Source organism: Odoribacter lunatus, from assembly GCF_943193135.1.
Lineage (GTDB): Bacteria > Bacteroidota > Bacteroidia > Bacteroidales > Marinifilaceae > Culturomica > Culturomica lunata.
Genome location: NZ_CALPCZ010000019.1, coordinates 1 through 46,877 on the forward strand (window position 1 = coordinate 1; position 46,877 = coordinate 46,877).

Annotated in this window: 37 protein-coding genes, 1 tRNA gene and 1 other RNA gene; 16 read left to right on the plus strand and 23 right to left on the minus strand. The window is 39.1% G+C overall.

The window, feature by feature from the left end:
• Positions 1-666: 666 nt before the first annotated feature.
• From sov to trpS, 3 genes are all read right to left on the minus strand, one after another.
• Positions 667-7,929, minus strand: coding sequence for a T9SS outer membrane translocon Sov/SprA (sov, locus tag NFR61_RS07980; protein ID WP_251622719.1), 7,263 nt, complete (start codon positions 7,927-7,929; stop codon positions 667-669).
• Between the two features lie 102 nt (positions 7,930-8,031).
• The gene (ruvA, locus tag NFR61_RS07985) at positions 8,032-8,610 is read right to left on the minus strand and encodes a Holliday junction branch migration protein RuvA (RefSeq protein ID WP_251622732.1); all 579 of its coding nucleotides are present in this window, start codon (positions 8,608-8,610) and stop codon (positions 8,032-8,034) included.
• A 22-nt stretch (positions 8,611-8,632) separates the two neighbouring features.
• Positions 8,633-9,616, minus strand: coding sequence for a tryptophan--tRNA ligase (gene trpS / locus NFR61_RS07990; RefSeq protein ID WP_251622741.1), 984 nt, complete (start codon positions 9,614-9,616; stop codon positions 8,633-8,635).
• 251 nt (positions 9,617-9,867) lie between these two features.
• Here trpS and NFR61_RS07995 point away from each other — a divergent pair, with 251 nt between their 5' ends.
• On the plus strand, positions 9,868-10,188 hold the full coding sequence (locus NFR61_RS07995; RefSeq protein ID WP_420910114.1) for a DUF3276 family protein: 321 nt from the start codon (positions 9,868-9,870) through the stop codon (positions 10,186-10,188).
• A gap of 36 nt (positions 10,189-10,224) precedes the next feature.
• On the opposite strand, the gene NFR61_RS08000 is transcribed toward NFR61_RS07995, so the two are convergent.
• Genes NFR61_RS08000 through NFR61_RS08010 form a run of 3 tightly spaced genes read right to left on the minus strand, consistent with a single transcriptional unit; the run spans position 10,225 to position 12,897 of the window.
• Positions 10,225-10,950 (minus strand): tRNA threonylcarbamoyladenosine dehydratase, encoded by a 726-nt coding sequence (locus tag NFR61_RS08000; RefSeq protein WP_251622745.1) that lies wholly within the window; start codon positions 10,948-10,950, stop codon positions 10,225-10,227.
• A 15-nt stretch (positions 10,951-10,965) separates the two neighbouring features.
• A complete protein-coding gene (locus tag NFR61_RS08005) occupies positions 10,966-11,595 on the minus strand; it encodes a TatD family hydrolase (protein WP_251622757.1) in 630 nt (209 codons plus the stop codon).
• 6 nt (positions 11,596-11,601) lie between these two features.
• Positions 11,602-12,897 (minus strand): L-cysteine desulfidase family protein, encoded by a 1,296-nt coding sequence (locus NFR61_RS08010; protein ID WP_251622759.1) that lies wholly within the window; start codon positions 12,895-12,897, stop codon positions 11,602-11,604.
• 182 nt (positions 12,898-13,079) lie between these two features.
• Here NFR61_RS08010 and NFR61_RS08015 point away from each other — a divergent pair, with 182 nt between their 5' ends.
• The gene (locus NFR61_RS08015; RefSeq protein WP_251622761.1) at positions 13,080-13,586 is read left to right on the plus strand and encodes a hypothetical protein; all 507 of its coding nucleotides are present in this window, start codon (positions 13,080-13,082) and stop codon (positions 13,584-13,586) included.
• Positions 13,587-13,597: 11 nt separating this feature from the next.
• Here the strand turns inward: NFR61_RS08015 and NFR61_RS08020 are convergent, their stop codons facing one another.
• On the minus strand, positions 13,598-14,542 hold the full coding sequence (locus tag NFR61_RS08020) for a GSCFA domain-containing protein (RefSeq protein ID WP_251622763.1): 945 nt from the start codon (positions 14,540-14,542) through the stop codon (positions 13,598-13,600).
• 125 nt (positions 14,543-14,667) lie between these two features.
• On the opposite strand from NFR61_RS08020, the gene NFR61_RS08025 reads away from it, so the two are divergent.
• Positions 14,668-15,237, plus strand: coding sequence for a manganese efflux pump MntP (locus NFR61_RS08025; protein WP_251622765.1), 570 nt, complete (start codon positions 14,668-14,670; stop codon positions 15,235-15,237).
• Between the two features lie 48 nt (positions 15,238-15,285).
• Positions 15,286-15,683: a transfer-messenger RNA gene (gene ssrA, locus NFR61_RS08030) on the plus strand.
• A 181-nt stretch (positions 15,684-15,864) separates the two neighbouring features.
• Here ssrA and NFR61_RS08035 read toward each other — a convergent pair.
• A complete protein-coding gene (locus NFR61_RS08035; RefSeq protein WP_251622768.1) occupies positions 15,865-18,381 on the minus strand; it encodes a P-loop NTPase family protein in 2,517 nt (838 codons plus the stop codon).
• A 150-nt stretch (positions 18,382-18,531) separates the two neighbouring features.
• Entirely contained in the window at positions 18,532-18,936 is a 405-nt protein-coding gene (locus tag NFR61_RS08040) for a helix-turn-helix domain-containing protein (protein WP_251622770.1), read from the minus strand.
• Between the two features lie 144 nt (positions 18,937-19,080).
• Between NFR61_RS08040 and NFR61_RS11255 the strand changes: the two genes are divergently transcribed.
• From NFR61_RS11255 to NFR61_RS08050, 3 genes are read left to right on the plus strand one after another with little or no spacing between them, the layout of a single operon-like run.
• Positions 19,081-19,308, plus strand: a complete 228-nt coding sequence (locus NFR61_RS11255; RefSeq protein WP_420910115.1) for a SymE family type I addiction module toxin — start codon at positions 19,081-19,083, stop codon at positions 19,306-19,308.
• Entirely contained in the window at positions 19,305-19,574 is a 270-nt protein-coding gene (locus NFR61_RS08045; protein ID WP_251622772.1) for a hypothetical protein, read from the plus strand. Before NFR61_RS11255 ends, NFR61_RS08045 begins: the two co-directional genes overlap by 4 nt.
• Positions 19,571-20,188: a hypothetical protein gene (locus tag NFR61_RS08050; protein WP_251622774.1), complete on the plus strand. Its 618-nt coding sequence runs from the start codon at positions 19,571-19,573 to the stop codon at positions 20,186-20,188. The genes NFR61_RS08045 and NFR61_RS08050 overlap by 4 nt, the downstream gene beginning before the upstream one ends.
• A 30-nt stretch (positions 20,189-20,218) precedes the next feature.
• On the opposite strand, the gene mobV is transcribed toward NFR61_RS08050, so the two are convergent.
• From mobV to NFR61_RS08085, 7 genes are all read right to left on the minus strand, one after another.
• Positions 20,219-21,541, minus strand: a complete 1,323-nt coding sequence (gene mobV, locus NFR61_RS08055) for a MobV family relaxase (RefSeq protein ID WP_251622782.1) — start codon at positions 21,539-21,541, stop codon at positions 20,219-20,221.
• A gap of 180 nt (positions 21,542-21,721) precedes the next feature.
• A complete protein-coding gene (locus NFR61_RS08060; protein ID WP_251622785.1) occupies positions 21,722-22,606 on the minus strand; it encodes a toprim domain-containing protein in 885 nt (294 codons plus the stop codon).
• A 168-nt stretch (positions 22,607-22,774) separates the two neighbouring features.
• The gene (locus NFR61_RS08065) at positions 22,775-23,827 is read right to left on the minus strand and encodes an AAA family ATPase (protein WP_251622787.1); all 1,053 of its coding nucleotides are present in this window, start codon (positions 23,825-23,827) and stop codon (positions 22,775-22,777) included.
• A 3-nt stretch (positions 23,828-23,830) separates the two neighbouring features.
• Positions 23,831-24,133: a DUF3853 family protein gene (locus NFR61_RS08070; RefSeq protein WP_251622789.1), complete on the minus strand. Its 303-nt coding sequence runs from the start codon at positions 24,131-24,133 to the stop codon at positions 23,831-23,833.
• A 176-nt stretch (positions 24,134-24,309) separates the two neighbouring features.
• Positions 24,310-25,329 (minus strand): hypothetical protein, encoded by a 1,020-nt coding sequence (locus tag NFR61_RS08075; protein ID WP_251622791.1) that lies wholly within the window; start codon positions 25,327-25,329, stop codon positions 24,310-24,312.
• A gap of 5 nt (positions 25,330-25,334) precedes the next feature.
• Positions 25,335-26,612, minus strand: coding sequence for a PDDEXK nuclease domain-containing protein (locus NFR61_RS08080; RefSeq protein ID WP_251622801.1), 1,278 nt, complete (start codon positions 26,610-26,612; stop codon positions 25,335-25,337).
• A gap of 45 nt (positions 26,613-26,657) precedes the next feature.
• Positions 26,658-27,989: a site-specific integrase gene (locus tag NFR61_RS08085; RefSeq protein ID WP_251622812.1), complete on the minus strand. Its 1,332-nt coding sequence runs from the start codon at positions 27,987-27,989 to the stop codon at positions 26,658-26,660.
• A 422-nt stretch (positions 27,990-28,411) separates the two neighbouring features.
• Here NFR61_RS08085 and NFR61_RS08090 point away from each other — a divergent pair.
• Positions 28,412-28,483: transfer RNA gene (locus NFR61_RS08090), tRNA-Glu, on the plus strand.
• Positions 28,484-28,537: 54 nt separating this feature from the next.
• Here the strand turns inward: NFR61_RS08090 and NFR61_RS08095 are convergent.
• The 4 genes from NFR61_RS08095 to NFR61_RS08110 are packed head-to-tail and all read right to left on the minus strand — an operon-like array spanning position 28,538 to position 32,442.
• Positions 28,538-30,076, minus strand: coding sequence for a lytic transglycosylase domain-containing protein (locus NFR61_RS08095; RefSeq protein ID WP_251622822.1), 1,539 nt, complete (start codon positions 30,074-30,076; stop codon positions 28,538-28,540).
• A gap of 12 nt (positions 30,077-30,088) precedes the next feature.
• On the minus strand, positions 30,089-30,754 hold the full coding sequence (locus tag NFR61_RS08100; protein WP_251622824.1) for a DUF5683 domain-containing protein: 666 nt from the start codon (positions 30,752-30,754) through the stop codon (positions 30,089-30,091).
• Between the two features lie 18 nt (positions 30,755-30,772).
• The gene (locus tag NFR61_RS08105; protein ID WP_251622833.1) at positions 30,773-31,672 is read right to left on the minus strand and encodes a ParB/RepB/Spo0J family partition protein; all 900 of its coding nucleotides are present in this window, start codon (positions 31,670-31,672) and stop codon (positions 30,773-30,775) included.
• A 2-nt stretch (positions 31,673-31,674) separates the two neighbouring features.
• Positions 31,675-32,442, minus strand: a complete 768-nt coding sequence (locus NFR61_RS08110; protein WP_251622836.1) for a ParA family protein — start codon at positions 32,440-32,442, stop codon at positions 31,675-31,677.
• Between the two features lie 175 nt (positions 32,443-32,617).
• On the opposite strand from NFR61_RS08110, the gene NFR61_RS08115 reads away from it, so the two are divergent.
• The 7 genes from NFR61_RS08115 to galB all read left to right on the plus strand — a co-directional run bounded on the left by NFR61_RS08115 (position 32,618) and on the right by galB (position 43,388).
• Entirely contained in the window at positions 32,618-34,660 is a 2,043-nt protein-coding gene (locus NFR61_RS08115; RefSeq protein WP_277613063.1) for a BatA domain-containing protein, read from the plus strand.
• The gene (locus tag NFR61_RS08120; RefSeq protein WP_251622842.1) at positions 34,639-35,355 is read left to right on the plus strand and encodes a DNA alkylation repair protein; all 717 of its coding nucleotides are present in this window, start codon (positions 34,639-34,641) and stop codon (positions 35,353-35,355) included. Before NFR61_RS08115 ends, NFR61_RS08120 begins: the two co-directional genes overlap by 22 nt.
• Before the next feature lie 53 nt (positions 35,356-35,408).
• Positions 35,409-37,280 carry an ABC-F family ATP-binding cassette domain-containing protein gene (locus NFR61_RS08125; RefSeq protein WP_251622845.1) on the plus strand — a complete coding sequence of 624 codons (1,872 nt, stop codon included), beginning with the start codon at positions 35,409-35,411 and terminating at the stop codon, positions 37,278-37,280.
• A gap of 3 nt (positions 37,281-37,283) precedes the next feature.
• Positions 37,284-38,612, plus strand: a complete 1,329-nt coding sequence (gene tilS / locus NFR61_RS08130) for a tRNA lysidine(34) synthetase TilS (protein ID WP_251622857.1) — start codon at positions 37,284-37,286, stop codon at positions 38,610-38,612.
• A 485-nt stretch (positions 38,613-39,097) separates the two neighbouring features.
• Entirely contained in the window at positions 39,098-40,102 is a 1,005-nt protein-coding gene (gap, locus tag NFR61_RS08135; protein ID WP_251622865.1) for a type I glyceraldehyde-3-phosphate dehydrogenase, read from the plus strand.
• 238 nt (positions 40,103-40,340) lie between these two features.
• The gene (locus NFR61_RS08140; RefSeq protein WP_251622868.1) at positions 40,341-40,688 is read left to right on the plus strand and encodes a hypothetical protein; all 348 of its coding nucleotides are present in this window, start codon (positions 40,341-40,343) and stop codon (positions 40,686-40,688) included.
• Between the two features lie 207 nt (positions 40,689-40,895).
• Positions 40,896-43,388, plus strand: a complete 2,493-nt coding sequence (galB, locus tag NFR61_RS08145) for a beta-galactosidase GalB (protein ID WP_251622871.1) — start codon at positions 40,896-40,898, stop codon at positions 43,386-43,388.
• 54 nt (positions 43,389-43,442) lie between these two features.
• Here galB and NFR61_RS08150 read toward each other — a convergent pair whose 3' ends face one another.
• The 3 genes from NFR61_RS08150 to NFR61_RS08160 are packed head-to-tail and all read right to left on the minus strand — an operon-like array spanning position 43,443 to position 45,612.
• Entirely contained in the window at positions 43,443-44,723 is a 1,281-nt protein-coding gene (locus NFR61_RS08150; RefSeq protein ID WP_251622874.1) for a M64 family metallopeptidase, read from the minus strand.
• A gap of 17 nt (positions 44,724-44,740) precedes the next feature.
• A complete protein-coding gene (locus NFR61_RS08155; RefSeq protein ID WP_251622885.1) occupies positions 44,741-45,343 on the minus strand; it encodes a LysO family transporter in 603 nt (200 codons plus the stop codon).
• Between the two features lie 5 nt (positions 45,344-45,348).
• A complete protein-coding gene (locus tag NFR61_RS08160) occupies positions 45,349-45,612 on the minus strand; it encodes a LysO family transporter (RefSeq protein WP_251622877.1) in 264 nt (87 codons plus the stop codon).
• A 624-nt stretch (positions 45,613-46,236) separates the two neighbouring features.
• Here NFR61_RS08160 and NFR61_RS11190 point away from each other — a divergent pair.
• Positions 46,237-46,779: an NUDIX hydrolase gene (locus NFR61_RS11190; RefSeq protein ID WP_338150540.1), complete on the plus strand. Its 543-nt coding sequence runs from the start codon at positions 46,237-46,239 to the stop codon at positions 46,777-46,779.
• The last annotated feature ends 98 nt before the right edge of the window (positions 46,780-46,877 follow it).

Genomic DNA, 46,877 nt, shown 5'->3' on the forward strand with positions numbered 1-46,877 from the left:
ATGACCTCCGTAAATACCGCATTCCGGCACACTTGATTAATTTTTTCATATCAAGAAATTACTTAGCACCTTGAAAGTCCCCGGAAAGGTGGGTTTATAACAAAAAGAAAGCGTGGGAACTTCAGTTTATCTTACGAGAGGTACGACCAAGCACCCATATCGAAATAAACAGTTACCCACGCTTGACCGGGTATATAATATGTATATACGGCAAGCATGAACGTTTATACTGCTTATCCTTCGATATTAAAAATTGGTCGTTTTCTCGTAAAGGATAAAACTAAACGCTTCAAAATAATATTTCAATTACGGCAGGTCTCTCTGCCACAACAGGACAAATATAGAAAAAAGTTTAAAAGTGGGAAAGTTAAGACAACGTCGAATAGTACTTTCTTATAAAATTCTCCTGTGATTGGCTGGGTATCCGCTGAACCAACTCCGTACCACCTGTCTTCCCCCTGCATTGCAACCGTACTAAATACCCCTTTTGAGAAAACCTATCGTTTTCGTATAAAAAACCTATCATTTTCATGCCAAAAACCTATCGTTTTTGAGATAAAAATGATAGGTTTTTAAAAAGGGAGATTTATTAGCCGAAAAAATGCACGATTTTATGATGAAAAATCAAAGAGGTTAATCGCACCTGCCCGGATTGCCGTATTTCTGTTATTGGGTTAAAGAAAAACGGACGCTTACACCAAAATTAGTGTTCGTTGTCGGGAATGATAAGGAGACGTAAGGCGTGTTGATTACTCTGTCATAGAATAAACGCAAATTCAACCGGTTATTAAAGGTATAGTCCGCCGATACTTTTATACTCATGACTTCCTGCCCTGCCGTCAATTGGTCCACTTGTTCCGAGATACGCCGAATGATTGTGTTGTTTCTGCGAAGCGAAAAGTCACACTGTATATTGATGTCGTTATCCAATTGTTTGTTTTTGAAGAATATCGGCAAGTTCCCGAAACGGTAGCCCGCACCAATGACTAATTCGTTGCTGGAGTTTTCCGTTACCAAAGCACTGACTAATCCCAAGGTAACATCCCGACGCCGAATAACGCTGAAACGGGTTGTCAGGTTGTTTACCCACGTCATATCCATACTGACCAACGGATTCAATTCTTCATTAATGGAGACGCTGTTTACGTCATATTGGCTCAACCAGTTTTCCTGCGCATCGAACAGTTCCGTATATCCGTCCACTCCCGCATCGTATTTCATGTTGGTCGTGAAGGAGCCGATGTTGTATTTACAACGATAAGCATGATTCAAACTGAATGAACGGAATACTTTCTTCATGAACGGTATTTCCATCAATCCGTTGTAAGTAATTCTCCAATTGGGACGCATGGCCAGTATTTTAGGGATTAACCCTTCGTGGTCACCAACCCCGTAAGCTCTGTTAAAGGCTCCGATTAATACTTCCTGCGAGGTTTCCCCATAACCCTTGTAGTAGCCTGTCGGATTGCCGCTCTTATCACGGATGACAAATTCTTCCTGGCTGTAACGGTCTCCCCATCTTTTCTTGGCTAGGTCTCTTGAAACATCTTTCCTTTTTTCCAAGAATTTACGATATACAGCCGCCGATGATTCCAAGTCATTTCCCACTTTATAGAAGGCGGAATTAAGTCCTATCATGGTCATGCTGTAATTGCCGGAATATGTTTTGTTGTTCTCGGTAAATTGTCCTCCGTCATAGTATAAGTATTCCTCCATATTCCGGGCACGGGTACGACTAGAAGTCAAATCGACCCTGAAATTCTTAAAGGGCTCAAAGATGGCGGAAACATAAATATTTTGCGAAAAACTCATCTGATACGGGCTGTTCAGGGCGGAGTCTCTTGTCAGCCATCCTTTTTGCGCGGAACGGATACCGAATTTCTCACTCTGTCCTCCGAAAAGGAAACGGAATCCGGGCGCCGAGCGTCCATCGTAACTTTCCTGTCCCAACCAGCGGGCTTCGGGTAAGAATCCCGGCAAGGTGGTGCTACGATCTTCGGCATAAGATACCCTTACATTTTTTATTCCGGTCACAACTCCCATAAAGAGACGTCCCATTTTTCCCAAGACACTTTCGTACGACCTTTCGTTTCCCGTAATGGCGATTTTCGCTTCATCGATGTTTTCCGTCGAGTTTATCCTTACTTTGTTCCGTCCTACCGTTTCATAACCGACTTTTACCTGTTTTCCCTCCGCATTGGTTACTTTTACACGTATATCACTCGTTTTCAGTTTATGCTGAACGACAAAGGAACGTCCTTTTTTGACTTTGTTTACTTCCGTATCGTAATGGACGGATTTTCCTTTCGTAGGACGCGGAGGCCGAGTGATGCTCCGCAGGAATTTCGATTTGTTGTATAACGATGTCAAGGATACACCACCGTCCAATTGCAATGAGTTGGCGTTCCGGATTGTATTTCCCAATTCGGTGGAGTCTTTGGTTATCGCTCCCGCCTGCCAGTCATAACGGGTGGCATACATGGTACGCAGATTTGTCCAGTCCAATCCCGGCAATTTATTTATGGGCACGGTGTAGTCCACACTAAGGTCATGATTGTAATTCACGGGGCGTCCGCCGTCCAGAATATTGTTCCACACGGTATCCTTCCACCGGTCATATTCTTCCCTGAAGCGCTGACGGTCAACAATTCCTTCCGGCTCGTCGATACGGGACTGTACGGTTGCCCGAAAATCGACTCTCAAGTTACGGGTCAGATTGTATTTAAAGGAGTAATCCCTATTCCACATAAAGTCCTTGTCAATGGTAGGCAATATCAGTAAATCCGGATTGTCCAGATTTTTTGACACAATTTCCCGGTAGTTGCGGGTGATATCGGATGTTACCGACAACATCGAAGGCATGTAATAAAAATTGAAATCTTTTATCAACCGTAAGAAGGGGGAATTTAAAGATTTCCATTTTTTAAACGGCTCTACAATTTTCGGCATACCGTTGTAGATGTAGCTAACCAGTCCCCGGTAGTCCTTTTGTAAATCCAGTTCCGTATTAACATCATGCGATTCCGCTTTGTTGTAAGAGAATGTGAGTGTCAGGTTGGATAAATCAAACAGGTGCGATTTTCCGTCTTTGCTTTCAAAGCCTACATTGGTAAAATTGAGACTTTTACGCATGGAGTATTCTTCCGCATTCCGTTTTATCGAATCCCGTACCCGTTTGTTTTCCGCATTTTTCAATGCTATATCCAAAGGAATATCGGAATCGAGCGGGTCATACTCCGGCAGTCTTTTCTGCCGGGAATAGGCGTAATACATCGGTATTCTCAAACGCCAGTTCTGCGGGAAAAATTTTCCGAACTCGACATTGGCCGAGAAATCGATAGAGCGATAATCTTCCCGTGATATTTCACTGGCGTGTTGCTCTATGCTTCCGAAACCGGGCGTCATTCTGCTACCCGCCAATGTCATGGTAGCCACGTCCGCCAGTTTTGCCATCATCCGGACGTTTGCCGCCCACCCTCCTTTGTTATCAAAGTCCGATAAGCGTAATTCGTTCACCCATACTTCTACAGAACGTCTGCCGGTTCCCCGTTTATTCCGGATACCAATCATAATTGTCCGTATCTCTCCCAAACTGGGTTTTCCTTTCACTTTCAGCGTATGCGTCAATATGTCGGCATCTGCATCGGCATCCAGTTCCGCCACAGCCATTTCGTATATGGTCGAATAGTCCACCCCGCCGCTGTTGCTGCGCATGTCCGTGTTTCTCTTCAATTTCAGCTCCTGCAATAAACGCAGGGGAAGTTTCAGTTTATTGACAGCAGGCCAAACCGCCAGACGTCCCTGTTCGTCATCCAGATAAAAACCGGACGGAGTCAAGGTCAAAGGCAATTCGTATTCGTAATAGTTATTGACATTATCACTTCCCATTCGCAAGAACAGTGTCATGTCCTTATCATACAGGGTATAGCCCGGTATCGCTTCTGCATGTACATCCATCTGCAAGGTTTTGTACCTCAATATGTCCAACGATACATTTTTATATACCGCCCGCGCATCGTTTTCATTCAAATCGGTTACTTTCAACGCCATGGCCTGCTCATTCAATTCCCTGACCTGCGGATTGGTAGCATCCACTACTCTTTTTATTCCCGGAGGCATGACGTAGTTTACCGGTGTTTTGGTGGCGTTCTCCTCCAGGTTTACGACAGATATATCAAAGACGGTATTGGGGTCTTCCGTAACACCCATTTCATCCTTGTCTACTATGTCTTCATATTTTCTCCAATTATCACGCACCAAGTCCAAACTGGCCATACGCAGTATCACGCTGTCCTGAAATCCTTTGAATATCACACGCATGAAACGTATCGATTTAAAATCGCTGATTCCGTTCACCGCTATCTTTTCGGAGGTGTTGATGGGGATTTTTATCTGATACCATTTTACTTCTTCTGTGTTTCCGTTAGGCAAAACGACAGAAGCTGTGGTGATGTTGTTTATAAAGTTCTTGCCGACTTCCATTTCATTGGGATGCAGTCTCAATTTGTACCGGAAATAGGCCTCCGTTTCGTTCAGGGTGTTGTCCCCGTTTATATCTTCCACATCAGGAATGGAAGTAGCCGCCGTCGTGTAAGATTCGGGAGACATGTCCGCCGTCGGCGAGTTGCCTTCCGTATTGTTATATTTCTTGTACCTTTCCAATATGGGCACTTCGCGAGCGTCATAATCCGAACCCCGAAAAAAATGATAATCATCGCTTGACGGGTCTTGGAATGCATCCGCGTATGCTTTCGTCCCCTCTCCGTAAAGGTTCCTGATTCTATCCAGATAACCGGAGAAGAAAGAACGTTCGTCCTCACTGCCCACCCCGTCCAGTCCAACATCCTGAAAGCGGCGTGCCTGGTTGTTATTGTCAAAGCCATTGGTTACCGACTGAACACTGGGCACTCGTCCCCATTGGGTCGTATCTATATTGGTAGCCGTTGAGGACGTAGGCAAACCGTTCTCAAAGGCTTTCCGTCCATCTTTCAATATATCTTCGGATACGCTTCCCAAATCAAAATATACATACCCTCCTTTGTGGTCGGGATTGTATACAAAAGGATCCATTACCCACATTTCAATGTATTGAACATTAGCCGCTTCAAAATCATTCGTCTGGACAGCACGCATCATACCTCCCCAACGGGTTTCCGGATTATTCAATTTTCCTTCCCTGTTGATTCCCGCAGAAAATTTCGACGGTTCCACATCAAAGTTGTATTGTCCTTTTTCTTCCGGATAGTATGCCAGTGACAAGGCGGGCACAATGTTTACTTCTCCCACCGCAATGTCTTTGTCCGGGAAGATTTCGGTCTGACGTATTTCCCGGACAAAATGGTTGGAGCGCTGTTCTTTATCCGCCCGAATGTGTCCGGGCGTTGCCGTGGACATTCTGTAAAACATGGGATCCACCACATACCACGCCAGTTTTGCCCTGTTGTATCCACCCAAAAGGCCTTCTTCTTTCCATTCCGGAAATTCGTCCGTCGAAGAGTTGTCGGATTGCGGCACGGAAGCCAATTTCCAAGCCGTCACCGATTTCATATCTATAGCGATCTTACTACCTTCAAAATCATCGATATAGGCATTTCCTCCCGCCCCGCTGTTTGTTCCCGGCTGAAATTGAGCAAATTCGGCATCCACTGTAAAGTGAGATTTTACTTTGGTGTCGATAAAAGGCAATTTGTCTATCAGTGTCGTTAAAAATCCCGATTCCGTGTTGTAAGAAGCGTTTAATCCCCATATCGTATTGGAAATAGGCTCTTCCCCGATGTTTACTTTATGAGTCAAGGGCTTTTCGCTCATGTGCATGAGGGTCGCCCCTAAATTGAACTTGTCATTGAATTTATAGTCCAAATGCGTACCTATCAAGGTTTTTGTCTGCATACCGAACATGGAGCGATTCTCGCTTTTTATGGTTATCGGCGTTCCCGCTTCCAGCAATGCCTGGTTGAGAATCTTTACCGTTCCCATTGTATAGTCTACGAGATAATCGATATTCTCCACCAATTCCACCCCTCCCGCCAATACTTGTACGGAACCCTGCGGTATATCTCCCCCGCCCAAAGATATTTCAGCAGAAGAGGAGGATTTGTAACTTCCTTTGAGATAAAATTTATTCTTTTCCGATTTTTTTTCGGCATCACTTTGCGTCTGGTCATACAATTCCTGAAAAACGTATTGGGAGGCCACCCCGTCATTATTGATTTTCTTTTGCAGATAAGAGCCGAAAGGTTCCAATACCGGAAAAATGATACGTCCCCGGTTGGAATAAACCGTCACTCCTTCGAGGTAGTCAAAGCGGCCGTCCGGAATAGCATCCTGCTGTGAATTCAAGTTATCCAGGTTTAATACCGAAAGCAGTATTTTGTTATTGATTTCCCCCGCAGGCAGATAGTTTACTTTTGTACCCGCTTTATCATTCTGATAAAGTACGTCCAGGACAAAGTCATCGGAGCTCAGGTTGTAACTCCCGATGTTATACACGTTTTTCATCATCAAGTCCCAAGTGGGCAGATTCGGCCCCTGCATAGTGCTTCGCAGCATCTTCACAAACAGAGTGGAAGGCGCCGCCAATGCCCCGGAAGTCAATTCGCCGACGGTATATATTTCACCCCGAACCGTGTATTCATAAGCCACTGCCAATACCTCATCGGAGTTTAACGCCTGATTTAAGGAGATGTATCCTAATCTCTCATTCAGTATGTATTCCGACGGATCCAGCAAGCGTGCATTTTCTACTTTTTCGTAATCTTTTCCGGAAGAAAACGAGGAAGATAACGGAGCAAACGTACCGGTTACCTGATTTATATCCCGAATGGCAGCATAAGAGCCATTCATTCTATCGTAAAGCGTGTTGGCGGAATTATCCGGATAAGTGCCGGCCCCTCCCCTCCACATCGGATTCGAGATATTGGCAAAATTTTCTCCCAAATCGACAAAGGCAACGATATTTCGCGCCTGCTCAAACCGGGCAGATTTATTGGTTACCCAAACTTCAATTTTAGTAATGGTTACGCCGCTGTTTATAATCGGTAATCTGGAAAGTGCCGCATCGTAGTTGTCCCGAAAATATTTCGACAAGAAGAAGTGCTTATTTGCTTCATAGGAGGATGCCAAAACCTCAAACTCCTGCTTTTCGGCTCCTTTATCCAGTTGCACGACATTCGATTCGCTTTTTTGCTGCGTGAATATAGAGGAAACGGAAAGTTTTCCGAATTGCAAATCTGTCCGGAATCCCCATAGATTCTGCCCTCCGGTTATCAAAGTTCCCGGCAACGGCAAAGATACGTTACCTGCCTCCACCTTTTTGACTATGTCATCTTCTTTCCCCTCGTAATTCAACTTCAACATGTTCTCAAAATCGAAAGTGGCATCGGTATTATAGTTCCAATCCAAATTTATGAGGTCTCCTATATTTCCATTAACGTTAAACTGAATTTTTTCGTCGAAATCAACGGTGGTCGTTTTGCGCAAATCAATAGGCAACGTCGGGTTTTCCACTTTATTGGTCTTTAGCCCCAATGTCAATTCCACCGACCCCTGTACATTGATTTTTACTTTGTTCAGACCGAAGATGGGGGTCAATATTTTATCCAAAAACTGTACCTGAGATACTAAATCTTTGAAATTTGTTTTGTCTCCCTCTTCCCGCATTTTATGGTTATATTCATACAAAGAGGCTTTATCCATAGAATGCAAATAGTCTTCGGAGGACATGGAATAAGGACGGGCATAGTAGTATTTGTCCCCTATCAGCGTCATGACCACATAACGCTTGGTCAAGGGATTATATATAACCGTATCTCGTATATTAGCCGGATTTTTCAAGAACAACGGCGAGGGCGGAACGTCCTCCCGAACAGCATTATCCCGATTTTCTTTTATAGGTAAACGTAGGGTATCCCCCCCATCCAGGAAAGTCATGCACTTTCCTGAAACATTACATACACTTGTTATTATAAAAAATAACAATCCCAATTTCCACATACGCCACACTAATTTTCAATTAGGTTTTTAACCCAATGTCTATAATTGTTTCAACGCCAATTTTATCAATTCCTCTACAGTGGTTCCTTCCCCTCCCGCAATGATTTTATCCAGTACTTTGGATACCTGCACTTTTGCAAATCCCAACATGACCAAAGCCGCCAATGCCTCATCCCTTATCGTATTGGCTGTAAATAGTTGTTCTCCACTGACTCCCGCCGTTCCCACTTTGTCTTTCAACTCGATAATCACCCGCTGGGCGGTTTTCAATCCAATGCCTTTCACGCTTTTTATCGCATTTACATTTTCCGAAACAATAGCATTTATTATTTCAGATGTCGTCATGGAACTCAACATCACACCCGCCGTATTCGCCCCCACACCCGATACGGAAATCAACTGTCTGAACAACAGTCGTTCCTCTTTACTGTAAAATCCATATAACAAATGGGCATCCTCCCGTACGATAAAGTGAACATATAAACATACTTCCGATTGCGTGTTTATCTGGGAATATGTATTCACGGATATATTGATGTAATACCCCACACCCCCGCAATCTACCACCACATAGGTAGGTGTTGCCTCTACTACTCTTCCTTTGATATATTCGTACATATCGCTTTTATTCCTTCTTTTTTTATTTAAATCCGATGATTTTCCGCACTTCCTTCATTGTTGCCGCCGCACTCTCCCTTGCTTTTTCCGCACCCACAGCCACTACTTTATCCATGTAATCAGTATCCGCCGAGATTTCCAAGATACGCTCCCGAATCGGTGAGGTAAATTGAATAATATCCTCCGCCAATTGCTTTTTCAAATCCCCATAGCGAATTTCACAGTTGTTGTATTTCTCATTGAAATAATCGTACGTGTCCTGTGAAGAAACTATTTTCAGCATGGTAAACAGGTTCTCAATGGCTTCCGGTTTTACACTGTTCGGCTCTACCGGCCCACTGTCGGTTACCGCTTTCATTACTTTTTTGCGAATGGTTGCAGCATCATCAATGAGATAAATGGCATTCCCTTCGGACTTGCCCATTTTCCCCGAGCCGTCCAGTCCCGGTACTTTCACAGCTTCGGCCGTGAAATGATAAGACTCCGGTTCCGGAAACAAATCCACACCGTAAATCATATTAAACCGACGTGCGAATTTGCGCGCCATTTCCATATTTTGCTCCTGATCTTTTCCTACCGGTACTTTGTTGGCCTTATGAATAATTATATCAGCCGCCATCAAGGTAGGATAAGTCAGTAATCCCGCATTGACATTCTCCGGTTGTTTTCTCGCTTTTTCCTTGAATGAAGTCACACGCTGCAATTCTCCCAGATAAGCATTCATATTCAGGAACAGATAGAGTTCCAATATTTCTTTTACATCGCTCTGCACATATACCGCCGCTTTGTCGGGATTTATCCCGCAAGCCAGGTATTCTGCCAAAATCTTACGCACATTGGCCGTGACATCTCCCGGCTTCGGATGAGTTGTCAATGAGTGCCAATCGGCTATAAAGAAAAAGCATTTATATTCATCTTGTAAACGTAAAAAATTCTTAACCGCACCAAAATAGTTCCCTAAGTGTAAATTTCCCGTAGGTCTAATCCCACTGACGACAGTTTCCATCTTTTTATCTTTTATGATTTTAGTAGACAAATATAACGTTTTATTTAAAACCGATAATATAGATTCCCTATTTATATTGCATATTTAACAGTTATCGTCATAAAAAAGGATAAAAAATACCTTTCTTTGTGTCCAACAGTAAATTATTCTCAAAATTTGTTATTATTATTATCTTTTTTTCTACTTTTGAGCCGAAAAGTCTAATTATAATTTTTTAGCTAACAATGGAAGGATACGAAAAAAAAGATGGTATGGAAACGATTGACCGGGAAGAGATTTATTCTAAAGCAGTAAGAGCAGGGAAAAGAACTTATTTTTTCGATGTGAAAGCGACCCGTAACAATGATTATTACCTAACAATCACCGAAAGCAAGAAAAAATTCGATGATAACGGGACACAAAATTTTGAGAAGCACAAAATCTTTTTATACAAAGAAGACTTTGAAAAATTCAGCGAAGGCTTGGAAGACGCAGTAGCTTATATCAAAGCTGTCTTAGGCGGCGAAATACCCGCTCAAAGCCAAAGCGAACATAAGAGAAACGATTTTGATGTAGATTTTGACCAAATCTAAACCAAAGACTTTTAAAAGAAAGATGCCTGATTAATGTCAGGCATCTTTTTTATTTATCAAATCCCGGATTACAACAGAAGCTATAAAACACCCGAAAAGAGGAGGCATGTAAGAAATTGTGCCCACATTGGATTTTTTATTACGACTTTCCGCCAAGACAACCGAACTGGGTTCTGTAAATTCGGATGAAAAAACAACTTTCACTCCCCGGTATATTCCCAATTTGTGCAGTCTTTTACGCAACATCCTGGCTAAAGTACAATTGTAACTTTTGGATATATCGGCTATTTCTATTTTTGAGGGATCAAACTTTCCTCCCGACCCCATAGAACTTACAATAGGCAACTGTTTGTGCAAACTGTGGTAAATCAAGAATAATTTGGGCGCCAACGTGTCTATCGCATCTACAACATAATCGTATGGTGCCCGTTCCAGCACCTGTATCATCTCCTCATCCCGAATAAAATCGTTGATTACATGCAATTTCAATTCCGAATTGATGTCCCGGAAACGCGCCGCCATAATTTCCGCTTTAGGCAGTCCCATGGTGCTGTCCAAAGCGGGTAACTGGCGATTCTTATTCGTGGCCTCCACCACGTCCCCGTCTACAATTGTCATCTCCCCAATGCCAGCCCGACAAAGCTGTTCGGCTGCATAAGCCCCCACACCACCAAGCCCCGCCACTAAGATATGCGCTTTGCGCAATCTCTCCAACCCTTCCGCTCCAACCAATAATTCCGTCCTGTCTAACCAGTGTTCCATTGCAAAATGTTTTATTTATCCGAAAACCTTTTTAAAGTTCTCATAAATCCGCTCTTTCAGCATATCAAGAGATACCCCTCTTAACTTCGCGACTTCTTCATAAAGCGTATCTATCCGTAAATCGGAGTCATCCGTCTCTATAAAAAGCTGTTCAAGAGGTATTAAAGGCAATAACTGACGAATATTGGAATGAGGCAGTACTAATTTTTTTCCTACCGAAATATAGAAACCATGACGCAATAGCCGGGCAAGTATATCGCTATTATTGTCGTACCCATGAATAATCCAGGGCTGACGGGGACGTTTTTCCTTGTATACAGCGATTAATTCAGGAAATGCCCTGACACAATGAATAATAAGAGGCAACGTATACTTTTCAGAGATTTCGACTTGTTTTTCAAATAACCGCTGTTGCACCTCCATATCGGTGCCTGAATTTCTATCAAACCCGGACTCTCCCACTGCCTGAATTTCGCGTGCCGCCGCTTTTTCCTCCAGGCATTCTATTTCCACCCCTTGTTCCACAAACATGGGATGTATTCCCAAAGAACACAATTTCCCCGCAGCTGCATTTCCTCCCAGGCTAATATCCAACACATATATTCCCTCCCCCTGTTTATGCGTATGTATATTCACATAATCCATTCCTCGTCAGTTTTCCATCCCTTTTTTCGTCATGATGTCCAAAATAGTGCGATCCGTTTGTTCCATTCCCGCAGTTCCTATCAACCCGACATTACGAATTGTTTTTTCGATATCGTCTTCCACAATTCCGTCATTATTCGTTTTTATTCCCCGCATGGAAAGAAGCGCTGCCTGTACTGCCGCCGATACCCCGGAATAGACTTTCAAGGCACATCCCTGTTTTGCCCCATCACACACCATTCCTGTCAAATTTGAGCACATCGTTTTGATGGTATTAACGACTTGTTCATAACTTCCTCCCATCAAATAGGTTATCGCCGAAGCCGACCCCATTCCCGCTATCAATATCCCGCATAAAGCGGATAAATGTCCCAAATAATAATGAATATGAGCGGCAACCAGATTACTTAAAGCCAATGCCCGAATCAATTGCTCCCTCGTTGAACCGAAACGCTCCGCAGCCGCCACTACTGGCAATATTACCGTAATTCCTTGATTTCCACTCCCCGAATTAGTCATAACCGGTTTGGCACAACCGTCCATCCGTGCATCGGAAGCTGCCGTTGCCCGAATTAAGGCGTTATTCAACAAATCATCCTCCAATAAGCCTTTTGCTATACTTTCCTGCAATGTTTTACCTATTTGCAATCCATAAGCCCCCTTTAATCCTTCATTGGAAATCGCTTTATTCATTTCCGCCCCTTCCAGTACAAACTCAATTTCATTTACATCTATCTCCTGAATAAATTTCCAAATTCTCGCCACACTCAATTCCGGACGATACTGTTTTTTGCCTGTTGCAACCTGATATTCCCTATTTACTAAAACATTCCCATTCTTTTCAACTAATACGATGTTTGTGTGGGCATGAATAATAACGGTTCTCACCACATCCTCCCCTCTTTGGCAAATTGCCTCTGCATAGAGTTTGTCCTCTACATTTGTCTTCATTTTCACCGTTATGGCATGCCTCTCCAAAAGCTCTTTTGCCAAATCCAGATTGTTTCCCTCCGAGACGTCTTTTAAAACTTCCAAGCCATAGCAACTTTTTCCACATATAACCCCCAAGGCTGCAGCTATCGGCAATCCGGTCATTCCCGTTCCGGGAATTCCCACGCCCATACCATTTTTATAAATATTCCCGCTTACCAACACTTCTACTTTTTCCGGCACACCTTCCAATTCTTCCCTACAACGAGCACAAGCCAATGCACAAGCGACCGGCTCCGTACACCCCAATGCCGGAACTGACTCTTGTTTCAGTATATTAATAATTTGCTCATTCGTAACCTGATACATCATTCTTTACATTAATTTTTGATTTAACAAATTTATGCGTTTTCCCCATATATTTATTGTCATGCAGTCTTATTAACATTTTTTCACCATATAACTGTCAAAACTCCTTTCGGGCTCTGCATGCTCATTCCCATTTTTTATTTTATCTTTGCAAGCGATTCAAATATGCTAAGATTAAAGAGCTTATGAGACTGATATTAGTACTCATTCTAACGTTAAGTTGCCTCCATATAGTGAATGCCCAAGAAGCAGACACGACCGTGTATTTCCAACACCTTAATATTTTCGAGGAATTAAATCAAAATTGCCCACAAAACGGTTCTGTAAAAATCAAAGGAATTCCGGCAATAAACGAACTTATAAATCTGCGGACAACTATTAATAAAGAAACCGGATATGTGGTCGGTTACCGCATCCAAATCTTTTCAGGCAGTTCGTATGACCATTCCATCGAAAAACTACAGGTCTTAAAAGAGAATTTTGAAGATGCTTTCCCCGGTATTCCTGCTTATTTAAATTATTTTGACCCGGATTTTAAGATTCGGGTAGGCAATTTCCGTAATCGCTTGGACTGTATTCCGGTATTGAAAAGAATACGCCGTAAATACCCTTCCTGCTATCCGGTAAAAACAGAAATTCCACTCAACGATTTAGACAGATTAACACAAAAAAGCAGAAGCGAAGAGGAATAAATTTCAATCTATTATCGTGTGATTAACGGATACTTGCTTCTCAATTGTTCTAATTCATCCAACAAACGGTTTTGAAAAGCCACATAGTCTTGATTTGTTTCATCAAAAGGCCGATGGCCTAATCCTTTATTTATATACTCAATCCGCTTCATCACCAGAAGTGCCTCCGAAGAAAGAAAAGTTTCCTTAAACCTTGTCCAGAGATATTCAACCGTCGTCTCTGATATATGTAACATATCATCGGCATAAAAACGATAATCCCTTAACTCGTCCAATACGATCTCATAAGAAGGGAAATAATACACCCCCTGCCAACGTTGCAACAATTCATCTATTGCCAACAACAAGACGGATTTACTCAATTGATTGCCGTGTGCACCGTCTTTCCAATGCCGGATAGGACTTATCGTAAAAAGAACTTTCAATGCTGGATTAAATTGTTTCAACTGTTTTAACAGACAATCATATGTCTCCGTAATTTCGGAAACAGACAACCGATAGCGTTCAAATTCATCCGCAGGAAAACGATGACAATTGGAAACAATATTTCCGGTAGCTTTATAACGATATACCCAGGAAGTTCCCCACGTAAGCATCAACAAATCCGCATTTTTAAGTTGCTCCGCTCCTTGTCGTATCCGCTTATTTATCCGTTCCAGACACTCCTCCTTGTCTACAGCAGAGAAACTTCCGTGATGAAACAAACTCACCCACTTTCCTTTATTCCATATCAGTTCGTTTTCCGTCACCAGCCGATTTTCAATCAAACGTTTTACCGTCTGAGCTACCGATTCGGGATTATATGCTATTCCACAAGGATTGATATCTACGGCAAAACGATTTTCACGTAGTTTGTTCCCCATATTTTCTGCAAAACAAGAACCGACAAGCATCATGCGAGAGGCATAATCCAGTACAAAATCCGGTTTTTCTATAGTTACCAAAGTCTGCCACATCGTTTTAGGTATTTTTCATTTTTTCTTATGTTTCAAAGATAAAAAATCCCCTATTCTATTCTCCTTTTTCTCTCCGGATTTTCATAAATCAATTAAAACCTCTATTATTGCAACAAATTTCCAGCATGGGTTATTTTTCTATTTTTTTAATCGCCATTGGTCTGTCGATGGATAGTTTGGCTGTATCTATCAGCAGCGGCATCCTCATGAAAAAGTCTTGCACACTCACTTCTTTAAAAATAGCTTTTATCATGGGAGCCTTTCAAGGAGGCATGGCTCTTCTAGGATGGTGCTTAGGTTTCAGATTCAGCAATTATATACAAGATTTCGATCATTGGATTGCTTTTTTATTATTGACTTATTTAGGCGGAAAAATGATTTACGAATCTTTACATAAAAAAGATTCTTCTTTATCCTCCCTTTCCAACAAGACGTTGCTTGCCCTCGGGATAGCAACAAGTATTGATGCCCTTGCCGTCGGTATCGGCCTGGCTTTCCTGAAGAATGACATCTTTCTTCCCTCATTAATTATTGCCTTAACGACTTTTATTCTATCCCTTTCCGGTATATATTGCGGTATCCGTTTAGGAAAGAATCAAAAATTAAATGTAGAATTTCTCGGGGGTATCATTCTTATTGCCATTGGATTTAAAATCCTTTTGGAACATACTCTAACAAATATTTCTCTCTTTTAATTTTATCAGTTCCCAATCATTTCTTATCTTTGTAACACATATCTAAAAGGGGTAGACATGGCTTTGACAGCATGAAGAATAGGTATGTAAGCATGTCGGGAGCAGTGAAACGGCCCGTAAATCCCGGACACAAAATTTTAATTGGCGAAGAAAATTACGCTCTTGCTGCCTAATCGAAGCACAGTAGATGGGGCTTAATCTCTGCTCAAGGAGCGGAGACAAGACATCCCGCCGGTGGTTCCACCTTATCCCGGCCGGCATACGGGGTGCAGTCAATGTAAGGTTAGTCTGAGTCAGCTTCAGACGAAAGGCGAAAATTCAGAAGCTAAGCGACGGCTTGGGTGCTTTTTTCCGGACCTTCGTCGAAAATCAATAAAAAGCTAAGCATGTAGAAAGCATATTGATTCCATGTTTGGACCAGGGTTCGACTCCCTGCTGCTCCACAATCAATACTGATTTTCAGTATTTTATAAATATTACACCCAATTTCACACCCAGATTTATAGAATTGGGTGTATGTTTTAAATTATACACCCAGTTCATTGAGTTTACGGTTACTCCACTTCGACTCTTGTAGGAAGCAATTAAAAGGGGTGCTACAACTTTTGTAATAGCCTCGAAATATTTCTAAATAGAGTTCGCCCTTGCTATCTTTTCTTTTATATGCTCCATATTTGCAATTAACCCATTAGCCCTTATGCTTGATATAACACCGCCATATTTTTTGATAAGAATATTTGGACAAAGAGTTTGTTCTAGTGAACTTAAATACTCAATAAACGTTTCGACAAATTTTAGTCGTTCATTCATATTTCTTTTGGAATTTTTATCACACAATGGAAAGACTGATCTTATCAATTCAAACTTATCTTTATCAAAAATTGGAGTGTCTTGAGCTATTAAGTCTATATAAGAAAATGTATTAATTAGATGTGCTATATAGTATAATCCTTTTGATGTTATAGTAAGACTAAAATTATCTTTGGGTAATTGAGCCCATTTTATATCAGACAATACAGTATCCGCATCAATCATTCCATTAGATAATAAAAATTCTAACTCTTGATTTAGCGCATCCTTCTTATAGCCATATTCACAAAATTCATCGATAAACGAACTATACTCAATAAATTTACTTATATTACCCTCTAAGGAAAGTTGATCTCCAAATCTCTTTAATATCCAATATTTTATAAAATAATCTTTACTACCAGGTATCGGATAAAATATATTTTGAATATTGCTAGATTGGTGATTATAATAAAGTTTATTTTCTAAAGCTATGGTTTTGACAAATTCATGTATTGGAATTGATATATTCTGATTGTATTTTTGATTAAATAACACTCTCAAAACATATTCAGACACATCAGTATATCCAGACGTTAAAAATGTTCTAAACAACCTTAATCCCTCTCTTATATTAGGGAAAGTGTAGTAACGAATAAATTCAAGTACAGGACTATTTTGCACTCCAAATAAAGACCCTTTTATACCTTCAAAAAACTCTTCTATTTTAGTTGAGTCTATATTAATTTTCTTACCTCCATACTCACCACTAACCCCTGTGTATAAATTATCTTTATTGTTTTTTATTAAACTTATTGCATATTCTATTCGCTTAGCCAATACCATACCATAATCTGGAGCTGAAATATGATACACATTACTCTCAAACGCATTAAAAGGAGTTTGATTTCTCCATTTGTAATAATATCCTTCTCGTAAAGAAATAAAGGTTCCAAATTTTGCTTTAGTATTTAAAGAACAAGCGTAAAGGAACACCTTTTCTTGTATTTCATCTGATAATTGATCTGCATTATCGAAGATAATAATCAACCTTTTATGAATCTCTCTTGTAAAATATAAATTTATTGCTTCTAAATGTTCTTGAAAATCAAGCGTCTTAGATTCAATAAATTCGGCTAATTTTTCATGGTATTTTGCATCTTCATTTTCTTTAAAATAATTCCACGGACCTTTATCTTTTTCATTAATCTCTTTGATATAAATTCTTTTTAAAACCTTTAAGCTATTTATCCCAAAATCAGGATAATTTTCATTTAATTGATTAATTAAATCTTTAGCTATATTCCTAAAGTCAATTTCAGAAGTTCCATTGTAGTATTTCATTAAATTGACATAAATATATGGATGATCAGATAGCCCATTATTAGATAAATCATTCTTAAATAAATAGTTAATAAAGGTCGTTTTGCCAGCACCTTTTGATCCAATAATAATAACAGGTCTTGGTGTTGGTAGCCTTGGTGTTATTGTTGTTTCTGAATTTATTTCACCATCTATTTGATTGACAATACTTTTATAGTTTTTTGCTTTAATTACTGTACCAAAAGCAGGAGCATCATCACTAAATAGACCATTTAATTCAACCTTATTCTTAATTACTTCCTTGTTTTCAACAAAACATTCTTTAATAAATGCAATATCATCTTCCGAACTATCAACTTTATAAATTTCTCCAAAAACATTATTGATGATTGGAACTATTTTCGAACCAATATCATTTCTTGTAATCTCGTTATCTTTTTCAAGAATTGTTGATAATATTGTCTTTGAAAAATTAATCTGAGCTTTAATCAGTGATTTAATTCCTCCATTTTCAATAATACTTTCTTTAGATAGATTATTCCAAAATTCAATAAAATGCTCTTTAATATCATCAACACTGCGATAAATCACACTGTCATTATTCTTCCAAGACTCTCCATTATTATTGACAAATTTAGCAATAATAAATTGCTTACCATTTGTAATTATTCCTATATCGCATCCAATGTCAGTTAAATATGACCTAATTTGATCTATTACCTCCTTATTTTCAGCGTATAATGTATTAAGTTTAGTTCGTCTTCTTGCCGTTGTTGGCAAAATAAATTCATTAAATTGTTTTTTAGCCTCCACAATTACATTGAAGCCTGCCAGTGATACTTTATAATCAAAAAAACCAGAATCTACATGTCCTTCTCTAGTAATATTCTCCTCGGACCATCCAAGTATGTCAATAAACAAAGTATCTATTATTTTTGATCGAGTATCTGATTCAGACAAATCAAGTGCTTTATAAGAATCATATTTTTGAATAAACTCTTCAAGTTTTAATAAGGCATTATCACAATTCATAATTTATTCTCAATTAATTAAAAAATAATCAACACAAATACTAACAATTGATTCATTAATCTTAAATTGATTATCCGCATAATATTCTATATAAAAAAGGAAGCTTAAATCTTGCTTCCTTTAAAATCATCCTTAATATAAATTTGCTATTTACTTTTTATCCCTCAATGCCTCCTGTAATAAACGAACTTTTTCCTGTTCGTTTTTAAGCATACGTTCATAAAGTTCAATGACTTTGTCTATTGGATTAAAAGTAGGATAATAGCTTATAGAAGTGGACGTATCATGACTATTAAAAGTATTTGCAACAATATTTACCGCTGCTTCATCAGTCATATTCTTAAGTGCTTCTACTGGAATATGCAAAGCCTCCGCTACTTTAATCAATATCTTTTCATCAATCACCTCTTTTTGTTCCAATTTAGAAAATGCTTGTTGCGTCATATTCAATTCAGCAGCAAGCGTTTCCTGTTTTACCCCAAGAACATCTCTGAAACGTTTGACATTTCTTCCTTGATGTACTCTGGGCATAGCTACTGTATCAGTATTCATCATATTCAGTTTTTAAAATTTGACAAAGTAAAACATCTGTAAAGATACACTTTTGTTGTTATTTACAATCACCTACATTGTATTTTACAACCTTCCGTTGTAAGATACCTCCCTAAATCTCCCCTACTTTGCTGAAAAATCAATCTTATGCAAAGTAACATAAAAAATAAAAGCAAGACAAACATTCAAACAAGGACTTTTACTATTACAGAGGAAAACCGTCTGCTTACCAATGGCAGTTCAATTCTTGTTCCTTTTATCCGACTCCGTGGACTATGGTTAAAGAAAGCCGGTTTTTACATCGGCCAGAAAATAAAAGTCTGCATATCTGAAAATCGTTCGATTATCACACCTAAAAAACAAAACAAACCATGAGTATCTATACAGATAAAATAGCTTATCTCGTTTCGCTGATTGAACAGCTTAAACGTTATCCACTCGACGATTTGTTCGACCTACTGGAAGTTGCGCATGTGGAATCCGTATTGGATATGCCGGAAATCGCCGACCGCAACTGGGAAAATGACACTCCATCCAATCAGAGAACTTTCCTCCGTTTCCTCGACATCTGCACATCCACCTATGAAGAAACACTGAATGAACTGAAAGAAGGAAACAACTCATCAAACGCAATATCATGACAACAAAAGAAAAAAATTATAACATCCGGATTAGCAGGCATTTTATGAAAAATATTTCTGCCCAGCAATTGGAAAACATTTATCAGCTGATTCATAATTTCTGTGAAAAAGAAAAAGAGATTCCGGTAGCCTCCGCCATGACAAATCCGGCTCCCCCTTCCCCTAACACAATATTCATTGCAAAAGATACTTGTTTTGACAGCCTTACCCGTGATTTCCAAACGGAATACGCTATCCATGTCGGTGATGATTCCCTCACTAACATTTCGGATAAAGACTTTATAAACCTCTATTTCATGCTCCGTTCTTTTCTGATTCATTCGGAAGGTCTGCCGGAAAAAGATGCCGGAAGCGAACACCCTGCAACTGAAGAATCAAAAATTTCCCCCGTTGAAATTATTGACACTGCAATCGACGATTGTCTGATACACCCCTGCGAACATTCGCCTTATCTTTTTCGTAGGGTATGGGTTACGGACAAAATATCCCACCCCCAATGTGAGTACGGTTTATCTACTGAAAACGGCACAATATGGGATATGTCCCGACAAGAACTTTCCGAATTGCAGAAGAAAATAGAAGACCTTTTAAATTATCCGGATAGAAAAAAATAACGGGGATTTGTTGAGCCCCGTTATTTCAATTTATAGTTTCATCTCTTGTTTTTTATTCGGGTCTTTCAATGGGGTTTTAAATAGTTTTATACCCAAAGCCTGTAATCCTTCATTCCGTTTCTTTCTGAACCAATCCGAATCATTCAGACCGTCAATAGTGAGCCGGAGTTCTCCCTCCCTTTGGGGGTGTTTCTCCACTTGGGCAATGGATTGTTCGGTTTGAAAGTGTCTTTTAAATTCAGGTGAATATATTTTACCATCAAATTTCAGGGGCTTAAAAGCAAGCAGCTTTTTAGTCGCTGCTTCGCCAAATCCTATCAGCCTGCAAAGTTTTTCAACCCGGAGAAATTCCCGGATTACCGGAAACAAATCATATATCTTTTTAAGCTCGTCCTTTAACCTATCAAGAGCTTTGCGGTGCTCCGTTTCATTGGTCTGAATAGTCCGGTTTAATAGTTTTATTTCTTCTTTTAATCCTCTGTTTTCAGAGGCAAGGCGGTCTATTTCCTGTTGCTGACGTTTCATTTTCTGACTGCCCAACAATGAACCGAGTCCCTCGGCTGCCGAACTGGCTGCATTTACAAGTGTACTTTTCAGATTTTGGGATTTGATTTCTCCCTTGATTTTAGACAGCTCTTTTTCTGCCTGCTCTTTGTCTTGCAATAAAATACCTATATTTTCCTGAATGCTGTTGGATTGATTTAAAAGTTCCCGATAATATTGTGATGTTGCCATATGCCGGGCTTCTGAACCTTCTATTCCTCTTTCCAATCCGTAGTCCTGCATTTTTGCTGCATAGCTGTCCTGATATTGTTTCAATTTTATTCGGTTCATGACATCATCCGCACAGAGACGGGTGTTTCCAGGATTTTTCTTTTTGTATTTTTTCTTTCCGTTCTGCTGCTGCGCCACCTTAGCTTTCCGCCTTTCTCCTGTAACAATTGGCACAAGAGTTGCGTGAATGTGGGGTGTTGTTTCGTCCATGTGCAAAACGGCTGAAACGATGTTTTCTTTTCCGAAAGTCTCCCGCAACCATTCCAAATTATCATCACACCATTTATTTAGTCGTCCGTTCTGTTCAATCAATTTCATATCCTGCGGACTACCTGTAAGCAAAACGCGAATGGCTCGAACTTGGTTTTTCCCGATTTTACGGGTTAAACCTGCGGTATCCAAACGGTGTTGTATGGCTTCCGTCCGGTTTTTTACTCCTTTGGGGAAACAAATTAATTCACGGTTCAAAGGTGTACGCGATGAATCTGCATTTTTGGGGGAAGTGGTACGTTCTATGTGGGCGGACATCCCACTATCCGTCCCGGCTGTTTTTTCCATGTGTAGGACTGCATATCCCATAGGTCATTGATTTTGAGGGTTTGTGATTCCAATAGCACATTAAGTGCCACCGGGGTTTCCAAAGGGGATAATCCCCTTGGCTTATTGGGGCATTTTTAGCGGGAGTGAAACGGAGCGTCAGGAAAATGCCCTAATAAGCTATGACTTTTTTAAAAAGTCCGTTCACTCCCGATGTAATAATTACCGCTTTAATCCTCTGCTTTGGTACTTTTTCTGGTTGAAAAATTCACCGCACAAATAAGCGTTCAAATCTTTATATTTTGCATAAAGACCAGATTGGTCTGATAAAGATTTGCATACGATTTTCAGTTTTTCCGTGGCTTGCCGCCCTGCTTCATCATTATCAAGGAAAGTATAAACTTTCTTCTGCGACCGGAGATAGGTTTCTGCTTTCGGCAAATTGGCAACTGAATTAAGAACCACCACATTTTGCCGGAATTGGTTTATTCTCTTCATGGTCAGAAAAGAAAGGGCATCCATAAAACCCTCAAAAACCAAACAGGCATTACCACCAACCTTTATACCTGTAATATCTTTTGAAGTACAACCTTTAAAATAACGGTTTCTTAATTCATAACCACCCGAATTGTTCGGAAATCCTAACGCAAAATAAGGTTTCCCATTAACTGAATAACAGATTTCTTTGCATTGCTGCCTTGCCACTCCAAGATTGATTTTTCTTTCGTTCAAGTAAGTTATCAAAACAGGGTTTGTAATAGATTGTACTTTGTTTATTATCATGCCCGGTTTTTCTTCTTTGGGAAGAAGATTATTCCCGTGAAAAGAAAAAGACGCCATTCCAGCTGAGATTTGTTCCAATCGATAAATAGCTTCTGAAAAGGAGCATGCTTCCAACCTCATTACAAAATCTATCATTGTTCCGCCCTCTCCGGTTCCGTAATCAATCCAAAGGTTTTTATCATAATCCACTTTCATACTGGCGTTATGGTCAGCCCGAAACGGAGAATGGTACATGCCATAATGACCTTTATCCTTTACAGGGGTGATTTTGTTATTTGCAAGATATTGTTTGATAGATAATTGATTTAATCTTTTTGTGTCCATGTTATTTGTTTTAATCAAGTTCTTTTTTCTTTCACCGTCAGAAAAACTAACGGCATACAATAGCGGTTCGGGGTTAAGGTTAAACCAAATCGGATAAGAGAATAGAAAAATGGTTTAGTATGGTTTATAATATATATACCCGTTCTAAACTAAACCTTCTTTCCTCCATCAGTAATGATAACCGGGGTTATACCGATAAACCTTGCCCTCTTTCAAAATCATCCGCTTATTGGTGAGGAAGGTTTTCAGCAGCTTTGCCTTGTTCGTGCCGAAAGAATAACCTAAAACAGAATAAGCGTTTTTGAGTTTCGGAATAAGCAGCGTATAAGTAAACGTTTCCCCATTTGCAAAAAGGCTTTCCAATGCTTCGCGGTGCTTTTCTTCCGGGACTTCTTGGTAGTCAAAACTTTTCACCGCTCCGGATTGTTTAGGCTGGTAGTCCTCCACCAATTCGGGTAAACCGTCTGCATTGATACGGAAAGCAAACGACTCAAAATCTATATCCCGGATGCACATAGCGCTTACCGAGCTGATATTTTTATCAAACTCATCTTTCGTCACCTGTAGAATCGTTTCGGCTTTGTTGTTTAATTCTGTCCCCAAATGTCCGCGTGTGTTATCGTCCCCTTTATTCAGGTGCAAAACCGTATGAATATGAATCTGCCTTTCATCCGTCCACTGCATCAGTTTTGTAATCAGGTCAGTTGCTTCGCTTGGACTGTTGATGTCGTAAGCTAAATCCCGTACACCGTCAATAATAACCAACCCTAAACCGTCCGTCTGATAAATGGCTTTTTCAATGATAGCCAAACGGATTTTAGGGGCATACCTGCGGAGTGAAAGAAATTCAAGCGTTTCAGGCTGTACGGTTGGTGGTAAATCTGCCAATAGCAACATACGTTTCAGTACCCGTTTACAATGAAAAGGGCTTTGTTCGGTGTCGATATACAGGATTCTACGTTTTCCGTCAGGAAACGAAGCCCTGTAATTTAATACCGTACCATTGGTCAAAGCTGCTGCTACAATGGTACAGATATTAAATGTTTTCTTGCTTTTTGCCTTTCCGGTAGATGCACTGAAATTGCCTAACGTTCCGATAATGGATTCATCCACCCGCAAAACGATGGGCGGTATTTTCACCTTATCGGTTATTAACAGACGGGCTTGTTGCCATAATTCAGTTACATCTATTTCAGGCTCGGTCTTTTCTTTCTCTTTCATGGCTTATCTTCTGCCCCCTGTTTTGCGTCTAGCTAACTCAATGGCAAGTTCTGCATCAACAATGATTTTGCGTCCGATTTGTGTAATAGCTTTGTCGATTTTTCCGCTTTGTTTGATACGGTTGGCGGTCGGCATACTGCAACCGAATAGTTTTGCAATTCCACAAATACCGTAAACATATTTTTTAGATGTGTCCGGTTTCAATGGAGGCTGTACTGTCGGTTGCCCTGCGTTCTGCTGAAGGAAAAGAAATTCTTCCCCTGTCATTTGCCACAATGGTTTCTCTTTCAGGTCAGTAATATTCATAACTTATACATTTGTGTTATACTTTCGATTGCTGCGCAGTCAATCGGTAACGCAAATGTAGGCTCATGACTGGAGTAAGAAGTAGAATCGTAGTTTATTACAAAACTACATCCTGATAGTTAATGATATACAGAGATATGCTCTATTACGATTTCGTAATACGAACGTAGAAAAAATCAAAACGAATAATCATAGAACACCACCTTATATTCATTGGTAAGCGATTCACGTCTTTTTCTCTCAAAATTTTGTCCTATAGCTATATGGTAACGGGATTCAAAAAATGTCTTTATTTGAGGATCTTTGTTAGGCAAGAAATAATTATTATCTATTAGAGCAATTAAAAATATAACTAATTTTTTTATATCCGGTTTACCATTTCCATGTACGGATTTCCAATGAAGTTCTGCATCCAGATATTTATTATCAACAAGTTTAGATTCTAAAAGAAGAAACTTTTCATACATCTTTGTTCTGAAAATCATATTCGGTTCTATTGTCAAAGATACCTGAGGCAAACTTTTCGTTTCTTCCTCCCCATCCTTCATTACTTTTTGTTTTTTCTCATCAGACCTTATTCCTTTAGCGAGGTAGTTATTGACAATTTTATTAAATACAAGACTCAGGTTGTATATAGAGCCAAAGAGGTTTATAATATATTTTAATGATTCTCTTCGAAATTTTTCTTGTTCTTCATAAAGTGCAACCAATTTCTTCTGTTCTTCATCATGGGATGTCTTTACCTCTTCCCTTTGTTTCCACAATCGTTCTTCTTCTTGTTGAGTATGTTCCCTAAAGCCTATCGAATCCAATCCCCCTTCGATACTACATAGCTCTCTCCAATATTTTTGAACAACTTGTGATTGACATTTTATAGGGGAATCATACTCCCGCACAGCCTCCAAACAAACATCCATCACATTTATTCCATCTAAACTCTCTTTTGCAGATTCATATTGCCGGATATTATCCTTTACTTCTGACTCAATGTTTTCCAATAATAATATATAAGTAGATTTGTCCTTTTCAAGTATAAGGTCAAGCACCATTTTCTCAAACAATTTTACATCATGATATTTATTCCAGAATTCGGTAATTAAACATTGTTCGGCATAACTAACCGTACCATTATTAACAGCATTTGTAAATATGGTGTTCAGTTCTCTATATTGAGGGAGAAAATCGGTTATAGGCATAAGTTTTATCTGTTTTCTTCTTCACTACGTTCCAATAGCTGAGTTAATTCCTGTTCTACTTCTTCAATGGAAGGAAGAGTTGATTTTAAATCTTCGGGGACAGCCTTACTTAATTGATAATCACTAATTCCAATGGGTTGATTATAATTTGCTAAAGCATATTGAGCCACTACCTCATTTTTTCCTCTGCAAAGCAGTAATCCTATCGTTTTATTATCATTTTCACCCCTTAATTTATCATCTACCACATTGATATAGAAATTAAGCTGTCCCGCGTATTCCGGTTTAAATGGAGTAGCTTTCAGCTCTATCACCACGTATGCATGAAGTTTTATGTTATACAAAATCAAATCAGCATAAAAGTCAGACTCACCAATCTGAAAATGTTTCTGACGGGCAACAAATGCAAATCCTGTACCCATTTCCAGAAGGTACTTTGTTACATGAGTCACCAGTTGTTGTTCAATATCCCGCTCATCGGCACGCTCTTTCAGCCCTGCCAAATCAAAAATATAAGGATCTTTCAACAGATAATTGGCTAAATCACTCTGCGGCTCAGGAAGCGTGACTGTAAAATTGTTTACTTTTTTCTCTTTAATCTGACGTTGAAATAAATCACTCTTAACCTGAATGTCAAGGATATTACTACTCCAACCACATTCAAGTGTTTGCTTCATATACCAATACCTCAACCCTAATTTCAATTTACTATTCATCAAAACCACATGAGCAGCCCAATTTATGGATGCAATGGCAGAAGTTTTAAACAATTGCTCTAACTGCGCAAGAGGTTCTTGCGTAATTTCTAAAAGTGCATTCTCCAGATTGTTTACCTCTAAACCATCCACTAAAGAATCGCCTGAGTGAATTTGCGCAAGAGGTTCTTGCGTAAATTCAAATTCGTTTAAAAGCCTTACAACAGCAATAACTTTCTCCACGGTCGGACACTCCATTTCCATATCAGCAGCAGCTAACCGCTTCAGAACTTTAATGGGATATTGTTTAGCAAACTGACACATATAAGTCAAATTCCGGGGAGAATACCCTTTTTTATCAGGATATTTTGCTTTAATGGCATTTGCTGTTTTCGCTATAATTTTACTTCCCCACCCCAATCTGTTTTGATTATACATAATAAAATGCCCCACTTTCCAGTAATGTAAAAGTAATTGGACATTAGCAACAGAAACTAATTTTATCTGTGCTTGCTCTATCTCTGCTCCAAGAATATCTACAAATGAATCAAATTCCCGTTGATGTATTATGTTTCCTATTTTATCCATTACTTTTCTTTTAAACTGATTCCGTCACAAAGGTAAACAGAAATATCATAACTGGTTAAATTTACTCATGGCGTTAGCTTTAATATCATCTGCAATATCAATATAGGGTTTCATCGCTTTATAATCACTATGCCCCGTCCATTTCATTACTACCTGTGCAGGAATTCCCAAAGATAAGGCATTACAAATAAAAGTTCTGCGTCCGGCATGAGTTCCTAAAAGGGCATATTTAGGCGTAACTTCGTCAATGCGTTCATTTCCTTTGTAATAAGTTTCCCGTATCGGTTCGTCAATTCCTGCCAGTTCACCCAATTCCTTCAGATAATCGTTCATTTTCTGATTGCTGATAACAGGTAAAGCCTTATCACCTCTGAAATGGACATCTTTATATTTTTCCAGAATAGCCCTGCTATGGTCGTTTAATTCAATGGTAAGGCTATCGGCTGTTTTTACTGTTGTAATCTCAATATGATCGGATTTCACATCACTACGCCGGAGGTTATAAGCGTCAGAATATCTCAGACTGGTAAAACAACAAAATAAGAATACGTCACGGACACGTTCCAAATATTGTTTTGTTGGCGGTATCTGATATTCCCTCAATTTCGACAACTCTTCCCAAGTAAGGAATATTACTTTTTTCTGCGTATTCTTTAATTTAGGTTTAAAATTCTCAAAAGTATTATCCTTACAATATCCTTTCTTTATGCACCAACGCAAAAACCATTTAAGAAAACCGATTTGCTTTCCAATGGTCACATTCCTCATACCTTTTACCTCTCGAAGATAATTCACATAGTTCGCTAACTTAGCCTCATCAAAAGCTCCAGGAGAAAGCGCAGGATCAAAAGCCATCAAGTGATTTTTCACAACGGACATTTTTTTATAAGTCGATATTGTCCAGTTGTTTTGAATACCGCACTCTTTCACAAATTCATCATAAATTTCTACAAAAGAAACTATTCCTTTTTTATCACCTGCTAGTTCAAGATTCACAAGTTTTTTATTTTTCTCGTTAAAAAAATTCTTTACTTGCTGCGGTGTAGGGACACATCCCTGAACCTCAAACTCTTTAAAAATTTCTTGAATATCTGTATAATATTTCAACAAATCAGCGTTAATTTCAGATGCCGTTTGTTTCAACTTATTGGTACAATTATTCTTTACCCGTTGTAATTTTTCATTCCACTTGGCTAAATCTATCCGATATCCAGTTGTAAATTCAATCCGGTGACCGGAATAAACAACACGCATTCGAATAGGTACATTCTCAATAATAGGTTTCCCGTCTTTTTTTCGATTCTCTAAACAGAAAGTTATATTACGCTTGATATTCATAATCTGGATGTAAAAATTTACACCCAAATCTACACCCATTTTTTAATATTACCAACGATATTTCATTTTATTTTGATTAAATATAAAATTGTAATAAACTGGTTATTAATAGATAATTAGAGTATTTGTGATATTACATGAATACAAAGATGAGAGAGCCTGCTGCTCCACCCAAGTCTGATGAAAGACAAGGAAAGACGATGAAAAAATCCTGCAATTCATTAAGTTGCAGGATTTTCTTATATGCAATAAAATGAATAAAAATGAACGTTGAGAAAAGAAGTTTGTTGGACTTTTCGTTGGACATATAAAATCCAGTAGTCAAAGTCCAACAACTTTCATTCTTTGCACTATTGAAAATAACAATAAAAATCATAGTAAACAATCCCACTCATAAAGTTTCAAGATACAAATTTGGAGAATAAAAAAATCCATATTACTTTTGTCGGAGATAACAAAAGGGCGGTATCGTCTAGGGGTTAGGACGCAAGATTCTCATTCTTGAAACTCGGGTTCGATTCCCGGTACCGCTACTAAAAAAGGTCAGTTTTATACTGACCTTTTTTAATTTATAGAATTTTTCGATATCAAATTTTAATTTTTAATTTTTGCCCGGGCTTCAGGTCTTTCACCTGACTTTCGCTAATTCCATTCCATTTCATTATATCCCTATTGGATACCCCCGGATATTTCTTAGCAATTGTCCAAAGATTCTCTCCACGTTTCACCGTATAGTAAATAAATTCTCCATCTATCGTTTCTACTTGAGGCACATTGGTTTCATTGTTTGTTTTTCCCTCATACTTTGTTTCATTTGCATATTGGGCCGCATTTTGGGGAGAAACGTAAATAACCAGTTTTTGTCCCACACGTATAGTCATCCGCTTATTAAGATTATTCCAGTATTTTAGATCGTTTAAAGATACCTTAAATTTTGCTGCAATAGTCCCCGGAACATCCCCATTTCTCACAGTATATACCAAACGAGCTTTATCCCCCGAAATTGTCGCTGCATGCGCATATCTCCGAAAACGGTCATTAGGATTGGCTATTCTGTCACTATCATCAAAATATTTTTTACGGTTATAAGCAAATATCGTATCCTGATTATCGATAAAAACAGATACATGGTTATAAGGTAATTTCAAGGCATACGATTTTCCAAAGCCGGCAGGTATAATACCTTTATAGTATTGAGGATTTATGTTCCTCAACTCATCTGAAGAGATATCCATGTTTTGGGATATCTGCTCAAAATGCAATGCGTCATTTACCATTAAAGTATCACATAATAGGGGCAATTTAGACTCCAAAGGATAAATGTTGTGTTCCTTTGCATAGTTAAAAGCATACATTGCTGCAATAAAAGCAGGAACATATCCCCTGGTCTCCCGCGGCAAGTGATAATAAATATCCCAATAATTCTTTTTCCCTCCTGAACGCCGAATTGCTTTATTTACATTTCCCGGTCCACAGTTGTAAGCAGCAATCACTAAAATCCAATCATCATAAATAGTATACAAATCACTTAGATAACGAACAGCAGCTTCTGTCGATTTCACAGGATCATAGCGTTCGTCAATGTATGAATTAATTTCCAACTTATATTGCCTTCCCGTATAGTACATGAATTGCCATAAACCGCAAGCTCCGACTCTTGAGCGCGCTAAAGGATTTAAAGCACTTTCAATTACCGGAAGATATTTCAGTTCAAGCGGAAGACAATTAGCTGCCAACATTTCTTCAAAAATAGGAAAGTAATATTCACTCAATCCCAACATTGCCGCTACCTGCATTCTCTTTTTCACTACATACATTTCGATAAAATTACGTACGATATCATTGTATGAGAGCTTTATTGCAGAATGCAATGAATCTAAACGCATTAAATAGAGCGAATCACTTACCAGTCCAAACTGATTTCCCAAAATACGGGAAGAGTCACCATATTCTATTTCCTCCTTTAATCCTTTATGCCAATACATGTATCCATTATCTATTATTCGCATAAACTCCGCAGAAATACTATCCCGTTCTAAATTCCAGCTATTTTCCGTCTTTCCCTCATTTTGAGCCGTTACGTTTCCACACAAAAAGAGTACCCCAATAAAAATCAACAAACGCATAAACTATACTCCTTAAAAATTTAATGTTAAAGTTAATCCTACCATTCCTCCCGCTACCGGTGTATAAAATGAGTCAGGATGAAGATTCAATGACAAATCTTCATTTATTTCAAAGTCATAAAAATGAGCAAATACACAAGCATCTATAATTTGAATCGCATAAATTCCTCCCATCACAATATACAATAAATCCCTATTTCGCTTAAAGTTGTTCTTCCTGTTCTTCAATTGGGTCTGGAAATTGGATTGCTGTTGAGATGTAAAATCTTCGACTCCCCCTCCGACATATACCTTTTCCCAAGAAGGTGACTCTGGATAAGGCAGCTCCGGATTTTTTGCCTTCTCTTCCAAATAACGAGAATAATCTATATATGCAGATTTATATTTTTTCAAGTTGCGACTATTCCAACTAATACCATAGACTGTCGCACCAATCCCTCCATACAGAATCGGCAATTTCCACCACTGACGATTGTAAATTTGTCCCAATCCCGGCAAGACCATCGCGTAAATAGTAGCTTTATGAGGAGAATGAGATTTCAACTCTATATTCACCTCTTCTGTTTTTACCGTATCCGTAAGTTGCTTATCAATTATTAGCGTATCCTGAGGCATATCTACAGCAAAAACATCTGTACATTGCCACAATACGACTAAAAATAAAAACAACTTTCTCACGTTTTCTCTATATATTGCTTACCCTATTTTATCCAATAATCCGATAATTTTTTCCAGTTCAACATCGGATTTGAATGCAATTACGATTTTACCTTTCCCCTCCGCATTTCGTTTCAATTCGACTTTTGTTTCAAAACGCCTTGAAAGATGTTGTTGTAATTCTATATAATCTCCAATTTCATCACTTTTCTTAGATGTTAGGATTTTTTCTTCTTTAGGTTCCGGTTTGGGGTTTGCCAATTCCCGCACAATTTCTTCTACTTTCCGAACAGAAAAATCATATTTCAATATCTGTTCAAAAATCATAAACTGAGTTTCCTGATCCTCTATATTTATGATGGCACGGGCATGCCCCATTGATATTTTTTTATCCTTAATTGCCAATTGAATTTGTGCCGGCAATCTCAACAGACGCAAATAATTGGAAATAGTCGCTCTATTTTTCCCAACTCTTTCGCTCAATGCATCTTGAGTAAGTTTGCATTCATCCAACAAACGCTGATAGCTAATCGCAACCTCGATTGCATTTAAATCTTCCCGCTGGATATTCTCAATCAATGCCAATTCCAGCAAACTCTCATCTTCTGTATTACGAATATAGGCCGGTATCGTCTCCAAACCGGCCAATTTAGAAGCCCGAAATCTTCTTTCTCCGGCTATGATTTCATATTTTCCATCAGCCTTAGCCCTCACCGTAATCGGCTGAACAATGCCAATCGATTTTATCGAAGCCGCCAATTCATTCAATGCCGCCTCATCAAACTCTGTCCGCGGCTGAAATGGATTCGGCTGTATATCTTCAAGTTTCAAATCCAATATGGAAGCCACCGCTTCCGTTCTAGGCTTCGCATCCTCCGCAGCATCTGTTATCAAAGCTCCCAAGCCCCTTCCCAATGCACTTCTTTTCACCATAATCAAAATTAATTATTTTTATCTATTAATTCTTTAGCAAGATTCAAATAATTTACTGAACCACGACTTTCCGCATCATATAAAATAACCGGCTGCCCATAACTCGGAGCCTCCGCCAGTTTAATACTTCGCTGAATCATTGTATCAAATACCATATCTTCAAAATGCTTTTTGACTTCTGCCGCTACTTGATTTGACAGACGCAAACGTGCATCATACATCGTCAATACAAAACCTTCTATTTCCAGTTCCGTATTTAAGCGTTTCTGTATAATTTTGATGGTATTCAACAATTTACCTAATCCCTCCAAAGCCAAATATTCACATTGTACCGGTATAATGACTGAATTGGCTGCTGTAAGTGAGTTGACTGTTATCAGTCCCAAAGAAGGAGAACAGTCAATCAAAATATAATCATACTGATTTTCTACAGCTTTTAATATTTTCAATAGTACCTTTTCACGCTCTTCAAAATTCAGCATCTCTAACTCCGCACCTACCAAATCTATATTGGAAGGAAGTAAAAACAATCCTTCTATTTCTGTTTTTAATATCGCCTTTTCCGGATCCAATCCGTCGACAATACATTCATAAATTGTCGCATTATCCAATTCTTTCAACTCATATCCCAATCCCGAAGTTGCATTCCCCTGCGGATCCGCATCCACCAATAACACTTTCTTTTCCAAAACAGCCAAGCTTGCAGCTAAATTAACAGAAGTCGTCGTTTTTCCTACACCACCTTTTTGATTTGCAATAGCAATAATTTTAGCCATAAATTACCATTTTACGATTAGGTTGTAAAAATACACATAAAAAATAAACCATACCCGTTTTTAGCTGATTTTTTAATAACACTCCGAGCTTTTTTATTAACACATTCATTCTCTAACCGGAGATTTGAGTTCCAAAATTAATTACTATTTTTACGACATAAAACACGAGATAAATATGTTAGACTTTATTCATTTTCTACATCCGGAATTTTTATATGGATTGTTTTTACTAGCCATTCCCATAATACTACATTTTTTCAGTTTTAAGAAATACAAAAAAATATATTTCAGTAATTTCAATTTTCTTCAAGCCTTACAACAACAGAAGAAAAACAGTTCCCGCCTAAAAAATATACTCCTGTTAGTGTTACGGCTTTTGATACTAAGTTTTATCATCATCGCTTTTGCCTATCCTTATACAACTCCCCGCAATACCCAGACTACCGATAAGGAAAAAACACAAGTCGTTATCTACCTTGACAACTCATTTTCTATGTCCAATACCGGTTCGCACGGTACATTGCTGGAAGAAGCCAAAAAGCATTTATTTGATATTCTAAATACTTATCCCACAGGAACCAGTTTTTTTCTCCTCACCAATGACAACCAAAATTTACCTTCCTTATCGAAGGACGAAATCATTAACACATTAAGCGGATTAAAAATCAGTCCCCAAAGCAAGTATTTATCGGAAATCTTCCGCACAACCCAGGAATTGGCCAAAGATAAAAAAACAACATTATTCCTCCTGTCTGATTTCCAATCTACCAATTGTGACTTTCAACACATTGCCCAAGATTCTTTAATCACACCGATATTTCTAATACTTCATCCAGAAAATACAAACAACCTTTATATAAAAGATGTACAATTTGAACATCTCTTCCATCAAAAAAATCAAAACGAGAAACTTACCATTACCCTTGCCAATTCTTCTGCCCAAAACTTTAATAATATTCCGGTAACCTTAACTATCAACGGAAAGAAAAAAAACATTCATAAAGCCAATATCCCGGCACAAGGAGAAACTACCGTCGAAATCAATTACCTGAACAATGCAGAAGATTTCTGCCAGGGAGTCATCGAAATAACCGACTTACCTATTGTATTTGACAATAAATTTTTCTTCAGCTACAATCTAAAAGATAAAATAAATATCCTGTGTATCGAACAAAATGAACACTTACCTTATTTTGAAAAACTATTTGCCGATTCAAACGCTTTCCATATTCAGTATCTTAATGTAAATCAAGCCTCCAACTTAAGATTAAACAATTACAACCTGATTATTCTTGACCGTATCGAACAATTAACTTCCGGGCTAAGCAGTGCCCTTGAAACTTATCTCAACAAAGGCGGTAATCTCTTCATTATACCTGGAGAACAGCTATCCGTAAATATTTTGAATAACCTGCTACAAAAAATTCATGCTCCTCAATTTTTACATTCAGATACTAACACTGTCATTGAAAAAATTGAAGTTCAAGCGGATTTGTTTAAAGAGGTATTCGAAAAATTAGAACAGAATACAACGCTACCTTACATAAAGCAATTTTATCACATTAGTCCCACAGACAAAGCAGAACAACTCCTAAGCGATAAAAAGGGAAATATTCTGTTAGCCATACAGAATTCTGGCCACGGAAAACTTTACATATCAACATTCAGTTTTGCTCCGGACAATAGCGACATGGTGTATCACCCACTTTTTGTCCCTATCATGGTAAACATGTCATACAATTTAAATTCCAATCTGAATACCTCGTGGTTTCTAAACTCAAATAAACAACTCTACCTCCAACCTTATCAATCAGATAACGATAACCACATTTTCGTACGCAACGAAAACAATACCGTCGAATTCATACCTGAAATACGAAAAGATTTCAGTGGCAACCTAATCATGGTAAATACGAAAGAATTAAAGGAGGCCGGACTATACAACGTTATCCGCGACAATCATACCATTGATATAATAGCGTGCAATTACGACCGCAGCGAATCACAAATGCAATTCTGTCACAGTGAGGAAATACAAAAACATTTTCCGGAAGCCCGAACCGAAGAAATCAAAACCACACAATTCGACCACAACAGTGAATTAATAAAAGAAATCGTTTTGCAAGACAATAACCACTATTTTGCTAGTTGGTTCATATTATTAGCACTCCTAACCCTTTTAGCCGAACAATGGATATGGAAAAGAAAATTAATGTAGCGGAAGAAATAAAAGCCGAGCTGGAAGCTCTTGGCTCTCCGGAAAAAGCATTACATCTTTCCCGCTTCTTTAAAACAGGCAAAGGAGAATACGGAGAAGGGGATCAATTTCTCGGGGTCAAAGTCCCCGAACAAAGAAGTATCGCCAAGAAATATGCCTATGCGGGAATGGATGCTATCAAGGATTTAATAAGCTCCCCTTTCCACGAGCACCGTCTCACAGCTTTATTCATTCTTATACAGAAATACCAAAAAAGCAAAACTACGACGGAAAAAGAAAATTACATCCGATTTTATTTAAGCCATACACACTTTATTAATAACTGGGATTTAGTCGATTTATCCTGCTATATATTATTAGGACACTGGTTGCAAGACAAAGAACATACACTTCTTTATCAATTGGCTGACAGTTCCAATTTATGGGAACAGCGTATTGCCATCGTAAGTTGCATGTATTTTGTTAGACAGGGGAATTTCCAAACCTGTCTGGCTATCGCCGACAAACTTCTTCTTCATCCTCATGACCTAATACACAAAGCTACCGGTTGGTTACTCCGGGAAATCGGGAAAAAAGACAAAAATACACTTGTCGATTTTTTACACGCCCATTACCTCCAAATGCCTCGTACCACATTACGATATGCCATAGAGCGCTTCCCAGAAGAGGAACGTAAAAAATGGCTGAAACGCTAATTTCATAAACCAACAAAAATAATATCTTTGCGAATGACAAATAACATTCGTCTATGATTAGCTTTTTACAAGTTGAAAACCTTAGTAAACGATTCGGCGAACGGCTTTTATTCGAGAACATCTCTTTCGGCATAGGAAAAAGCCATAAAGTAGCATTAATTGCCCCGAACGGCATGGGTAAATCCACTTTATTACAAATTATAGCCGCCAAAGATACACCAGATACAGGTACTGTCACTTTCCGCAATGACATAACTATCGGCTATTTGGAGCAAAACCCATCTTTAATACCAGAAAACACGCTGTTTGAGGAAGTTTTCAGTTCTGAATCGCCCACTCTCAACACCATTAAAAAATACGAAGAAGCAATCCGGCGAAATGACAATTCCGCATTAGAAACTTTAATACCTGAAATGGATATGCTGTCCGCATGGGATTATGAAAACACGGTAAAACAGATTCTTTCGGAATTAAAACTCGATACCTACGACAAAAAAATTAAACACCTTTCCGGCGGACAAAAAAAGAGAGTCGGCTTAGCCAAGGTCTTAATTAGCAATCCGGATTTTTTAATACTAGATGAACCGACCAACCATTTGGATATGGAAATGATTGAATGGTTGGAAAAATACTTAACCGTATCGAATGCCACGTTATTAATGGTTACCCATGACCGCTATTTCTTAGATCGCGTCTGTAACCAAATCATTGAAATTGACAATTCCGGTCTGTATACCTACCAGGGTAACTACTCTTATTATTTAGAAAAAAGGGAAGAAAGAATAGCTAACCGCAACAGCGCTATCGACAAAGCCAAAAATCTGTTACGAACTGAACAAGAATGGATGCGCCGTATGCCCCAAGCACGTTCGCATAAAGCCCAATACCGAATTGACAATTACTATAAACTCAAAGAAGTCGCATCTCAAAAGAATGACACTAAAAAATTAGAATTGGACATCAAAGGACAACGTTTGGGGAAAAAGATACTAGAATTAAACCACATTCATAAAAGTTTCGACTCCATTTGTATGGTCAATGATTTTTCCTACAAATTCAGCCGAGGAGAAAAAATCGGTATCATTGGCAAAAACGGAATCGGGAAATCTACCTTTTTAAATATCATTACGCAAAATCTACAACCGGACGCAGGAACCATTGAAATCGGAGAAACTGTCGTATATGGATATTACAAACAATCAGGCATTCAATTTAATGAAGCCGATCGGGTCATAGACATTGTCAAAAACATCGCCGAGCGTATAGATCTCGGAAACGGACAAATCATGTCTGCTTCCCAATTCCTTGAATATTTCATGTTTACAGACCAGCAACAATATTCATTAGTCAAAAAACTTAGTGGAGGAGAACGAAGAAGACTATATCTGCTCACGGTACTGATGCGCAACCCGAACTTCTTAATCCTCGATGAACCGACAAACGATTTAGACATCATAACCCTAAACGTTCTCGAAGAATATCTGAAAAGTTTCAAAGGATGCCTTCTTATTGTATCACATGACCGCTTTTTTACGGATAAAATAGTAGACCATATTTTCGCCTTTGAAGGAAATGGTATCATAAAAGACTTTTCGGGTAATTATACTCAATACAAAAACTGGAAAGAAGAAAAGGAAGAAAAGAGAAAAAAAGAACAAGGAGTTCAAGTAAAAAAAACAGTCCCAATAAAAAAAACAAACACTCAAACACGCTTGAGCTATAAGGAAAAACTGGAATTCCAAACCCTCGAGGAAGAAATAAAAAAACTATCCACAGAAAAACAGCAATTAGAATCTGAATTAAGCCGAGGTACTCTATCACCGAATGAATTAATACAAACATCGGAACGTATCGGCCAACTCATCACCATTTTGGATGAGAAAGAAATGAGATGGCTTGAACTCAGCGAAATAGAATCAAAATAATCTATGATACAGCAAACCATCCTATCTTTTTTAAAAGAACACCACATCGCCCGCAATGCCAGATTCCTCATCGCAGTCAGTGGAGGAGCCGACTCTATTGCTCTATTATATGGATATAAAAACCTGAATCTAAATATAACGGCATTACACTGTAATTTTAATTTAAGAGGAGAAGAATCCGACACAGACGAACAATTTGTCCGACAATTTTGCCACATCCATCAAATTCCTCTATACACAAAACATTTCGATACCTCAAAGTATGCCAAAGAAAAAAGCATGAGCATCGAGATGGCTGCCAGAGCACTTCGTTACACTTGGTTTCATGAAATAAAACAACAGCAGCAAATGGATTATATAGTCATCGGCCATCAAGCAGACGATATAGCGGAAACACTCTTTATAAACTTATGCCGAAGTACAGGCATCAAAGGATTAAGCGGAATAAAACCCATAAACGGTGACATCTTACGCCCTCTCCTCTCCTGTTCCCGCCAAGAAATTCTGGATTATCTCAAGGCAAACCATATCGAATACCGAAACGATTCTTCCAATAATTCTCTTGATTTTACCCGCAACATCATACGCCATAAAATCATTCCGGTATTCAAAGAAATAAACCCGTCATTTCTGACTACCATTCTAAATAACTGCCAAGCACTATACGAAACGGAACTCATTTACCAATACGGTATTGATATTCTTAAGAAAAGTGTCATGCAAATACGAGAAAACGAAACATTAATTCATATAGAAAAAACAATAAACACCCCCGCACCCTATACACTGTTATTTGAATTACTGCGCCCTTACGGATTCAATAAACACCAAACAGCAGACATTCTCCGCAGCCATCTTGCCCTACCGGGGAAAAAATTCGCAAGCGAAGAATACATCCTTACACGAGACCGCAGCCATTGGATTATCTATAAACGCAAAGAACACTCCGAACTGCCATTCTATATAAATAATACGATAGGCAATTTTCATATCGGAGAGCATCACTTGTTTTTTGAAACCCTACCCTATACATCCTTACATCAAATTCCGGCAGACCCGCATACGGCCTACTTTGATTTTGATAAAATCAAATTCCCGTTACAAATCCGAAATTGGGAAAAAGGGGACTTCTTTTATCCCCTAGGCATGCATGGCTGCAAAAAAAAACTCAGCGATTTCTTTAGCAATCAAAAATTCTCTGCCAAGCAAAAAGAAGAATGCCTATTACTTCTATCCAAAAACAAAATCGTATGGATTATTGGACATCGAACTGACGAACGATTCAAAATCAGTTCAACAACCCGCACGCTACTTAAAATTACTATCCGATAAAATAAAAAGAGGCCGAAGCCTCTTTTTAAACACACGAACAATTAAATTTACTACTACTTATAAGCAACTATTTTTATTACTCGCTTCAAAGATAATACAATTAAAACGTTTGCGCAAATATTTTAATCACTTTTTTAACTATTTTACCCTGCCTTATTTTTCAAATTTCTCTTTCTATGTATACTTCTCATATAAAATCAAGGCATAGCTTATTAAATTTTAACATGAAACTTTCTCTTTAAAATTTTTATCTCTATATTTGTATCTATGAAAAATTAAAATGCCATGAAGAATAAAAAAATAGCAGTTTATATTTTATTGGGAATATTGGTCGCAAGTTTACTCGGCTCTTGCGCCATTGACAAAAAATGTCCGGCTTACACTCATGCCGCAACCGAAATAAACCACTCTATTTGAGTAAATTTAAAATCTCTTACATAGTTAGGATAAACTTTTACAACTAAGTATAACTAAAAAAAAACAAAATGTCAAAAATTAAAGTTGGAATCAATGGATTCGGCCGTATCGGACGTTTAGTTTTCCGTGCAGCAATGAGTAGAAACGATATTGAAATCGTAGGAATCAATGACTTGATTGATGTAGATTACATGGTTTATATGTTAAAATATGATACCATGCATGGTCGTTTCTCCGGAACAGTAGAAGCTAAAGATGGCAAATTAATTGTTAATGGTCAGGCAATTCGCGTAACTGCTGAAAAAGATCCGGCTAACTTAAAATGGAATGAAATCGGAGCTGAATATGTTGTTGAATCAACAGGTCTTTTCTTGACAAAAGAAAAAGCTGAAGCTCATATCAAAGCTGGAGCAAAACGTGTTGTTATGTCAGCTCCTTCCAAAGATGATACCCCCATGTTCGTAATGGGTGTAAACAACAAAAAATATGCCGGTGAAACCATTGTTTCCAACGCATCTTGTACCACAAACTGTTTGGCACCTCTGACCAAAGTAATCAACGATAAATTCGGAGTAATCGAAGGCTTGATGACAACAGTTCATGCTACAACAGCTACTCAAAAAACCGTTGACGGTCCTTCTATGAAAGATTGGAGAGGCGGACGTGCTGCTGCTGGTAACATCATCCCGTCTTCAACAGGTGCTGCTAAAGCCGTAGGTAAAGTTATTCCGGAATTAAACGGAAAATTAACAGGTATGTCCTTCCGGGTTCCGACCTTGGATGTATCAGTAGTTGACGTAACTTTCCGCTTGGCTAAAGAAGCTTCTTATGATGAAATCAAAGCTGCCATCAAAGCTGCTTCCGAAGGGGAAATGAAAGGTATTTTGGGATACACGGAAGAAGACGTAGTATCTTCTGACTTCTTGGGAGATGCACGTACCTCTATCTTTGACGCTAAAGCAGGTATCGCCTTAAATAAAAACTTTGTGAAATTAGTATCCTGGTATGACAATGAATGGGGATATTCTAACAAAGTGCTTGAATTAATCGCTCACATGAACACTGTAAAGTAATTCATTAAAGCAATAAAAAAGAAAAAGGATGCCTTAAAGGCATCCTTTTTTATTTTATCAAATCTACTGAAATCATTTACTTCACAAACAAGGTTTAATAAAAAACAATCCAATATTAAATCAAAACTCCTATATTTGTGTAAATATTTTACTATATAACTACACGAGCGTAAGTCTGTTTATTTTTCAAACCCATATTTTCTTATGGATATAATAATCCATAACGTCCATATAAAGAATGAAAATTGAAGAAATCGAACACATCAGTTTTGAATTTATAGAGCAAAACTTTAACGTCACATTCGCAGACCTACCGGAAGACTTATTTAAAATCTGGCATATTACCACACCCATTGACACCTACCTGCAAGAAGACTTTCAAAATCAATATGAATTTCGTATCTTTCAATATGCCCTCACAAAATACGAAAACGAAAAACACACTCATATTCCGAAAAAGAAAATCCCGGACATATTCAAAATATTTCAACTAATGCTTTCAATTCCTTCATTGAGGACAAAAAAATATCCTGATAAAACAGCCTTTCGGGTATTCGATTTCCAACTTTACCTAGATTTACTCTAATCTCACCACATCCTACTTCATAAACTATCGAGGGCACCGAACACGTTCGGTTAGCCCTCTTCTTTAGCCCAATAGCACTGGCCCTTGGCGTCACACAAATAAATTAAACGCTTTCAGAAAAATAAGGTTACAACCTTTACAACTCCACCTCCAAATAAATATCTAAATATTTTAGCTATATTTGAAAATCACTATTTTATTAATTTTATGAAACACATTTTCCTACTTCTTATCCTCATCGGGAATATTCTATTTATTTCCGCACAAAATCGCCAGGAGATTTTACTAGAAAAAAACTGGAAATTCACACGAGAAGATCCTTCACAAGCCTATTCCAAAAACTTCGATGACAGCCAGTGGCAAAACGTTACGGTTCCACATGATTGGGCTATATACGGACCATTCGACGGCAACAACGACTTACAGGAAGTAGCCATCACTCAAGATGGCGAACAACAAGCCTCTCTTAAATCAGGAAGAACAGGAGGCTTACCCTTTGTAGGTACTGGCTGGTATCGTACCCAATTTAATATTCCTTCATTCCATAAAGGTAAAAAAGTTTCCCTTCTTTTCGACGGAGCCATGAGCCACGCACGGGTATACATCAACGGGAAAGAAGCCGGTTACTGGCCTTACGGATATAACTCATTTCATTTCGACATCACAAATTTAGTAGAAGAAAACAAACCCAATACATTAGCCGTACGCCTGGAAAATCTACCTGAATCATCCAGATGGTATCCCGGCGCCGGCATATACCGCAACGTACATCTCATCGTAACAAATGACGTCCACATACCCGTCTGGGGTACACAACTAACCACTCCGATTGTCCGTACCGACTACGCCAAAATCAACCTGAAAACCCGTATCAACACACCTTCAGCAAGTACGGCTTCTAACTATAAATTAATCACAGTCATTAAAAACAGTAAAAAACAAACCGTTGCCAAACAAGAGACACACCTGACTCCCTACGATGAAAACATCTTTGAACAAAACTTCATTGTAAAAAATCCCGACCTCTGGAGCCCCGAAACACCCGAACTGTATTACGCCTCTTCCGAACTATATGAAAACAATACCCTAAAAGACGAATACACAACACGTTTCGGTATCCGCTCCATAAAAGTTATTCCGGACAAAGGATTTTATCTGAACGATAAACGAACAGTATTTCAAGGAGTTTGCCTGCATCACGACTTAGGACCTTTAGGTGCTGCAGTCAATAAAGCAGCCATCCGCAGACAATTAAACATACTGAAAGACATGGGATGCAACGCCATTCGTACCTCCCACAACATGCCCGCTCCGGAATTAGTTGATTTATGTGACGAAATGGGTTTCATGGTCATGGCGGAATCATTTGACGAATGGAAAATCCCAAAATGCAAAAACGGCTACAACCATCTTTTTGACGAATGGGTAGAAAAAGACCTAACCAACTTAGTCCAACACTACCGGAACAACCCAAGTATCGTCATGTGGTGCATAGGCAACGAAGTCCCCGAACAAAGCGCCAAAGGCCAGGCCCATGTAAGCCGTTTCTTACAAGACATTTGTCATCGTGAAGACCCGACACGCCCCGTCACACAAGGAATGGATCAGCCCCACTCCGTCATAAACAACAACTTTGCAGCCGTCATGGACATCGCCGGATTCAATTACCGTCCCTTCGCCTATCCGGAAGCTTACGAAAAACTACCTCAAAAACTGGTATTAGGAAGTGAAACGGCATCCACGGTCAGTGCCCGCGGCGTATACAAATTTCCAGTCGAACGGAAAGCCATGGCTACATATCCTGACCAACAAAGTTCATCCTACGACGTCGAACATTGCAGTTGGTCAAATCTTCCGGAAGACGACTTCATCCAGCATGAAGATTACCCTTGGTGCATCGGAGAATTCGTATGGACCGGCTTTGACTACCTAGGAGAACCCACTCCTTATTATGAAGACTGGCCTAGTCATAGTTCCCTATTCGGAATTGTCGATTTAGCCGGGCTCCCCAAAGACCGTTACTATCTCTATCGCAGTCACTGGAACAAAAATGCAGAAACCCTGCACATTCTTCCTCATTGGAACTGGAAAGGGCGGGAAGGAGAAATCACCCCCATCTTTGTTTACACAAACTACCCGTCAGCAGAACTCTTCATCAACGGAAAAAGTCAGGGGAAACGCAGCAAAAACCTTGCAGTAAAAGTAACCGACAGCGGAGACAAAAACTCTCTGGAAAATTTAAGCCGTCAAACAAGATACCGTTTAATGTGGATGGACACCCGTTACGAACCGGGCACCGTAAAAGTCATTGCCTATGATGAAAACGGCCAACCAGTCGCCCAACAAGAAATCCATACAGCAGGAACACCCCACCATCTTGAATTAACAGCAGACCGCACCATCCTACAGGCAAACGGCCAGGATTTAGCCTTCATTACCGTCAAAGTAGTAGACAAAAATGGAAATCTGTGTCCGGATGCCTCACAACTCATTCACTTCAAAGTAAAAGGCGCAGGGACATACAGAGCATCCGCCAACGGTGACGCAACCTGTATAAAACAATTCCATAAACCTGAAATGACGGCTTTTAAAGGCATGCTGACAGCCATCGTTCAAAGCTCCGAAACATCCGGAAGCATTCAATTTGAAGCAAATGCCAAAGGTCTGAAAAGCGGCACACTTATATTAAAAAGCAAATAAAATCATCTATCATTGAATACATTGGAATACCAATGTATTCAATGATACTTTTCATCACCGACAAAGCCAATCCACATAACGCACAATCGCGTCCGTACAAACAGGGCAAAAACAATCCGTCTTATGCAAATTATTCATCAAACAATTTTGCCACGGACGGTAAACACCTTTCGCTGCATACCCGCCCCCTTCATACACACCAACCTTATCTAACTTCTTTTCATTTAATGGTGTAGGAATCGGAGTAGCAGAATCCAAAAGTCCATTCCATATCACCTTACGTCCGAAATCCGTTAAAGTCGTCAAATTTTCCTCCCACGGTTCCACTCCCTCCGGATACATATCGCTATACGGCGCATTCTCACCATATTCATCCCCCAATCCCAACAAAACATGTCCGAACTCATGCACATAAATCTTCCCTGTACGTGTCGGATGATTAGCCGCACTAATCCCGTAAAAATTAAAAATACCGCCACCTCCATACTTTTGCGTATTAGACAAAATATAAATATACTCATAAGGCACATGAGCGGCAACATCCCGTACCCCCTGAAAATCCTCAATCATCTGATAGCGTTCCGCGCCAAACGTATAAAAACTCGCCTTCAACGCCGTTTGCCTCCACACCTGTTCTCCAGGCATAGTCACTCCCGATTCCGCGGACGGGACCCACACTGCCCGCACATTAAATTGCAACGCTTTCTCCTTAAAAGGTGAATAACTAAAAAACTCCCGGACAAATCCTTCACAAGCCTGCCGAAATTTTTCCTTCTCATTCGTAGCATAACCTTCCGGCAATAAAACAATATCCACTTTATTAGTCGGCGCACCATTATACATCACTTCAAACGTCTCATAACGAGGAGTAAACTTTTTGATAAAACAATCCTTCACATCAATCACATGCTCAAACTTCTTTTCAAAACATCCCTGACGATTCCGGGCATACAACTCCAAACGCACATCATTCTTCGGATAAGGGAATATCACCCCTTCCGGCATACACTTATGGGTTCTCCCCGCCTCATCCGTAGTCTGCCACTCATTAAACAAAGTACAATAAGAACGGGAATAAATAACCTCATCCGTAGCTATATCGACAATCTTAAACATCTGATTACCATAGCCCGTCGTATCCACCAATGCCACTTTAGACCCCGCCCAATAAGGCTCCTCAATCAACTCGTCAAAATAATAAGACTCCGTCCGGTTATCTCCGCAATGATAAAAATCAAAACGCAACGTTTTCTCCCAAAAATACTTTTCAAACTGGGCATAGCCCATTTGACCGACAAAACAAAAACATAAAATTCCAATAAAAAAACGACTCATCACGCTTAGCATTAATATTATATCGTACAAAAAAAAGTAACTAAAAACGGAACACAAAAATCAACAGTCATACCATGTACCATCGAAATCACGACAAACTCCTTTCCTGAATAACGAGTAATCACCGGCAACGTCGTATCCATAGAAGTAGCTCCTCCCACAGAAATCGGTGCCAACTTTCCGAAATAACGCACCAACCAGGGAGCTGTCAACAAAGCAAATAATTCCCTTAAAACATTAGCCACCAACGCAATTGTACCCAACTCGGCGCCCTTATATTGTGTTATAAAAACTGAAGACAGCGAATAATAACCGAAACCGACACCTACCGCCAAACAATCAATCAAAGAACGTCCCTGTATAACACAACTGATAACAGCCACCCCTGCCAACGTTCCTACAATCGTAGCCAAAGGCACCAAAACTATTTTTAAATGCTGCTGCCGCAAAGCCTGTAAAACCTCCCTGTCACGCCCGATACTTACCCCGACCAAAAACATCAGGACATACAAAACATACAACGCCCCCTCCCCTTCGATAAACACCCCGGGTATATCAACCAAACGCCCCAATAACACCCCTGCAAAAAAACATATTCCTATAATCAGACTCTCCCTCATCGCCTTCATTTAGAAAAACAGAACTTGTAAACCAACCACGCACATCCAACACTTCCTCCCACAGCTCCCAAAGTAATCAATACCGCATCCACCCCTATCGTACCCAAATTATCCATAATCTGCCGGTTATGTCCGACCTGAAGTCCCAATAAAAACAGCAATAGCAAAATGGCCGTAAATATACCCTTCCGGATAAACTTTATATTTCGCCCCTGAGTCAAACGTCCCGTCAAAACACCTCCTACCATTAAACAGATAATTATCAACATACTTTCTTACAATAATAACTTCCGACAAAGATATGAATTATACACGGACACACTAAACTATTTATAACTTTGTCATCCGTAAACGCAATGACTGTAAACACGATGAACAAACTAATAAAATTACTCCCCTCTTTATTCTTAATTTCCATCTATTTCATTGCCGATGAATTCTTTGGACCGCTTATCGGCACCCTTTGCACACTCCTGCTGGGAATAGGAGAATTTCTCTACACGCGCCTCCGTTATCAAACTACCGACCGGCTCATTTTAATCACCACACTTTTCTTTTGCCTCCCTGGAATCATCTCCATTTGGGCTACCGGAAACTTATGGGAAAAACTGCAATCCGGCATATTCGAAACAGTTGTCTGTATCCTATTAGGCATATTCGCTTTCACCCGAAGCGACTTAACCCAAACACTTCCCGCCTCCTATCGTCAATCCATCCGTCTGTCTCCTGCTCAACAACAGATGATGAGAAACACCATAAAAACCTTATTCGCCATACTATGTCTTCACACGGCAGCTGTTTACCTATCCACCTTTCTTTGTCCGCCACAAACAGCTTCCTTCATCAGCGGAACCTTGCTCTACATCCTGTTAGGAGCCTTCTTTCTTTGTCTCATCCTCCGCAACAAATGGTTAAATCATCGTTATACCAAAGAAGAATGGCTCCCCTTAGTCAATGAACAAGGAAAAATCACCGGTCAGGCCCCAAGAAAGCTGTGCCACTCCGGAAGCAAATTGCTGCATCCGGTTGTTCACCTACATATTATAAACGGACAAAACGACCTTTTCCTGCAAAAAAGAAGCATGAAAAAAGAACTCCTACCCGGCAAATGGGACACTGCTGTCGGAGGACATATCAGTGCCGGCGAAAAAATTGAAGAAGCCTTAAAACGGGAAACGAGGGAAGAATTAGGCATTACCACATTTGAAGCCCGCCTTTTAGGCAAATACATCTGGGAAAGCAACCGGGAAAAAGAACTCGTCTTCTCTTTCCTCTGTACAAAATACGACCGGATAAACATAGACAACGACGAAGTTGACGAAGGGCGTTTTTGGTCTCATCAGGAAATAGAAAAAAATAGTGGAAAAGATATTTTTACCCCCAATTTTGAATACGAGTACCAACTCCTTCTAAAAAATATCCCCAAGACATGCTAAAAAAGACTGTCTCGCCACACATGAAGTGCCCCCCAAAAGTTGGACATAAAACTTTTGGGAAACTTTATGAATAAACGCCACAATTTTGAGGAACGCTT

What these genes read in the sequence shown, in the direction of transcription:
- sov (WP_251622719.1), bottom strand. Translation starts at nt 7,929, where the DNA reads ATGACTTTCCTGGATGGGGGGGATACCCTACGTTTACCTATAAAAGAA.
- ruvA (WP_251622732.1), bottom strand. Translation starts at nt 8,610, where the DNA reads ATGTACGAATATATCAAAGGAAGAGTAGTAGAGGCAACACCTACCTAT.
- trpS (WP_251622741.1), bottom strand. Translation starts at nt 9,616, where the DNA reads ATGGAAACTGTCGTCAGTGGGATTAGACCTACGGGAAATTTACACTTA.
- NFR61_RS07995 (WP_420910114.1), top strand. Translation starts at nt 9,868, where the DNA reads ATGGAAACGATTGACCGGGAAGAGATTTATTCTAAAGCAGTAAGAGCA.
- NFR61_RS08000 (WP_251622745.1), bottom strand. Translation starts at nt 10,950, where the DNA reads ATGGAACACTGGTTAGACAGGACGGAATTATTGGTTGGAGCGGAAGGG.
- NFR61_RS08005 (WP_251622757.1), bottom strand. Translation starts at nt 11,595, where the DNA reads ATGGATTATGTGAATATACATACGCATAAACAGGGGGAGGGAATATAT.
- NFR61_RS08010 (WP_251622759.1), bottom strand. Translation starts at nt 12,897, where the DNA reads ATGATGTATCAGGTTACGAATGAGCAAATTATTAATATACTGAAACAA.
- NFR61_RS08015 (WP_251622761.1), top strand. Translation starts at nt 13,080, where the DNA reads ATGAGACTGATATTAGTACTCATTCTAACGTTAAGTTGCCTCCATATA.
- NFR61_RS08020 (WP_251622763.1), bottom strand. Translation starts at nt 14,542, where the DNA reads ATGTGGCAGACTTTGGTAACTATAGAAAAACCGGATTTTGTACTGGAT.
- NFR61_RS08025 (WP_251622765.1), top strand. Translation starts at nt 14,668, where the DNA reads ATGGGTTATTTTTCTATTTTTTTAATCGCCATTGGTCTGTCGATGGAT.
- NFR61_RS08035 (WP_251622768.1), bottom strand. Translation starts at nt 18,381, where the DNA reads ATGAATTGTGATAATGCCTTATTAAAACTTGAAGAGTTTATTCAAAAA.
- NFR61_RS08040 (WP_251622770.1), bottom strand. Translation starts at nt 18,936, where the DNA reads ATGATGAATACTGATACAGTAGCTATGCCCAGAGTACATCAAGGAAGA.
- NFR61_RS11255 (WP_420910115.1), top strand. Translation starts at nt 19,081, where the DNA reads ATGCAAAGTAACATAAAAAATAAAAGCAAGACAAACATTCAAACAAGG.
- NFR61_RS08045 (WP_251622772.1), top strand. Translation starts at nt 19,305, where the DNA reads ATGAGTATCTATACAGATAAAATAGCTTATCTCGTTTCGCTGATTGAA.
- NFR61_RS08050 (WP_251622774.1), top strand. Translation starts at nt 19,571, where the DNA reads ATGACAACAAAAGAAAAAAATTATAACATCCGGATTAGCAGGCATTTT.
- mobV (WP_251622782.1), bottom strand. Translation starts at nt 21,541, where the DNA reads ATGGGATATGCAGTCCTACACATGGAAAAAACAGCCGGGACGGATAGT.
- NFR61_RS08060 (WP_251622785.1), bottom strand. Translation starts at nt 22,606, where the DNA reads ATGGACACAAAAAGATTAAATCAATTATCTATCAAACAATATCTTGCA.
- NFR61_RS08065 (WP_251622787.1), bottom strand. Translation starts at nt 23,827, where the DNA reads ATGAAAGAGAAAGAAAAGACCGAGCCTGAAATAGATGTAACTGAATTA.
- NFR61_RS08070 (WP_251622789.1), bottom strand. Translation starts at nt 24,133, where the DNA reads ATGAATATTACTGACCTGAAAGAGAAACCATTGTGGCAAATGACAGGG.
- NFR61_RS08075 (WP_251622791.1), bottom strand. Translation starts at nt 25,329, where the DNA reads ATGCCTATAACCGATTTTCTCCCTCAATATAGAGAACTGAACACCATA.
- NFR61_RS08080 (WP_251622801.1), bottom strand. Translation starts at nt 26,612, where the DNA reads ATGGATAAAATAGGAAACATAATACATCAACGGGAATTTGATTCATTT.
- NFR61_RS08085 (WP_251622812.1), bottom strand. Translation starts at nt 27,989, where the DNA reads ATGGGTGTAGATTTGGGTGTAAATTTTTACATCCAGATTATGAATATC.
- NFR61_RS08095 (WP_251622822.1), bottom strand. Translation starts at nt 30,076, where the DNA reads ATGCGTTTGTTGATTTTTATTGGGGTACTCTTTTTGTGTGGAAACGTA.
- NFR61_RS08110 (WP_251622836.1), bottom strand. Translation starts at nt 32,442, where the DNA reads ATGGCTAAAATTATTGCTATTGCAAATCAAAAAGGTGGTGTAGGAAAA.
- NFR61_RS08115 (WP_277613063.1), top strand. Translation starts at nt 32,618, where the DNA reads ATGTTAGACTTTATTCATTTTCTACATCCGGAATTTTTATATGGATTG.
- NFR61_RS08120 (WP_251622842.1), top strand. Translation starts at nt 34,639, where the DNA reads ATGGAAAAGAAAATTAATGTAGCGGAAGAAATAAAAGCCGAGCTGGAA.
- NFR61_RS08125 (WP_251622845.1), top strand. Translation starts at nt 35,409, where the DNA reads ATGATTAGCTTTTTACAAGTTGAAAACCTTAGTAAACGATTCGGCGAA.
- tilS (WP_251622857.1), top strand. Translation starts at nt 37,284, where the DNA reads ATGATACAGCAAACCATCCTATCTTTTTTAAAAGAACACCACATCGCC.
- gap (WP_251622865.1), top strand. Translation starts at nt 39,098, where the DNA reads ATGTCAAAAATTAAAGTTGGAATCAATGGATTCGGCCGTATCGGACGT.
- NFR61_RS08140 (WP_251622868.1), top strand. Translation starts at nt 40,341, where the DNA reads ATGAAAATTGAAGAAATCGAACACATCAGTTTTGAATTTATAGAGCAA.
- galB (WP_251622871.1), top strand. Translation starts at nt 40,896, where the DNA reads ATGAAACACATTTTCCTACTTCTTATCCTCATCGGGAATATTCTATTT.
- NFR61_RS08150 (WP_251622874.1), bottom strand. Translation starts at nt 44,723, where the DNA reads ATGAGTCGTTTTTTTATTGGAATTTTATGTTTTTGTTTTGTCGGTCAA.
- NFR61_RS08155 (WP_251622885.1), bottom strand. Translation starts at nt 45,343, where the DNA reads ATGAGGGAGAGTCTGATTATAGGAATATGTTTTTTTGCAGGGGTGTTA.
- NFR61_RS08160 (WP_251622877.1), bottom strand. Translation starts at nt 45,612, where the DNA reads ATGTTGATAATTATCTGTTTAATGGTAGGAGGTGTTTTGACGGGACGT.